The organism is Epilithonimonas sp. (assembly GCF_032055105.1).
In the GTDB taxonomy this organism is placed as follows: domain Bacteria; phylum Bacteroidota; class Bacteroidia; order Flavobacteriales; family Weeksellaceae; genus Epilithonimonas.
Genome location: NZ_DAMBRK010000001.1, coordinates 281184 through 336163, shown reverse-complemented (window position 1 = coordinate 336163; position 54980 = coordinate 281184). Strand labels below are relative to the sequence as shown.

Below are 54980 nucleotides of genomic sequence, written 5' to 3'. Positions count from 1 at the left end.
CTTTCCTATCAAAATATTATTTAATTTTGTCTAAACTTTTGGGTGCAGTCTAAATTGGAGAGTTTCTATAATGTTTAAGATCAAAAATATTAGTATCTGTAATACTCTGGTTTGAAAGGTCCTTTCACGTCAACACCTATATAATCGGCTTGTTCTGGAGAAAGAACTTCTAGCTCAACGCTTAATTTCTTAAGGTGTAATTCAGCTACTTTTTCATCTAGGTGTTTTGGTAACATATAAACCTCGTTTCCGTAAGCTGCAGAGTTGGTCCAAAGTTCGATTTGAGCCAAAGTCTGATTTGAGAACGAGTTAGACATTACGAAAGATGGGTGACCAGTAGCGCAACCAAGGTTTACCAATCTACCTTCAGCAAGGATGATTACTTCTTTACCTTCGATGGTGTAGATGTCAACTTGAGGTTTAACTTCAGATTTTGTATGACCGTAGTTTTTGTTCAACCAAGCCATATCGATTTCGTTATCGAAGTGCCCGATGTTACAAACGATAGCTTTATCTTTCATTTTAAGGAAATGCTCTCCTCTTACAATATTAAAGTTACCTGTTGTAGTGATGATGATATCTGCATTATCAACCACAGTATCTAATCTTTTCACTTCGTAACCATCCATTGCAGCTTGAAGCGCACAAATTGGGTCAATTTCGGTTACAGTAACGATAGAACCTGCGCCTCTGAAAGATGCAGCAGTACCTTTTCCAACGTCTCCGTATCCACAAACTACCACTCTTTTCCCGGCCAGCATTACGTCAGTCGCTCTTCTTACAGCATCTACTGCAGATTCCTTACAGCCGTATTTGTTATCGAATTTAGACTTAGTAACAGAATCATTGACGTTGATTGCAGGCATTACCAAAGTTCCGTTCTTCATTCTTTCGTACAATCTGTGAACACCAGTTGTAGTTTCTTCAGAAAGTCCTTTGATATCTTTAGTGAATTCTGGGTATCTGTCAAAAACCATATTGGTTAAATCTCCACCGTCATCAAGAATCATATTCAATGGTTTTCTGTCTTCGCCAAAGAAAAGAGTCTGCTCAATACACCAGTCGAATTCCTCTTCATTAAGACCCTTCCAAGCATAAACAGGAATTCCAGCAGCAGCAATCGCAGCAGCAGCGTGATCCTGAGTTGAGAAAATATTACAAGAAGACCAAGTTACTTCAGCTCCTAAAGCAACCAAAGTCTCGATAAGAACTGCAGTTTGGATTGTCATATGTAGACATCCTGCGATTCTTGCGCCTTTCAAAGGTTGAGATGGTCCGTATTCTTCACGGATAGCCATCAAACCAGGCATTTCTGCTTCAGCCAAAGTAATTTCTTTTCTTCCCCATTCTGCTAGGGAAATGTCCTTAACTTTATAAGGAACGTATTGTGTTGTTGTACTCATATCGGATGAATGAATTTTGATTCCAATTTTAAAATGCAAAATTACGATTAATAATTTAGATACAAAAAACTCAGATTAAACTTCATTATGACAATTTACATAACAACATTTTATTTAGTTTAAATCTAAATAACTATTTTTGTAACATCTTAAAAAAACAGTAATATTATGAGCGAACATACAGATGAAGCAAAGAGACAAGCAAAACCAGTTGCGCCTAAAGTAAAAGAATTAATTGCTAAAACGTTAAGTGTGACTTTGGCAACAGTAGATGCAGAAGGAACGCCGAATGCTAGTTATGCGCCATTTGTAGAAATTGATAACAAATTTTACGTTTTGGTTTCTTTTATGGCGAGACATACAAAGAACTTGGCTGAAGGAAGAAAAGTTTCTGCAATGTTCATCGAGGATGAGTCTGCTACAAAACAAGTTTACGCAAGAGAAAGATTAACCGTTGAGGTTTCAACTTCTCAAATAGAAAGAGATACTGATGATTGGAACAACATCGTTGGAAAACTAAAAGAAAGACACGGGAAAATCGTAGATGTTCTGAATGATATGACAGATTTTATCCTAATTGCTCTTCATCCAGTAAAAGGTGCTTACGTGAACGGATTCGGAAGTGCTTATTTTGTAGATGCAAATCTTGAAATAATGGAACATAGAAACGATATCAATCACACTCAGAAATAATATCGATTTCAAAATATATAAAAAGGCTTAGCGAAAACTAAGCCTTTCATTTTTGTTAATTAATTTTTTTAAACTAAAATTAATTCTTCAAACTTTTCATATCAATTACAAATCTGTACTTTACATCACTTTTTAGCATTCTTTCGTAAGCATTGTTGATGTCTTGGATATTGATGATTTCGATGTCCGAAACAATGTTTTTTTCTCCGCAGAAATCTAGCATTTCTTGAGTTTCTTTGATTCCGCCAATCAAAGAACCGGCTACTGAACGTCTTTTATAAATCATAGGTCTAGTACTTACAACTTCATTTTCGAATTCTCCTATGAAACCAACAAGAACCAAGGTTCCGTTTACAGTCAATGTATTCATATAAGGATTGATATCGTGCTCGTAAGGAACAGTGTCAATAATCAAATCGAATTTGTTAAAAACAGATTTCATTTGCTCCTCATCAGTTGAGATAATGACGTGGTCCGTTCCAAGGGCTTTTGCATCGTCTGTTTTTCCAAGAGTTCTAGAGAATAATGTAACTTCTGCGCCCAAACCTTTTGCCAATTTTATCGCCATATGACCTAATCCACCAAGACCTACAACAGCAACTTTGGATTTCTCTGTTATGTTCCAATGTCTGAGAGGTGACCAAGTTGTGATTCCGGCACATAGAAGTGGAGCAGCGGCAGCCATATCCAGATTCTCTGGAAGACTCAAAACGAAATGTTCGTCTACAACAACAGATTCTGCATAACCTCCGAAAGTCCTTGTGCTCTCAAAGTATTTATCTTTTCCATTGTAGGTTCCTATGAAGCCATTTTCACAGAATTGTTCCAAGTCTTGCTCACAGCTGTGACAAGTTCTGCAAGAATCTACCATACAACCAACTGCAACAGAATCTCCGATTTTGAATTTGGTAACTTCATTTCCTACACTTTTTACAATTCCTACAATCTCGTGTCCAGGAACTGCTGGGTAAACTGTTCCACCCCAATCATTTCTTGCGGTATGCAGATCAGAATGACAAACTCCACAATAATAGATATCAATTTCTATGTCTTTTGGTTGGATTTCTCTTCTTTCAATGGTTAGTAGTTCCAAGTCATTTTCGGCAGCTTGTGTGCCAAAAGCTTTTATTTTTCTTGTTTCCATTTTTTTTAAATATTTTTACGTTAAAATTTATTTTAATGAAGTTGTGTGTCAATAGGTATTACCCTGTTTTTATTAATGTTTACACGATTTGGATTTTATATCTTCTATTTTTTGCGTCTTTTCGGTATTCTCCAACGCTACTTTTTGAAATAAAAACTACACCATTTGAGACAATAAACGAATATTCTACAAAGGTAATCACTTTCAATAAACTAGAGGCTTTCGAAAACATTGTAGGGAATATTGTTTTATTTATTCCATATGGATTCTTGGGTATTCTTTATCGAAAACTAAATCAATTCAGATGGTTGTTTCTAGCATTTTTTATCACGATTAATATTATTGAGTTTTCACAATATTATTTTAAAAGAGGATTTGCTGATATTGATGATGTAATCCTAAATACTTTGGGAGCTATTATTGGTTTTTTTATTTACAAAAAGTTCTTTTTTATCAAGGACAAATAACTTTCATTTCTGTTCTTCTATTGATTTGGTGTTGCTGTTCATTACAATTTACGTCATTACTACACTTATTCAGAAGTTGAGTTTCTCCGTAGCCAATTGGCTTTAATCTGGCTTTATCAATACCTTTTGAGACCAGATAATCTGCAGCTGCATTTGCGCGGTTTTGGGAAAGTGTTTTGTTGTAATCATCAGAAGCTCGAGAATCTGTATGCGAAGCTAATTCTACTTTTACATTCGGATTATCTTTCATAAACTGAACCATTTTATTGAGTTCTGCTTTTGCATCCTCTCTGATAAAATACTTATCTAAGTCGTAATGGATATTTTTCAGATTGATTGGTTTTCCGCAAGTCGTTTCTTCCATACAAACTTGTAGATTAAGGAAAAGAGTATGACGCCTGTCTACATTTTTAGAAGTCACGGTTTCTGTTTGAGAAAAGTAATTACCTTTTTTACCATAGATATTGTAAGATGTGTTTTTGTCTGCTTTGAAGTAGAATTTCCCATCGACATTTGTTTTTATTTCGTGAAAGACTTCGGTTTCATTATTTTTAATAACGACTGTTGTGTATCTCAGCGGATCTTTAGAATTACAAATGTTAACTTGTCCTTTTACAAAGAAAATTTCAGGTTCTGTAGATATTTCTTTTTTGATGATTGAATTTTTTACAAATTCATCTTTGTCTGTTTTACTGGAAATCAAATCAATATTGTAAAGACTTCCTTTGATTTCGTAATTTTCAGGTTTAATATTCTTGAAGAAAGCAACACCTTGAGAATTCGTCTTTGCAAAATGGGTTCGTTTTCCTTTTTTATAGAGCTCTACAAAAGTATCGGGAAGAATTAATCCTGTTTCTTTGTCTCTTGCAGTGACAGATACTCCATAGTTAGGATTCGAATCTCTTGTTGGAATTCTGAAAGTCAATCCTGCAAAAACGCCCGCCGAATGAACCTCGTGTTCAAGACTAGCATTTCGGATATTTTGATTAGCAATATTAATATTATATTGATTGTTAGCTTCTGTAAAAGTGATATAAGCTGATACAGAATTATTATTTACTTGATCATTCGCTTTGAAATGTTGTATGTAATATCCACCGACATTCAGTCCTACATATTCGGAGAAAAACCAATTTAGTTCAATTTGTCCTTTTCCGGTTCGTAGATTTTTCTCGTTGTACCCATTATGATAATTGAGGTTGTAATTGTTTGCAGTCAATGATGTTTCTCCACCTTTGATATTAGAAATACCACCTTTTAATTTGAAGGCAAAACTTAGATTATCATTAATGACATATCGGAAATTAGGACCTATTCCTAGAAATAATCTTTCAACTTTATTTTCATTCAATCCAAGATTAGAAAGTGGAGTAGTTCCGTTGTGCAGACTCTCTGTAGGATAAGAACTTTTGGGTTTGTTTGAAAGGTAATCTGCATCAATTCCAAAGCCTATCCAATTGAAATAATAATCTGCAGAAATCCCGAGATTCAGATTGGGTTTGTAATCGATATATTTTGTTTGATTATCATAAGACGGAAAATCCAATCCACCACGTAAAGAGATATTGAATTGATTATGATCGTACAAAGAATTTCGAAATTGAGAATTGAAAAATTGAACTAAAAGAATCGCGAGAAGAAAATAATATTTTCTCATTAGGTTAAGTTTTCTAGGTTACTGCAAATTTAAGGAACTGAGTTGTTAAATAAAAAATGCCGGCTAAAAACCGGCATGTATTTTAAAAACATAATTTACTGTTTGATAATCTGAGTAATCTTTTGGGTATTGTCATCCAATGTGTATCTCATCAGATATTTTCCCGGACGAAGTTTGTCCAATCTCAATTCTGTATTGTTACTATTGATATTATATTCAGCAACTTGAGCACCCAAAATAGAGAAGAATGTTACTGTTTTGATTTTAATAGCAATGTCTTTGGATCTAAGGAGCAAAACATCCTTAGTTGGATTAGGGTAAGCTACCAAAACACCATCGTCGGTCTTTTGAGAAGAAACTGTACGCGCAGTTTGTGCTTTCATTTCTACTGAAAATCCAACCGTAATTACCGTAAATATAATAAAGAATAGAAATTTTTTCATTCGCTTTAGTCTGTACTTAAACAATTACCTACAAATATATTTTAAATTAATCTATTATGCAATAGCCTATCCGTAAAAGTATAAGTAAATTTGCATCAATAAATTTTATCAAGATGATTTCAAGAAACAGAAGACTAAGAACCCACGATTCTATAAGAAGTCTAGTTCGTGAAACTACCCTTACAACAAACGATCTGGTGTTGCCAATGTTTGTTATGGAAGGTAATAACAAAAAAGAAGCCATTTCCTCAATGCCAGGTGTTTTTAGGCAAAGTTTAGATTTAACGGTGCAAACTGTTAAAGAAAATTATGATTTGGGAATCAAAGCAGTCAATCTTTATATGAAGGTGTCCGACAACCTAAAAGACAATACAGGGAAAGAAGCTTGGAATCCAAATGGATTGATGCAAAACACCATAAAAGCTATCAAAGATGCTGTTCCGGGAGTTGTAGTAATGCCCGATGTTGCGCTTGATCCATATTCGATTTATGGCCACGACGGGATAATCAAAAACGGAAAAATTGATAACGATTCCACGGTAGAAGCTCTTGTAAAAATGGGTATTTCTTTGGCAGAAGCAGGGGCTGACATTTTGGCGCCAAGTGATATGATGGATGGTCGTGTTTTGGCTATGAGAGAAGGTTTGGAAGACAATGGATTCACAGATGTGGGGATTTTATCCTACGCAGCCAAATATGCGAGTGCTTTTTATGGACCATTTAGAAGTGCTTTGGATAGTGCACCTGTTGATAATCAAGAAATTCCAGCTGACAAAAAAACTTATCAGATGGATTTTCATAATTCCAGAGAAGCCATCGATGAAGCTCTAAGAGATGTAGAAGAAGGCGCTGACATCATTATGATAAAACCCGGAATGCCTTATCTGGACATCGTTTCAAAAATCCGAGAGTTGATTACACAACCGATTGCGGTTTATCAAGTAAGCGGAGAATATGCAATGTTGAAAGCTGCTGCACAAAACGGTTGGTTAGACAATGAAAAAGTTTTAATCGAAAGTTTAACTAGTATTAAGCGTGCAGGTGCAAATATGATTTTCACATACGCGGCTCCGGAAGTTGCTAAACTTTTGAATAAGTAAAATATAAAACTTACAAATCTTCCTCACCCAAATTCTGAGGAAGATTTTTTTTGTTCTTAATGCCAAGATTTTTCAGTTTCTGAGTTTGGACAATCAGATTATCATTTCCTGAGCTCAATTGTTTGAAAGCATCATTGTAAGAATTCTTAGCTTGGTCGATATTCTTTCCAAGACGTTCTAGATTCTCAACAAAACCAACAAATTTATCATAAAGTTTCGCTCCTCTATCCGCAATTACCATTGCATTTCGGTTTTGGTGTTCGCGTTTCCAAAGGTCTTGGATGAGTTTAAGAGAAGTAATCAGATTAGTAGGACTTAGTAAAAGAATCCTTTTATCATAAGCAAAATTCCAAAGATTAGGCTCAGCTTGCAAAGCTGCAATATAAGCCGCTTCGCTTGGAATAAACATCATTACAAAATCCAGAGATTTATCAAAATCATCATAAGCTTTTTGGCTTAGCTGATTGATATGATTCTTCACCGATTGAAGATGTAAACTTTGTTTCTGGGAGAAAAGTTCAGGATTCGTTTCATCAGTCATTTCAACAAAAGCAGTCAAAGAAACTTTACTGTCGATAATGACATTTCTGTTGTCAGGATATTTTACAACCGCATCAGGACGCATTTTTTTACCGGAAAATTCGGAGAAAATAGCTTTGTTGTTTTCGTCTTTTAATTCGTGTTCCAGAAAATATTCCTGGTTTTTTCTCAATCCAGATTTTTCCAGAATACTTTCCAAAATCATTTCTCCCCAATTTCCCTGAGTTTTACTTTCGCCTTTCAAAGCTCTGGTTAACTGTTTGGCGTCTTCGGAAATCTGCTGGTTAAGGTCTTTAAGCTCTCTGACTTTTTCGCCAAGAGAAAAACGTTCTCTAGCTTCTTTGTCGTAAGTTTCGTTAACCGTATTTTTCAACTCATTGATTTTTTCCTGAAAAGGCTCAAGAATAGTTTTGAGTTGATTTTGATTGATTTGCGTGAATTTCTCAGACTTCTCTTCCAAAATTTGATTTGCAGTTTTCTCAAATTGTAAACGAGTCGTTTCCTGAAGTTTCAAAAAATCCTCTTTTTGGTTTTCGAGATTCTCCTGCAGATTTTTGTAATGAGCATTCAGTTCAGCATTCGTGAAAAGCAGTTCTTCTTTGCTTCTTTGGATTAATGAAATTTCGTTGGTCAGATTATTATTTGAAAGTTTCAATTCATCAATTTTCTGTTGAGAATGATTTTCGTTTTCCTGAGAACGAATTAATTTTTCATTAATGATCTCAATGTTTTTTTTGCTCACATACAAAGATTTCATCAGAAGAAAAACCACAATTCCTCCAACGATTAATCCAACAATTGCATAAATAATTTCCATTTAATCTATATTAGCTTTTACAATTTTAAAACGACTTTTGTTTATAAAATTGAGGTTTTCCGTAATTGGGAAATTATTTTTCGTTTTCCAATTTAGCTTTAGATTCTGCTAATCCGTTTTTCTCTTTTTCGGAGAGTTTTGGATATTGCAGATTCATTTCTTCAAGTTTGTCAATGATAATTTGAATCGCAGCAACTCTGGAAAACCATTTTTGGTCAGCAGGAATCACAAACCAAGGTGCAGACTCTGTAGAAGTTTGATTAATTGCTTCTTCATAAGCTTTTTGATAATCATCCCAGAATCCTCTTTCTGTAATATCGGCGGAAGAAAATTTCCAATTTTTATCGTCCTCATTGATTCTGTCTAGAAAACGTTGCTTTTGTTGTTCTTTGGAAACATTCAGGAAAATCTTAATGATTTTTGTTCCGTTGTTTGCTAAATGTTTTTCAAAATTTCGGATGCTTTCGTATCTGTTTTCCCAGAATTTTTGATCAAATTGTTTTACATCTTTCCAGACTTTCTCGCTGAGGTTATATTCTGGATGAACTTTACAAACCAAAACACTTTCGTAATGAGAACGATTGAAAATTCCGATTTTTCCTTTAGCTGGAAGTGCTAAATAATGTCTCCATATAAAATCGTGAGAATATTCTTTTGTACTTGGACCTTTAAAGCTCGTGACTTCACAACCTTGCGGATTCACACCTCCGAAAACGTGTTCTATCAAACTGTCTTTTCCGGCAGCATCCATTGCTTGAAGAATAATTAATAAAGATTGACTTCCGTCAGCATAAAGTTTCTCTTGCAGAACACGTAACTTTTCCTTTTCTACCTCCAAAAGTTGCTTGGCTTCATCTTTATTGATTTTCCCTTTATAGTTTGTATTATGTTTTTTGATTTCGAATTTCGAATTTTCTTTTATCAAAAAATCATCAGAAAAATTGTATCCCATAATAAAATTGATTTCATGTAAAAATAAAAAAACCGCTCCTTAAAAAAGAACGGTTTTTATAAAAAATGTAAATTTTTATTATTTAGCAGCTTCAGCTCTATTAATGATTTTTTTTGTAGCCTTTGATGAAGCTGGAGCGGCTTTAGCGGAAAAACTTTCAGCAGGAGCAGCAACTAGTTTTGCTTCTTGATTAACCCCTTGTAAATCTTCAACATTTCCTTTGATATATAACACAGATCTGTTGTTAGCTGGATCATTAGAATAAACTTCAATCAATTTGTTGAAAGCTCCTTTAATTCCTGTGTTATAACCTACTTTAATTTGAGCTGTTTTTCCTGGTAAAATTGGATCTTTGCTCCATTCTGGCGTTGTACATCCGCAAGATGGTTTTACTTCGCTAATGATAAGAGGTTTGTTACCCGTATTTTTTACTGTAAAAAATCTGTGTCCATCAGAACCAGCTTTTACATTTCCGTAGTCGAAAGTTGTTTTGTCAAATGAGATGGTCTGAGCAGATGCAAATGCAATAGCGCCTGTCATAAATAATCCTGCAAGAATCTTTTTCATATTTTTTTTCTTTAAATAATTAAATTTTTGAATAACAAAGTTATAAATTATTTGAATATGTGATGTTAATTTTTTCACATTGTCTTATTTTTGCAAATTACAAGCCAAAAATAATTTTAAAATGCAGATTGCAGACAAATACAATCCACAGGAAACTGAACAAAAATGGTATGACTTCTGGTTAGAAAACAAATATTTCCATTCCACACCAGATAACAGACCTCCTTACACAATTGTAATTCCGCCGCCTAACGTAACGGGAATTCTTCATATGGGACATATGTTGAATAATACAATTCAGGATGTATTGGTCAGAAGAGCAAGAATGCAGGGCTTCAATGCTTGTTGGGTTCCTGGAACAGATCACGCTTCTATTGCAACTGAGGCAAAAGTTGTTGCTAAACTTAAATCCGAAGGAATTAACAAATCTGATATCACACGCGAAGAATTTCTAAAACACGCTTGGGATTGGACCGATAAATACGGTGGAACCATTCTAGAACAATTGAAAAAACTAGGTTGCTCTTGCGATTGGGACAGAACAAGATTCACTTTGGAAGATTCAATGTCTCAGCAGGTTATCAAGTCTTTTGTTGATTTGTATAATAAAGGTCTTATCTACAAAGGCTCAAGAATCGTAAACTGGGATCCTGAAGCGAAAACTAATATTTCTGACGAAGAAGTAATCTTTAAAGAACAAAACGGAAAATTATATTTCCTTAAATATAAAATAGAGGGAACTGAAGAATTCCTTTCAGTTGCTACAACACGTCCTGAAACTATTTTTGGAGATACTGCGGTTTGCATCAATCCTAACGACGAGAGATATGCTCATTTGAAAGGTAAAAATGTAATCGTTCCGATTGTAAACAGAATTATTCCAATTATTGAAGATGATTATGTTGATATCGAGTTCGGAACTGGAGCTTTGAAAATTACGCCTGCTCACGATGTTAATGACTACGAAATCGGACAAAAACATCAATTACCAATCATCGATTCTCTTGATGATGACGGAAATCTTAACGAGCACGGATTACATTACGTGGGAAAAAATAGATTTGATGTAAGAAAGCAAATCGCTAAAGAATTAGAAGAAAATAATCTTTTACTTAAAGCGGAAGACTACGTCAATAAAGTAGGAACTTCAGAAAGAACAGGTGCGGTTATCGAGCCAAAAGTTTCTGTTCAATGGTTCCTGAAAATGTCAGAAATTGCAAAACCAGCTTTGGATGTTGTAATGGATGATGAGGTTAAGTTCTATCCAGAAAAATTCAAAAATACCTACAAACACTGGATGGAAAACATCCGTGATTGGAATATTTCGCGTCAGCTTTGGTGGGGTCAACAGATTCCTGCCTATTATTATGGTGAAGGTGAAGATGATTTTGTAGTTGCTGAGAATATTGAAGATGCAATAAAATTAGCACAAGAAAAAACTTCTAACTTCCAACTTCAGGCTTCTGACCTAAAACAAGACCAAGACGCTCTAGACACTTGGTTCTCATCTTGGTTGTGGCCAATGTCTGTTTTTGATGGAGTGAATAATCCGGAAAATGAAGACATCAATTACTATTATCCAACTTCAGATTTGGTAACTGGTCCAGATATTATCTTCTTTTGGGTTGCTAGAATGATTATGGCTGGATTGGAATTTAGAGGGAAAGTTCCGTTCCAAAATGTTTATTTCACAGGAATTGTGAGAGATAAGCAGAGAAGAAAGATGTCTAAACAATTAGGGAACTCTCCAGATCCAATAGATTTAATTGAAAAATACGGAGCTGATGGCGTGCGTGTAGGAAGTTTGTTGAGTGCGCCTGCAGGAAACGATTTGTTGTTTGATGAGGATTTGATGTTGCAAGGAAGAAACTTTGCGACCAAAATCTGGAATGCTTTCCGATTAATCAATATGTGGAATCACGAAGAAAAACCTTTGCACGATTCTGACAAGCAATCTATCGAATGGTTTGAAAACAAATTGAATAAAACGATTGTTGAGATTAATGACCAATTCGAAAAATTCAGGATTTCTGATGCTTTGCATTTGATTTATAAATTAATTTGGGATGATTTCTGCGGATGGTATTTGGAAGCGATTAAACCAAATTTCGGAGAAGGAATTTCGAAAGAAGTTTACAATAAAACGATTGAGTTCTTTGAAGAATTAATGAAATTATTACATCCATTTATGCCTTTCTTGACGGAGGAATTATGGCAAGCAATTTCTGAAAGAAGTACGGAAGAAGCTTTGGTAATTGCTCAGCAGAAAAAAGCAGATTCTTTCAGCGAAGATATTATCAAGAACTTCGTAACTTCTGAAGAATTGATTTCAGGCGTTAGAAATTACCGTCAGACAAAAGGAATTTCGCCAAGAGAAGCGGTTGAGATTTTTACTAATGCTACAGAATTTCCGAATGAAGCTGTTGTAAGAAAATTGGCGAATGTTTCTGAAATTCATTTTGGAACAAAAACGGATAAGCCTAGTTTTACATTCTTAGTTGGAGCAACAGAAGTTTCAATTCCTTTGAGTGAAAATTTAGATTTAGCCGAAGAAAAAGCGAAAACCGAAGAAGAATTAAAATATTTAAAAGGTTTCTTGATTTCTGTAGATAAAAAATTATCAAACGAAAAATTTGTAGCTAACGCAAAACCAGAAATCGTAGATGTGGAGCGTAAAAAACAAAAAGACGCACAGGATAAAATTGCTTTGCTAGAAGAAAAATTAAAAACGCTTTAGCCAAAAACAATCAACAGACAACTATCAACTAAGTGATGACTCACATAGAAAATATTAAAAAATTATTCTCCCGAGACTTCGTAGAAAATCCTTTATTGGAAACCTACGAAGTCGGGGAGATTCATATTTCATCGGGTAAAATTGTAGCAAGTGACGCTTTGATTACGCCTGATAAATCCGCCTTCAATCAAGAATTTCCGAAAGGAGATTTTACAGTTTTGATTCACAAAGAAAGAAATTCCAATTGTGTGGCTTATGCTGAAATTGTTTTCGATAAAAATCAATTGGCTGAAAATTGGGCTTTGGCTTTATGCGATGACCAAAATCTAAAAGATTTAAAAGAAGGAGAAATCTTCGGTTATCCCGTAGAATCTGGGATGGGAAGTTTTATGGATAAAGATGCTCAAGACGCATTGAATAATCTGGAACAAGAACTTTTCCATAAAAAAGGTGCTGATTTTATGGGAATCTATGAAGAGTTTTTCCATTCTCATTTTTTTGATGAAAAAGGCGCCATTGACCAGTTTGCAGTTCTGAAACCTTACGACAATAAAAAGGAAAACATCATTGCTTTCGAAACTGGATATGGCGAAGGATTTTATGCTTCTTATATTGGTTATTCTAAAGATAATCAAGTAGTTAAATTAATTTCTGAGTTTATAGAAATCGGAATGGATTAAATTGTTACATTAGCAGAAATGAAATGATAAACCATTATTTCGTTTGACTTTTAAACAATTAATATTACAAATGAGACTAAGTAATATAATCCCCCAGATTGTAGTTGTAGGAAGCTCTTCTATTGATTTGATTCTTAATACTTCTAAAATCCCAACAGCCAACAACACGGTTCTAGCTAACGGACTGAAAAGTTTTCTTGGAGGAAAAGGTGCCAATCAAGCAATTGCAACGTCGCGTTTGGGTGCTCGTACTGCTTTGATAAGTCGGGTAGGTATGGACCCTTATGGACAGCAGGTTCTCAGAAATCTGGACGATGAAGATGTGAATGTAGCTTACGTTGTGGAAGACAATGACGAAGATACAGGAACTGCTTATGTGAACGCTTCTGACGAGGGAAATGCCATCACAGTAGTTCCCGCTGCAAATTATAATTTATCACCAAATGACATCAATGAAGCTGAAAAATATCTTTTAACAGCAGATTTGATTTTGACTCAGTTAGAGATTCCTATAAAAACTGTTGAATATCTTTTCAAAAAAGCAAAAAGTCTTGGAAAGAAAATCGGAATTTATGCTGCGCCTGCAAGCCGATTGTCAGACGAAATAATAGATTATGCGAGTTTCATAGTTGCAAAAAGCACAGATTTGGAAACGCTTTTCGGAGAAGGAAATCACGACGAAATCATTAAACATCTTCCGAATAAATTATTTGTGAGAGACGGCGCTAATAGTACCAGTTATTTTGATGGCTCCGAGATGAAATATTTTCGAAAAGACCCAACTTCCCAAGCGCACAATATGGGATTAGGTGATGCTTTCACATCAGGTTTTTCTATTGCTTTGCTTCACGGGAATTCTATTGAGGATTGTGTGAAATTTGGAAATGAAGTGGCGCTTAAAGCGGCGGATTATAGAGGTTCTCAGAAAGGTTTGCCATATCTCAAGGATTTTCAGAATTAATATTTCCAACATATCGAAATATCATTTTCAACAGATTGATTTTTTATTTTTATAGAATGATTCCATTAAAATCATTTTAATGCAAAATATTAATATAACAACCGAGGATAATTACAGTTTGTCTGTTCATATTTTTGAACCTCAAAATCCTAACAGAAAAATTTTATTGATAAACTCTGCGACTGGTGTCAAGCAGCAGATTTATTTCTCATTTGCGCAGTTTTTTTCTGAGCAGGGTTTTACGGTGATGGCTTACGATTATCGTGGAATTGGACTTTCAAAACCTGATAAAATGAAAGGTTTCGAAGCCTCAATGAGGATTTGGGGAACTAAGGATTACAAAGCTGTAACTAATTATATTAAAACCAATTTTTCGGATTATCAGAAATTTTGTTTGGGACATTCAGTCGGTGCTTTGATTTTAGGAATGAATGAGGATTCTGAGATTTTTGAGGAATTTATATTTGTTGGAACTCAGAATGCTTTTGTAGGAAATTTAAAATTCAAAACAAAGATTGGAGCTTATCTTGGCTTCGGAATTGCACAGCCTTTGTCGACCAAATTATTAGGCTATTTTCCCGCAGATTGGTTTGGTTTAGGCGAAAGTTTGCCTTCGGGAAGTGCATTTGATTGGCGAACTTTGATTCTCAATAGAAAATCAACAAACAAACTTTTGGAAAAGTCAGAGGATTTTTCTAAAAACCTGACTCAAAAAGTTTTTGTAGTAAGAGCGCAAGATGATGCTTGGTTAACCGAAAAAGGGGTGAAATCGCTTTTACAAGACACTTATCCAAATCTGAAACCGATTTACCGATTAATCAAAACATCGGAGTCAGAAAAAAATGAAATAGGACATATTAATTTTTTCAGAAGCTACAACAAAAAGCTCTGGAATATTATTTTAAATGAATTATTTGAACTTAAATATTTGTGAGCTTTCTTAAGTTTGAAGTTTATACTGAGCTTGTCGAAGTACCTTTGCGAACTCAAAATATTTTCAATAATTATAAAAAATCTTTGCGCTCTTTGCGTTCAAAAAATATGGAATTAATTAACAAAACAATAGAATTAGTAAAACAAAAATTAGAAGGAACAGAATCTGGTCACGATTGGTTTCATATCGAGCGTGTTTGGAAACTGAGTCTTAAAATTCAAGAAAAAGAAGGAGGCGATAAATTAATTATCGAATTATCTGCTTTACTACACGACATTGCTGACCCAAAATTCCATAAAGGTGACGAAACTTTGGCTTCAAAAATTGTTAACAACTTTCTTACAGAACAAAATGTTGATTCGGAAACGATTCAAAAAGTCATTTTCATCATCGAAAATATGTCTTTCAAAAACCGAAATGATGCGCCAGAAAATCTACCTTTGGAACTGAAAATCGTTCAGGATGCTGATAGATTAGATGCCATTGGTGCGATTGGAATTGCCAGAACTTTCAATTTTGGTGGTTACAAAAACAACTTGATGTATCATCCTGACATCAAACCAAAACTGAATCAAACAAAGGAAGAATACAAAAAATCCGACGGAACTACGATTAATCATTTCTATGAAAAACTGTTGCTTCTCAAAGATTTACTTAATACGAAAACAGCTAAGGAAATTGCGGAACACAGACATCAATTTATGCTTCAATTCCTCGATGAATTCTACAAAGAGTGGAATGTCACGTTCTAATTGACGAGAAACTATTATCTTTGTTTCAATGATAATCATTCTAATTCTCATTTTTCTCATCATTGCTCTCTTTCTGTCCGGTTTTCGGTCAGGAAAATGGAATCTGTGGAACAAAGCCGTTCGGACGATTATTACCATTTCTGCGGCCGCTTATTTCACGTTTTGGTTTGTGGAGAGAAGTGTGTCTCAGTTTTTAGAAAACTCTTTGGCTGTGCAGGTTATCAATTATTTGCCACAACCGATTGACTTTTACATCATCAGGATTCAGGACGGAGAAAAAGAAACCAAATATCTTTCCAAACACGTTGGTCAAATCCGCCCGGAGTATTTCCGAATAGAATATCTCAATATGCAGAAATCCAACGAGTTTTGGGTTGCCGGATATATTGGAAAGAATAAATTGGTTTATTTCTCGCAGGTTGCAGTTCCCAACAAAAATGAGGACAAAATCATCGAGGTCAAAAATTATATCAACAACAGTCTCAAACTTTCTGCAATAGCGACCGAAAAAATCGAAGAACTTAAATACGATAACATCAAACTCAGTATTTGGGTTACATTGGATTTGCTGCTTATTTTTCTCAACACCGTTTTACTTTTCCGAAGTAGCAAGAAGAATTAATGTCATATTTTGGGCGCCTTTATCCGCCCTCCGTTCCCGCTTTTTTCTTTTTTTCCAAAAAAAGAAAAAGAGCTCCACTCAGGTCGGGGCGCGAGTGATTCTCTGTTTTTAAAATACTTTCAAAAATTACATTTTATTATTTATAAAATTTACCACAAAAATTTATAAAAAATATAAAAATAAATGTTGGGTTTGTTCTCAACTTTGTACATTTAGGCTCGCAAAAATTGGTACAATTAATGCAATTTAATATTCAATAAAATCAAAGAAAAATGGACTTATCAAAACATATTAATTCAGCGCATCAAACATTTCAGGATTGGAGAAAAACACCTTTTGAAGAAAGACAAAAGCTACTTTTGAAACTGGCAGATGTTGTGGATAAAAACAAAGAAGCTTATGCGAAAATCATAACTACAGAAATGCACAAACCGATTTCTCAATCAATGGCAGAGATAGAAAAAAGTGCAGGAATGATTCGTTTTTATGCCAATGCAGAAAATGTATTAAAACCCGCAGAAATCAAAACAGAATTCAATGTCAGTGAAGTTCATTACGATGCAATGGGAATTATTTTGGGTGTAATGCCTTGGAATTTTCCATTTTGGCAGGTTTTGAGATTTGCAGTTCCGGCAATTCTTGCAGGAAATGTTATTTTACTGAAACACGCATCCATCTGCTTCGGAAGTGGAGATGAAATTGAAAAAGCTTTTGCAGAAGCAGGCTTTCCAAAATATATTTTTCAAAATCTAAGAATTGGACACAACGAAATCCAAGAGATTCTTGAAAATCCTTTGGTAAGAGGTGTAAGTCTAACAGGAAGTGAAAAAGCCGGCGGAACTGTTGCTGCTTTGGCCGGAAAAAACATCAAAAAATCGGTTTTGGAATTAGGAGGAAGTGATGCTTTCATCGTTTTAGAAGATTCTGATTATGAAAAAGCCGCAGTTGACGGACCAGCTGGAAAACTTCAAAATACAGGACAGGTTTGTAATGCAGCGAAACGTTTTATTGTTCATCAGGATATTGAGGAAAAGTTTGTTCCAAAATTCATAGAAGAGTACAATTCTTACCAACCAGCTGATCCTTTTAAAAAGGAAACCAAATTGGGAAAAATGGCAAGACCGGATTTGGCAGACGAATTGGAAAGTCAATATAAAAAAGCTTTGAAAAATGGAGCAGAAGTGGTTCTTGCTTTGGAACGTATTTCTGAGAATGAATTTCGTCCGGGAATTATCAGAGTAAAAGAAGGAAATCCGATTTTGCAGGAAGAATTATTTGGACCATTGGCAATTCTGATGGTTGGAAAAGACGATGATGAAATCCTAAAATTAGCAAATGATATTCCGTTTGGGTTAGGAAATGCAGTTTGGACGAAAGATAAAAAACGCGCTCAGTTTTTCATTGATAATCTTGAATCAGGAACTGTTTCTATTAATAAATCCACGAGTTCTGATGCAAGACTTCCTTTTGGTGGAGCAAAATCTTCCGGTTATGGTGTGGAGTTGTCCTTATTGGCGATTAAAGAATTTACGCAGATAAAAACTGTTGTTGGGAATATTTGAAAATTTACGCAAAGAATTGATTAAGAATTAAGTTTCCAAAGATTCAATTAATTGAATTGTGAAGTTTTCTTGAGAATTTTTTACTAATATAAAACCCTTTCAGAGTTTAAAACTCTGAAAGGGTTTCTTGTATTTTATTGATAAAGCTTGTTTGGAAGAACAATCCCATAGCCCCGATAGGAACGGCATCCTTTTTTGTTTTCTTCTACTCATTTTCTTTTAATGGAGAAACGTTTTGAAAATAAAAAAAATATAGTGGATAGCGGGATTAAGCTCCTGAAAAAATTAATTCAAATTGGCTGAAAGTTGATTTTTAACATTAGCTAAAGAATCTGCTTTGGCTTTTTTCTCCTGTTCAACTTGTTGAAGAACGATGTCTCGATTTTCCTGTTCTTTAATAATCTCTGCGAGGTGAGGTTCGATGATTTTGTTCATTTCGTCTTCGGACATATTGTTAGCTTCCGGAGAATCCAACAATTTTTTCCAAGGTCGTCTTTTTCCCCAAGGATAATCGCCGTAAACAATGAGCGGCGTTCCTTTGGCTCTGGTAGTTGCTCCGCCTTTATTGAGAACCCAAGTGTCCACCCAAGTGTACATCCATTTGGCGTCTTCTTCTAACATTCTGAGGCAAGAGTGCGAAGCCGGATAACCGGGCATTGCGTATTGATGCCAGCCAATGCCGTCAAAATTGGCTACGTTGACATTCCATCGCAGTTTCCACTCGTCGCTGACGGTTGAGATTGCGACTTCTTTTTTCCAATTGGCAAACATCAAACCTTTTTTGGTTGGCGTTGCTTTTTTACCCATACTTGTTGGTCCCCATTTGATGAGATTTCCGTTTTCATAAACGCCAAAAGCCTGAATAGGATAAGAAAAGAAAACGAATTTTTTCACATTTTCAAGACTCGTAACGTGTCCCGGAAACGGCGAATATATAAGGAAATCGTCCTCGATTTTTGCAGGAACAACCAATGTGTCAGCAGCGCCAATGTTGGCTCTGTCAAGTCGATTGAGCGCAAGAATTGTGTAAAGCGCTTTTCCTGTAAATTCTTTTTTATTTTTTTGTGAAACCGAGTCGGTGTTTTTGTAAACCCAAGGGAAAAATCCAAAGTCTTTTCTAGGAATGACAACATCGGGAACTTTTGGTTTTTCTTCTTTTACTGAGTCTTCTTCTTTTTTATCATCAGGCGTCAAAATATCCGTAATAGGATTGTCATTTTTATCTGAGGAAGGAACTGATTCATCCTTTTTACATTGAATCAGAAATAACGAAACTGCGATGAATAAAGGAAATGTGTTTTTAATTAATTTGATGTTCATAGTTTTTCTTTCTGTGTCTATAAGTTACAAAAAGAATACCAAGTGATAATTAAAAATTATAAATGATGAATTATAAATTTTTATTAATAATGTCTTTGATGATTTGCTTGGCGTGGATTCTTGAGTTTTCTATAAACCAAAGATGGGTGTCTTTTCCACCGCAGACAACGCCTGCAAGATAGATTCCGTCTATGTTGGTTTCCATCGTTTCGGGATTGTAATTTGGGTTTTGACATTCGCCTTTCAAATCTATTCCGATATTTTTTAGGAATTCGAAATCGGGAAGATAACCTGTCATTGCAAGTACAAAATCATTTTCTATTTCCTGAATTTCTCCTTTTTCAGTTTTGAATATTACTGAGTGCTCTTTTACTTCCAGAAGTTCTGCTCCGAAAAAAGCTTTGATGCTTCCTTCTTTGATTCGGTTCTCAATGTCCGGTTTTACCCAATACTTTACACTTTTGGAAATTTCGTTATTTCGGATAATCATTGTTACATTTCCACCTTTTCTGTAGATTTCCAAAGCGGCGTCAACTGAGGAATTGCTGGCACCTACAACCACGATATTCTGAAAAGCATAGGGATAAGGTTCTGTATAATAATGTTTTACTTTTGGTAATTCTTCACCTTTGATATTCATCAGATTTGGAATGTCATAAAAACCTGTTGCAATCACTACATTTTTAGCAGAATAAATCTGCTTGCTGGTTTCAACTTGGAAAAAAGTAGATTTCTGAATATTAATCACCTTTTCGTAAGATTTGATATTGATTTCTTTTGCGCGGGCGATTCCTTGGTAATACTCCAGAGCATCTTGTCGCCCCGGTTTGGGTTTGGTTGTGATGAAGGGAATTTCATCAATTTCCAATCGGTCGGCTGTCGAAAAAAATGTCATATACAACGGATAATTGTAAAGGCTGTTGACTATCGTTCCTTTTTCAATCACGATATATTTCAAGTTGTTTTTTTTAGCTTCCAAAGCACAAGCTAACCCAATTGGACCACCGCCAACAATAAGAACATCGTATAATTCCATCTCACAAATTTACAAAGAAAATTGGCTAAAAATCTACGTCTTCCCAGTTTTCGAACTTAGAAACATTCTGCAGTAATTTTCGATTTTCATTTTTCAGCTCTTCCAGTTGATTCAGAAGCTTATGAATGATTTCGATTCCCGGGAGGTTGACATCCAAATCGTAATGCCAATTTGCAAAACGCTCAAGATGAGGCAATTCTTCGTAGACAATATATCGGATACTGTTTTCTGTTTCAGGATGCAATAATTCCGAATCAATTAACTGGTCGAGAAAAGTATAATCTATTTTATATAATCGGATGATTTCTTCTACGGAGATTCTTTCGTTCATCATTAAGAATTTTTAAGTTGTTGAAATAGTTCTTTTTGTTTATCAGTAAGATTGGTTGGGATTTTTACATTGTATGTTACATATAAATCACCAAATTCTCCCTCTTTTTTGTACACAGGAAAGCCTTTGCCTTTAAGTCTTACGGTTGTTCCGTTCTGAGTCTCAGGTTTCACTTTTAGATTTACAGAATTTTCAAGTGTTTGGATATTGACATCACCTCCTAAAATAGCGGTATAAACATCAATGTCAACGGAAGTTCTTAAGTTGTCTCCTTCGCGTTGGAAATCTTTGTCTTCGGAAATGTTGAAAGTAATGTAAAGATCACCGTTTGGGCCTCCATTTATGCCAGGGTTTCCATAACCTTTCAGTTTGATTTGTTGCCCGTCATAAACACCTGCAGGAATTGTAATTCTTACTTTTTTTCCATTGATATCAAAAGTTTGCTGATGTGTTTTCGCAGCGTCTCTTAGATTGAGATCTAGTTCTGCAGAAACGTCCTGACCTTTGAATTTTCCGTTTGCACTTCCTCTAGAATTTCTTCCAAAACCTCCGCCAGCACCACCAAACATCGATTGGAAGAAATCTGAAAAATCTTCGCCTTCTCCAAAATCTGCTCCTGAAAATCCACTGCCAAAGTTTCCAGAATATTGCTGTTGTTGTCTCTGTTGTTGCTGTGCACGTTCATACTCTTCGCAGTGTTTCCAATGTTCGCCATATTTATCATACTTTGCACGATTTTCCGGATTACTTAGTACTTCATTTGCTTCATTGATTTCTTTGAATTTTTTCTCTGCTTCTTTATCGTTCGGATTCATATCTGGATGATATTTCCTAGCTAGTTTTCTGTAAGCTTTTTTGATGTCGTCAGCAGTAGCATTTTTCTCAATTCCGAGAATTTTATAATAATCTATAAACGCCATATTACCAATTGGTTTTTATCGTGATTTGGTTGTTCTAAGTTAGGGAATTGTTTGTCAAAAGGCAAATTGTAAATGTTGATTTTTAAGAGTAATTTTATACAATTTTACTGCACGTTCTAATTTGCTTTCTCATTTTATATTATTGAATTTGAAACGCGTATAATTTAATTTCAGAAATTAGTTTCGATTTTTTAGAAGAATCCATCCGCTTAGCACTTTATCTGGAAATGTCATAATATACCAATAGCTAGATGTAGGTAAAACTCTTCCATTATATTGTCCATTCCAAATAAATCTAGTGGTACTAGATTGTTCGTGAATCAATATCCCATTTCTGTCATAGATTTTAAGATTGGAAGGTTGATCTTGAAATACATCAAGATTATGGAAACTCCATAGGTCATTATAGCCATCATTATTAGGTGTTATTACATTATTTATCTTCACAGATAAGCCTTTTTTAGGGATGCCCAAACATTTAGAATCTTCGAATCTTACATAAAATGTAACAGGACCAGGTGGTATATTCTCAAAGATATTAGAAGCTTGCCAATTGATGCCATCCATTGAGTAAAGAATTTTCTTGCTTCCATTCGCGATTATCTGATAAGAATTGGCTCCGGTACCTAATAATTGAGTAATCACAGGAACTTCATAAGCGATGATGTCAAAGTACTCAGTATATTCGCATCCATTATCTATAGTGATGGTGAGAGAGTACTTACCTTCTGTTTTGATGTTATCGATATAACTGTCTTTTGAAATGATTTCTCCTGCAGGGTTTTTCCAAGTGTAAGATTTTGGAAGTAGATACGATAAATCTGGTTCTATTCTTATACCAACACCAGGACAGAAATAGTAGGCTGGTAATTCAAAAATAGGTGTGTTTTTTAAAGTTATATTAATCTTTACCAATGCAGGACAATAACTTGCTTCTTCTACTTTTACAAAAATTACTGGAGGATGAACAGTGTTGTCATATTGATAGGAAGTAGGCGAAACAATCTCGTTGACATTATTGTTTAAATCTGCCAAAGTTGGATAATAAGAAAAATTTGCAGTCTTACTGTTGTAGATTTGATTTTCGAATTGATTTAGATTCAGAATTTCTTTTCCATCATTCGCTTCATCACATTGTTCGAGTGTAAAAGTATCTTTCAGTACAGGTACAGGTGGATCTACAATAAAATCAATTGTGGATGGTAAGGTATAACAACCAGAAAGGTTTTCTACTAGTACCCAAATTCTTTTTGGAAAAGGATTTGGAGAAAAATTTTCAGGATCTATAATCGGATTATTACTCAATACATCTGCCTGAGTCAAGTAGAACATAAAATGATTTTCTGGATCTGGCTCACTCACCATCCGGTCTGTGTAATCTTTTAATAATAAATTGACTTCAGGAGTTCCATCCAAATTACTATCACAAACTCGGATGCTGGAAGGAATGGCTTTGGGAGGGAAATAAGTTTTCAAAACAATAGGTGCAACCGAGTAGCAATGGGTATTTTTCGATTGGAATCTTGCCCAGAACGTAACTGTGTTATAGTTTGTTGTTTGAAAATTGCTAATTGTAGAAGTGCCTAGATTAGCATCCTCTTGATTTTCATAATATGATATATCCATATCTGCAAGCAAATCCGTGTTCTGGGATGTTATAAACATATCAGCTTTGGCATCATTTAGGTCGTATGTTTCTCCATAATCATAACCTTTGTCACATTTTGAAATGATACCAGGTTTTATAACTACTGTTGGTAGAAAATCAAAATTGATTGTAATTTTCGCAACAGCAAGACAAGCGCCTTTTGATACACTGATATACACTTCGGTATTTTTTGAGATAGAAAATTCTTTTGGATTGGAGATGATGTTCCCAAATGTGTTGTTTGAAGCATTATAACTTAAATAGTAATTAAAGCGCAATGATTCTGCTCCCGAGTAAATTTCTTTTTCATGTTGTGTAAGGTCATAATTTTCTACATCATCATTATTATTATCACAAATTTGTCCTAAGTTTACTGTTATAGATTCTTTTGTTAGAATAGGACTTGCGATGAGTTTAAGGGTAATTGGATATACTCTGTAGCAATCTCCATTATCAGCTTTCATGTCCAAGCGTACGAAAATGATCGCCGGTGAATTGGTATTTGTAAGTTGATATCTTGTAATACTATTATCGTTATTATTAGCATCCAAAGTATTTTGGAAATAGCTAACAATGACTGGTTGTCCACTTCCTATTAAATTGTTTAAATTGCTTAGAAGAATATTTTCTACGCCGTCATTTTTAAAGTCACAAATATTTTGATCTTGATTAGCAATAGGATTACGAAGTTCTATGGTTATTTTCTTAACGGTGTAACAACCGTCAGCATTTTCAAAACGTACATAATAAACATAAGTAATGAGATCAGCATCATCGGTAATAGTTTGAATTGCTGGTATAGATTCTGTTGTATTTGGTACTGTAGCATCATTCTCATTGGTATAAAACGTAACATCAGTAATTTCGGAAATAGGTGTTGTTAACATTTCTGGATATATAGTGCTGAGATCAATCGTAACATCTTCTTTACCATCGAAACAATAGAGTTTTTTGATATCTGTAGCTTTTATTTTGTCCAAAAAAGTAATGTTCATATTAACAATTCCTATAGAATAGCATCCATTAGGATTTGTTACTCTTGCATAAACGGTGTAGGATCCACCATTAATATTAGCTATTCCGCTACCGCCTCCTGATTCTGCCGCAGTTAAAGATTGATAAAATCTTACATTCATCGTAGGATCTGTTGTTATGAGTGGTTTAACTAATGTATTCCAATCAAAGGCTTCTGTGTTATCTGCATTATTATCACAAAGGGTATAGCTGAAATTAACTGGGGAATTTATAACTGTGGTATTTCCATTTTGATCATAAATAATATCTATATCATCACTTAACTTAAAGTTGGAATAGTCAAGAGTTACAGTATAAATATCTGTTTTTGAAGGACAAACATTAATATTGGCAGTAGAACCAACAACTTGATTAGCAGAATTTTTCCAAACAATGCTTGGCTGTATCTGAGAGCCATTTGGGCTGAATTTCCAACTCTCATTACCGGATTCCCAAATTCCTCTGTTTCTTCCTGTCGGTGATAATCCTTCGTCTCCTGATGCGTTCATGACTCCAATCAAAGATTCTTTGAAACGTGCTGTTGTACAAGGAAGGGGCTTGTTTTCTACTATGACATCAATTTCATTAGAAAACTCGGATAAGACAATTTGGAAAGTAGAGGTTTCTGCACAACCTGTAAGTCTGGCTTTGTAAAAATTAATGACAAACTTTCTGCATGGATAGCTTCCCGTAACTGCGTAATAAATTTCAGAATCAGTAGTTTCTGAAAAAATCAAATCCTGCAGAATCCCAAAAATTGAATTTTGAGGTAATAATGAACTAGGATTGCTGGCTAAGATATTGGGATTACTAGATAGGCCTGCTTGTGTGGTATCAAAAGTAATAAAGCCGTTGGTGCTTATGACTATCTTATTATATTTGGAACCATAAAAATAAAAATTGAAAGGTAGAGGAATGATGTCTGAAAAAGTATCATCAGTTTTAGCATTTAATGGAGTGCCTTGATCAAACGGGATAACGGGGGTATAAGTTGAGCTTGCGACTTGGTAAGAAGTCGTAAGATAAGTCTTCGGAACATTGGTTGTTAGCTCTACGCATCCACCGGTTCCACAACTCAACTGTACAGAGGTGTTGCCAAAAATATCAGTTGCAGTAATGTTGGAACAGCTTTGTGAATACGAAAATTGAGTTATAATCAATGTAATCAATAATAATAATAACTGTTTCATTCTTGAAACTTTAATTGTTAAACTAATTTAATCATGCTGATTGTGATATTTGTAATAATGATAATTTGGATGAATTGTTTAGTTTACATTGATGATTAATGGTTTTTTCTTTTTATTTCTGTTCCACCCAAACCAATTCAGTAATATTATAGCCAATTGATTTTGCTTTCTCTAGAAATCTAGTTTTGATATTGTCGGGAAGTGTTTTCTCTCGAGACAGAATCCATAGATAATCCAGATTTTTTCCGGCAATCAAAGCGTATTTGTAATCTACTAAATCTATCACATTATAACCTGACCAAAAGGGTTTGAAGAAAGAAACTTTCAATCTTGCTTCATTTTCGGAGTTTACAAATTTTGCTTCACCAATGCTTTGTTTCCATTCTTTTTTGATATAATCATAGCCTTTGTTATCAACTTTGATTGTTCCATCAGGATTTTTGGAATAAGTTGCTGTGACTTGATTTAGATTTTTCTCAAACTTAAAATCAAATCTTGCAATCTCGTACCATTTTCCCAAATATTGCTCGGAATCAAAATCCTGAATAGCTGTTGCGTTTTCAGGAATACCAACAGAACAGGATTTAAAAATTAAGATTCCCAAAATTCCAACAGAAACTGGAATTGCTATTTTTAGAAAAGATTTTTTCATAATTATATTTATTTAAAACTCAATTCAAAAATGATTCCAATAAAAAGTCTATTAAATGAAAGAGAGAAAAAAAACAACAGCTTTTTCTCTCTCTCTCTCTTATTTAATTATATAACTTCTAATATTCCGGAGCTAATTCTATAACAAGTCCTTCCAATTCTGGTGTTACAGGAATTTGACAACCTAATCTACTGTTAGGCTTCACATTAAAAGCTTCTGCCAGCATAGCCTCTTCATCTGGCAACATCTCCGGAAGTGGGACATTTTCACTTAGCACATAACATTGGCAAGAAGCGCACATGGCCATTCCTCCGCAGATTCCGATGGTTCCTTCTTCTGCCAATTCGTAGGCACGGACAACTTCCATTATGCTCATTGCCATATCTGTTGGTGCAGGAATTGTGTGAGAAACGCCTTCTCTATCTATGATTGTAATATTAACGTCTGACATTTTGCAAAGATAAGAGATAGATTTTAGAAAAAGATGTCGGATGTTAGATTTTGATTGATAGTTTCAAACTAAAGTATAAAAAAAGAGGATTACGAAAACCCTCTTTTAATTTATGTATGAAGTGAAAAATTCTAATCAATAGATTTTACAACCGCTTTTTCAGCTTCTTTTCTAGTTCCATCGAAACCGTCAACACCACTTACTGTTGTATATTTCAAAACGAATTTCTTACCTGGATTCAATCTGTTGTAAACACTTTGAACCATCAATGTAGCTTCGTGGAAACCACAAAGAATCAATTTTAATTTTCCAGGATAAGTATTAATATCACCAATGGCGTAGATTCCATCAACATTGGTTTGGTAATCTAATGCGTTGTTTACTTTGATCGCATTTTTTTCGATTTCCAATCCCCAATCTGACAATGGACCTAACTTAGGAGTCAATCCAAATAATGGAATAAGGTAATCTGTTTCCAAGATTGATTTTTCACCATCTTTTTCAATTTCGATTGCAGTTAATTTATCATCACCAATTAGTCCTGTAACTTCAGCAGGTGTAATCAGGTTGATTTTTCCTTGACGTTTAAGTTCAGTTACTTTTTCTACTGAATCTAATGCACCACGGAACTCATTTCTTCTATGGATAAGCGTTACATCAGAAGCAACATCTGCCAAGAAAACGGACCAATCTAGCGCAGAATCTCCACCTCCGGCAATCACAATCTTCTTGTCGCGGAACATTTCTGGCTCTCTCACGAAATATTCTACACCATTTTCTTCAAATTTATCAATGTTTTCCAACTCCGGTTTTCTTGGGTCAAAACTTCCCAAACCACCGGCAATTGCAATCGCTTTTCCTTTAACTTTTACACCACGGCTTGTCGTAACGATGAAATCTCCCTCTTCGTTTTTTTCATAACTCACTGCTTTTTGAGCTAATGAGAATTGAGGTTCAAATTGTTTGATCTGTTCCATCAGATTGTCTACCAAAACACCAGCGTCTACACTTGGAAATCCGGGAATGTCGAAGATTGGTTTCTTTGGATAGAGTTCTGTTAATTGTCCGCCAGGTTGAGGAAGTGCGTCAATCAAGTGACATCTTAATTTCAATAATCCGGCTTCAAAAACGGTGAAAAGTCCTGTTGGACCAGCACCTATTATAATGATATCTGTTTCAAACATTTATAAGAATTTTGGAAATACAAATTTAATCATTAAATCTGACTTTAGAATGAGTCTAAAATATGATATTGATTAGATATATCATTAAATTTATAAAGAAGTATTATTAAAGCGTTTTATAATATATGTCTAACAAAAAAAGAGACTCAATTGAATCTCTTTTATTATGTTAAAAAAATATAATTTTTTTTTAAAAATACAAATAATGATGTGTCTTATAAAAATAAGTTTTAGATTTGTGCTTTCATCATTTGTGTTTTTTTAATCCTTGAGGATATTCATTTTCCTCAAGGATTATTTTTTTCTATCCATTTCGTTTTATTAACGCCATATAGAATCCGTCGTATCCTTCGCTAGGCATTATTTTCTCATCTTTAATCAAAGTAAAATCTGGATTATTGCTTAAGAAAGTTTTTACCTGTTCGTTATTTTCTGATGGTAGAATAGAACAAGTTGCATAGATCATTTGTCCACCTTTTTTCAAAATCTTTGAATAATCTTGCAGAATCTGCTGTTGCTCTCCTTTGATTCTATCAATGAACGCTTGGTCTATTTTCCATTTGGAGTCTGGGTTTCTTTTCAAAACACCAAGACCAGAACAAGGAGCATCTATTAGTAATCTATCTGCTTTCTCGTGCAATCTTTTGATGACTTTGTTATCGGTAATAGTTCTTGTTTCTATATTGTGTGCGCCTGCTCTTTTTGCACGTCTTTTTAGTTCAGCTAATTTCCATTCATAGATGTCTAGCGCAATGATTTGACCTTTGTTTTTCATCAAAGCTGCCAAATGTAATGTTTTTCCACCTGCGCCTGCACAAGCATCCACAACACGCATACCTTCTTTTACATCTAGCAATTGCCCAATTTTTTGAGAACTTGCATCTTGCACTTCAAACAACCCATCTTTGAAAGCTGAGGTCAAGAAAACATTTTTCTTTTCAGCTAACTGAACAGCATCTGGATAATTCTTGATTGTGAAAGCTTCTACATTTTCGTCATTCAAATCAGCGATTAATTCTCTTGGTGTAGTTTTAAGAGAGTTGGTACGTAAAACTGTTGGTGCTTGCTCGTTAAGTGCTAACATTTCTCTTTCCCAGTTTTTTCCTAGTTCTTTTTCAAGCGTTTCTGCTAACCAATCTGGGATAGAGTATTCTATTGCTTTTGTAGGAACTGTTCCCTTTTTTAACTTGGTAAGGATGTCTGCCACTTTGATTCCGTCAAATTCTTCGAATTTTTTATAATGTGTTTTGCTCCAAAGTAAGTAAGCAAGAATCATTTTGTAAACATTCGTAGGTTTTACGCCTTCACCCATATAATATTCGAGGCGTTTTTTCCATCGAATGATGTTGTAAAAGATCTCGGAAACCACTTTTCGGTCTTCGCTTCCCCATTTTTTATGAGATTTTAAAAGTCTTTCTATGACTTTGTCTGCATATTTTCTGTCTTCAAAAAAAGTTTCCTGAAGAGAATCGTGAATCCCAATTAAAAGATTGCGGTGAATTAGTTCCATAAGAATTATTGAAATATCAAGTTTGCAAATTTACTAAAAATTAAAACGCCTGCGAAATATATAATATCTAGGACTATCATTCAGGAATTTCTTGTCTTAGGAAAAGTGTTATTAAAATCTATAATGTTAATTTTATTTTAAATTTTCAAATCTGTTTAATTTTTTTGTTTAACAATTTTGTCAAAAAATAAAATTCATATAAATTTGCACAAAATTGTTTAACAAAAATGTCAAAACAAGAAAAAAAAGATCAAACACAAGAGTTAATAAAGGAAACGACTAAGAATCTTTTCTTCGTTCAAGGGAGATTTGGCGCTACAACGCAGGAGATTGCAGACGAGGCAGGTGTCAATAGAACATTAATCAATTATTATTTTCGATCTAGAGATAATCTTATTCAGATTGTTTTTGATGAAGCTCAGAGAGTAGAAAAAGAAAAATCGGATATTATTCAGGAATCTGATTTGCCATTTAAAGAAAAGATTACTCATTTTATTGAGAATAGCTTACAAACGAGCCTTCAATATCCTTACCTCGAAACTTATATTGTTTCTCAAATCAATAATGGCTGTTTTCACAGAAAAGATATTGATGAAAAACATAAAGAGCAGATTCTTAAAGATATCCAAGTTGAAATGGATAAAGGGAATATTGAGAAGATGGAACCAATTCAGTTTATTTTCAATATGATTTCTCTGCTTGTTTTTCCGAGTGCTGTAAGGCCTCTTTTTATGGAAAATATGATGATTGATGATAAAGAATTTGATAGGTTAATTTCTGATAGAAAAGATATTATTCTCAATATCCTTTTCAAAAATTAAAAAAAATCCTAAAGTATTTTAAAAAATGAATCGTCCTTTAGGAGTAAAGAGTTATAAAAGAAAAATTAAAAATAAACGAAGTAATAAATTATGAATAGAAAACTTAAAACTGCAAACCGCCTCAAGTTTGGGATAGCTGCAGCATTTATGATTTTCGGCTCTTCTTCTGCATTTGCGCAGCAGCAGGTTTCTTTGCAAGAAGCAATTAAACAGGCTTTGCAAAATAAAGCTGAAGCCAAAAAAGCTGATTTACAAGTTAAAAAAGCTGAATATAAAATTGCCGAAGCGAGAGCTGGTGCTTTGCCACAGATAAGTGCTACTGCAGGCTTGACATATAATCCAATCATCCAAGAATCACTTTTGGAATTTGGAGGTGAAAGAATTAGAGCACAATTGGGTCAACCTTGGTCCTCTCAGGCTGTGGTAACATTGAACCAAGCTATTTTTGATCAAAGAGTTTTTACAGGTCTTAAAGCTGCAAAATCTACAAGAGAGTTTTATGTTCTCAATGCACAACTTTCCAATGAGCAGATTATTGAAAATGTAGCAACTGCTTATTATCAGGTTTTTGTTCAGGAAGAGAATCTTAAAACTTTGAATGTAAGTTATGCTAACACAGAAAAAGTTAGAGATGTTATCAAAAGCTTAGTAGATAACGGTTTGGCAAAAGGAATTGATCTGGATAGAACCAATGTACAATTAACTAATATCAGTGCAAGCAGACAGCAATTGGTGAATGCTGTTGAACTCTCTAAAAATTCTTTGAAGTTTTATATGGGTATTCCGATTGATAAACCTATCGAGTTGGAAGAAAAATCTATCGAACCAAGACCAGAATTGATTGCTGGTAATGTGAATTTGGATGATCGTACAGAAATTAAAGTCCTTAATAAAAACAAAGAACTTCTTCAGTATAATCTAAAAGCTACAGAAGCTTATCTCTATCCAACGGTTGGATTGACTGCAAACTATGGATGGGCAGGAATGGGTAAGAAATTTCCTTTAACAAATGGATTGAATAATGGCGTTCTTTGGAGTGACTATTCAGCGGTTGGTTTGAATATCAATATTCCGATTTTTACTGGTGGCGCTACCAAATCAAAGATTCAGCAGGCAGAAATTGATATTTTAGATCTTGAACAGGATATTCAAAGTACACAGTTGAGCTTGAGTTTAGATTACAAAAATTCGATTGCTAATATTGAAAATTCTATTATCAATATAGAAAGTATGAAGAATAATGTGTCTTTGGCTGAAAAAGTACAAAAAGATACACAAGCTAATTATCAATATGGATTGGCAACTTTAACAGAAGTTCTTGATTCTGAAAATGCACTTACAGATGCCAAACAGAATTATACCACAGCATTATTAGATTACAAACAAGCTGAAATCAAGTTGATAAAAGCGAAAGGTGAACTTAATACTTTACAAAATCCATAATATCTCAATTGACAAAAAATAAATTATATCAAATGAAAAAAACTTTAATATATATCATCGTTGCGGCTGTTCTAATTGGTTTGGCTGCTTGGAAAATTACTGATAACAAGAAAAAACAGGAAACTGAAGTAAAAGAAGTAGCAAAGCAGGTTGACAAAATTAATGTTAACGTGATTACCGCTTCTCGTGAAAATATCGATACAGATTATTCTGCAAACGGAACATTTATTCCAAAACAAGAGACGCAGCAATCTTCAGAAATTTCCGGACGTATTGTGAATGTTTTAGTAAGAGAGGGTTCTAGAGTAGGAGCAGGACAGGTTTTGGCAACGATTAAAAGAGATGCTATTGAGGTGGATGTAACTCAGGCTCAAAATACTTTGCAAAATGCAATTATTGATAACCAGCGTTACGAAAATGCTTTCAAAACAGGCGGTGTTACAAAACAACAATTGGACAACTCTAGACTTCAATTGAAAAATGCACAAACTGCTGTAAGAGCTCAAAGTGTGAGAGTAAATGACACAAGTGTAAGAGCAGGTATCAGCGGAACAATCAACAAAAAAATGGTGGAGCCAGGAATGGTGGTTGCACCGGGAACAGCTTTGTTCGAAATTGTTAATATCAATACTTTGAAATTGTCTGTTTTGGTGGATGAAAGTCAAGTTGGAAGAATTCAGTTAGGACAGGAAGTTAAGATTAATGTTAATGTTTTACCGGAAGAATCTTTCTCTGGTAGAATTACTTTCATTGCGCCAAAAAGTGATGCTTCTTTGAATTTCCCAGTAGAAATCGAAGTTCCAAACAAAGGAAACTTGAAAGCAGGTATGTACGCAACTGCAGTTTTCAAAACCAATCACGGTGCTGAAACTCAAAATATGCTAACTGTTCCTGCGGAAGCTTTCGTAAACGGCGTTAGTTCAGGACAATTATTTGTTGTGAGCAACGGAACTGCAAAATTAATTAAAGTTCAAACCGGAAAAGTTTACGGTGATAAAGTTCAAATCCTAAGCGGACTTAATGGTGGTGAGCAAGTAATTACCAGTGGACAAATCAACCTAGACAACGGTTCAAAAATCAATATCGTAAAGTAAGAGAAGATGAAGTTAGCAGAAATATCCATTAAAAGACCATCGCTCGTTATCGTATTATTTACGATTCTGACATTGGGTGGTTTATTGAGTTACTCTATGATGGGGTACGAATTGATTCCGAAGTTTGAAACCAATATGGTGACGATTTCTACGGTTTATCCAGGTGCTTCGCCGAATGAGGTGGAAACTTCGGTAACCAGAAAAATCGAAGATGCAGTTGGTTCTTTGGAAAACGTGAAGAAAGTAGAATCTTCGTCTTACGAGAGTTTATCGGTAATTATGGTTCAGCTGAATACTGGTGCCGATGTAAACTATGCCTTGAATGATGCACAAAGAAAGGTAAATGCTATTTTAGCAGATCTTCCGGATGATGCAGATCCACCATCGTTACAGAAATTCTCTTTGGATGATCTACCGATTATGACATTGAGTATCTCTAGTGATAAGTTGAATAACAAGGATCTTTATGACCTTCTAGATAAAAAAATTGAACCTATCTTTTCCCGTGTCAACGGTGTTGCTCAGGTTGATCTTGTTGGTGGACAGGAAAGAGAGATCCAAGTAAGTTTAGACGAAAAGAAGATGCAAGGTTATGGTCTTGCGATTGCAGATGTACAACAAGCGATTCTTTCTTCGAACTTAGATTTCCCAACGGGAGCTTTGAAAACCAGAACTTCTCGTTCTACCATCAGACTTTCCGGAAAATATAAAGATGTTGCAGAAATGAACAATCTTGTAGTTTCTAACAAAGATGGTGCTCAGGTTAGATTATCTGATATAGCAACGGTTTTCGATACTCAGAAAGATGTTGAGAAAGTAGCAAGATACAATCAGAAGTCTACAATCTTGATGCAGATTAAAAAACAATCCGATGCCAATGCAGTAGCGGTTTCGGAATTGGTTCAGAAGACAATTGCTCAGGTTCAGGACAATTATAAAACTCAAGGTGTTAAAGTCAATATCGTAGATGATACAACGGACTTTACTTTGGAAGCGGCAGACCACGTAATCTTTGATTTGTTCTTAGCGATTATTTTAGTGGCTGTGGTAATGTTATTGTTCCTTCATAACATCAGAAATGCATTCATTGTAATGGTTTCTATCCCGATGTCTTTGATTGCAACAGTAATCGGAATGTATCTGATGGGATATACCTTAAACTTAATGAGTTTATTGGGACTTTCACTCGTTGTAGGTATTCTCGTGGATGATGCGATTGTAGTTTTGGAGAACGTTTACCGTCATATGGAGATGGGAAAAAGCAGAATCCGTGCAGCGTATGATGGAGCTTCGGAGATTGGATTTACCGTAACAGCAATTACCTTGGTAATCGTGGTGGTATTCTTACCGATTGCGATGAGCTCAGGTTTGGTTTCTGATATCTTGGCGCAGTTCTGTGTGACCGTAGTTATTGCGACGATGTTATCATTGTTGGCTTCATTTACCATTATTCCTTGGTTATCATCAAGATTTGGTAAGTTGGTGCATTTGACAGGAAAAAATCCTTTTGAAAAATTCATCCTTTGGTTCGAAAAACAATTGGAGAAATTCACACACTGGATTAGTGGAATCTTAGAGTGGTGTTTGAAAACAACATTAAGAAGAATAATGACTGTTATTATAACATTTATTATATTAATTTCTTCCTTTATGTTGGTAGCATTTGGATTCATTGGAGGGGAATTCTTCCCGAAAATGGACAGAGGACAGTTCCTTGTTCAGATGGAATTGCCAAAAGATGCTTCTGTAGAAAAAACAAACCAAGTAACATTAGCGGTTGAAAAATATCTGAGAGAAGACAAAGATGTAGTTGATATGATTACAACAGTTGGTCAGCAATCATCAGGTTTTGGTGGAGCTCAGGCAACTTTGTATCAATCAGAGATTCAGGTAATTTTAGTTGATAAATCTGAACGTAACGAAAGTACAGACATTAAATCGGCAAAAATCAAGAGAGCTTTAGAAGAGAAATTCACCGGAGTTGAATTTAAAACAGCACCAATCGGATTAATGGGAGCGGATAACGCGCCAATCGAAATGGTTGTAACAGCTCAGGATAACGAAACTGCAAACAAAGAAGCAAACAGAATCCTTGAATTACTTAAAAAAGTGCCTGGTTCCGTAGATGCGGAATTGTCAACTGACTCTGGAAATCCAGAAGTTCAGGTGAATATCGACAGAGATAAAATGTCTTCTTTAGGATTGAATCTTTCTAGTGTAGGACAAACGATGCAGACTGCATTTAGTGGAAACACAGACGGGAAATTCAGAGCCGGAGAATATGAATATGATATTAACATTAGATTTGGTGATGCTAACAGACAATCTATTGATGACGTAAGAAACTTGATGTTCACCAATCCGAAAGGAGAACAAATCCGACTAAGTCAATTTGCAGATGTGAAAATGGGTTCTGGACCGAGCTTGCTTGAGCGTAGAGATAAAGCACCTTCTGTAAAAGTAAAATCTAAAGTTGTAGGTCGCCCAGTTGGGGACGTTGCGAACGAATGGGCAGCTCAGTTTATGGATAACGAAAAAACAAAACCTGCAGGTGTAACTTACATCTGGAGTGGAGATATGGAAAACCAGACGGAAGGTTTCGGTACTTTGGGAATTGCTTTATTGGCGGCTATTGTATTAGTTTATTTGGTAATGGTTTCCTTGTATGACTCGTTTGTTTATCCGTTTGTGGTATTGTTCTCGATTCCGTTGGCATTGATTGGAGTAATGGTAATTCTGGCAATTACAGGAAATTCATTGAATATCTTTACAATGCTCGGTATGATTATGTTGATTGGTTTGGTAGCGAAAAACGCAATTATGATTGTCGACTTTGCGAATATGAGAAAAGCAGCAGGTGCTAATACGCACGACGCTTTGATTCAGGCCAACCACGCACGTCTTCGTCCGATTTTGATGACAACGATTGCGATGATTTTCGGTATGATCCCGATTGCGATTGCAAAAGGAGCGGGAGCTGAGATGAACAACGGATTGGCTTGGGTAATCATCGGTGGATTGACATCATCATTATTCCTGACTTTGATTATTGTACCAGTAGTTTACTCTTTATTTGATTCAATTTTGAGAAGAATGGGTAAACACGAAACTGTAGATTATGATGCTGAAATGAAAGCTGATTATGACCATAGAGAACTAAGTGAAGACGGATACACTCCGAAACACGTAGATTAATATATAATTAATTAAGTTAACCGAGAAGCGCATCAATTATTTGGTGCGCTTTTTTTGTTTTCTTTAAATAATAAAAAAAGACTCTCAGAAAAATCTAAGAGTCTCAATATATTTTAAACTAGAAAAATTAATCCGCCATTGCTTCGCCAGACTTTCTATAGACAAAATTGCCATAGATGTGTCTTCTTGCAAAACGACTTGGTGAATCAGAATTTACCATTTTGATGTATGTATTTCTTGGAACACCAATATATTCGAACATTTGTCCATTCAAATGTTGAACAGTCAAAATCGATTTCTCCAGATAAAAATCCTGAATAATAGAATTGGTAATAGTTTCTGTATATTCTTCTTTATATTTTTCCTGAGTTTCCTCGTGGATGCTTACTAGAAAATGATAAGCTTCTATTACAGATTTGCTTTTTTCTTCGGCTTCCAGTTTTCCGGCTTCGTTATTTACAAATTTATCAGGATGCGTGTCCTTCATTGTATTTCTATAAATGGTTTTCAAATCCTTCAAAGTTGCAGTTTTATCAATACCAAGAAGCTTGCGGAATTCTCCTATTTTTTTCATAATCTAATTCTTTATCGGGCGCAAAAGTAAGTTATTAAAAATTAAAAATGCTAAGTTGTTCATTATTAATTTATTAATTGATGAATTTTGTTTTTCATTAATGCAAAATTAGTATTAACTCTTTATAATTACTTTTTTAAGTCTAATCTGTATGAATATTATGTTAAGGAATAAAATCTTATCTTTGAAAAAGTAATTATTAAAAAAAATGAAAAAGCTTTTTTTAACAACCATAGTGGCTCTCACAGTTGCTTCTTGTACAAGCAGATTAGGAAATACATCCAAAATTGGAAAACATCAGGCTTCGGTTACGGGAACGCAATGGGTTTTAGCAGATGATGTTGCCAACAAACCAACATTATTGATTGAGCAGAACAAAATTTCTGGAAATGCAGGTTGCAACAACTATTTTTCCGAAGTTACAATAGATACATCTGCAGGTAATTTTTCTACAAAAAATATTGGTTCTACAAGAAAAATGTGTAACAATATGACCGCAGAAACTAGCTATCTCAGCGTTTTGCCAGAAGTGAACAAGTACGTTGTTACAGAAACAACATTGGAACTTTACAAAGACAATCTACTATTGTTGAAGTTTAACAAACAATAATAATTTAAAAATAAACCCAAAAAAAAAGGAACTCAATTTTGAGTTCCTTTTTTATTATTCTTCGTCTTCCTCGTCGTCGTACTTAGCAAGTTCTTCATCACACCATTTGAAGGCTTCTTCTACAACTTTCGTAGCCTCGTTAGCTACAGTTTCTTCATCATCTCCTTCCAAGTCATCCAACCATTCTACATCCTCTTCTTCTACGTTAAGGATGAAACGTGGGTACTCTGTGTGTACTACAAAAAGATCTTCTGGAAAATCAGAATTGTCGGCTAATAAAAACTTAGGTAATTTCATAATATAAAATTTTAAAATAAATCAGAGTATTTGTGACTATCACTCTATGGTTCAAAGATAGAAAAATTCCCGAAAACTATTATTGATAATTGTTTTTTTTGATATTGATTTTCTTTTCTACTTTATACCTCGTTAATGTATTATTTTTCAGTGTGTCAGATGGTTTGAAGGTGATCTGTATTTTAGGATTCACTGTGCTGATTAATTCAGCAGTTTGTCCGTCATTATCCATTTGATCTTTTACAAAGAACTTGAGCTCTTCATCCATCATGTTTTCATTTTTTAAAAATTGAGTTATCGATTTTCTATTCTCAAGATAATCTCCTTTGGATAACCAACTAAAAACAAAACCTGTCATTAAGCTCATAAAAGCAATACCATAAGTAGTATCACTTAATGTTAAAAATAATTTTTTGAAGAAAACCATCCAAACTCCAATAGAAAATGGCGCTAGCAATCTATAATCAATAGGGTTTACAGAATAAACATATTGAATAAAGTAAGATAAAATAATGGTGACCAATGAAACCATCAAAATGAATTTTTCGGTCTCGGAAAGTTTGATTTTAATAAAAAGAAAGACCATTAGAATGATGGTTAATAAACCGATCCCATAAATTGCGTAATTGATAATTCCACCATTTGGGTCTGCAATATGAATGAAGGGATTAAAAGTTGTTGCCAACCCTTGGAGTAATTCTAATAATAATTGAGAGGTAGGTTTTAAGCCAATTTCCAAAAACGAATTGATGTAATCTTTGTTAAAATAATCGATGAATGTTATTTTATAAAGTCCATAAAAACCAATTCCTAAAACTCCTGAAATAACAAACGATTTCCAATAATGTTTTCCTATGCTCATCAATCCAAAAACAATGCATCCGACGCAGAAAAATAATGCGCTGTAACGCATATTAATCAGAAGAATCAATAATAATGTAAGATAAAAAATACTCTGTCTTGGACTGATTTTGTTTTCAATAATTTGATGAGCTGTGAAGAGTAATAATATGACGAAAGGAAGTGCCAAAGCTTCGGCCATTGTAAAAGAAAAAATACTCACAAAACTGAACAATGCAGACGTAATCATTAGTTCTTTGAAGAAAAACTGCTTCTTGTAAGTAAAAATTAAAATAAAAGTATAAGCCAAAAGTCCCACAACTTTGCTACTCCAGAAATCATCTATCCCAAAAAAGGTAAAAAACTTGATGAAAAGCGGATAACCCAATGGAGCTGTCGTGTTATCTATGATTGGGAATATCGCAGATTGTCTCATATATCGTATAGAATCTGGACTTACACGGCCTTTTTCGTTCGATAAAAATCTGAAAATAATCATCCCATAAGTAATAATAATTAAGAGTAACTGAAGGATTTTCTCGTTTTTTGAATTAAGTTTTAAGGAAATCATAGTTTTAAAAAATAAAAATGTCAGAATCAAACCTGATTCTGACAAAGTTATTAATCGTAATCTGAAATTACTAATTTCAAATTTATTCTTTATAAAGCCTTTTTTTCTCTGCGAGATAATAGCTTGTGTCTTTATCAATGTAAGTAGAGAAAGCATTCCCGAGATTGTCGAAATAAGCTTTTGGTAAAACCATTTTCTTCTTGATGGTTGGGATTTTAATCAACTTTGTTTTTTTGTTGTCAAAATAATTCCATTCTCCGATATAAGTATTGGTAAGTAAATTAACGCTGGATTCTCCGCTGCCATCATTATTGGCTGGTCCAAACTCATAGCGTTCCATCCCAATCAATCGCATTTTTCCGGTTTCTTTTTCATAACGAAACTGATATCCATAGCCAGCTCGCATCTGGTTGAGTTTTACTTTGAAACCATTTTTAGATTGATCAAAAAAAATCTCTCCAGAATCTTCAAATTGATTAGACGATATTTTCTTGAATTTCTGAGAAGAAAGTTGATACACAACCGCTCCATTATTAGAATCCAGATATACTTTATCCTTAATATGATCACCATCAAAATCAGCAGAAAGTATTTTTTCCTGAGCTAAGAAAAATGAAGGTGAAATCAAGAAAATTAGAAGTTTTTTTGAAAACATCTTAGTTTATTTTGAAAACATTTTCGAAACCTTTTCTGCCTTTTTATTTTCAGAATAATCGTAGAAACCTTCGCCGGATTTCACGCCTTTTTTACCAGCCATTACCATATTCACAAGTAATGGATTTGGTGCATATTTAGGGTTTTTGAAACCGTCGTACATCACGTTTAGAATGGCTAGGCAAACATCAAGACCTATAAAATCTGCGAGTTGCAAAGGTCCCATTGGATGTGCCATTCCTAGTTTCATGACTGTATCAATTTCTTCTACACCTGCAACGCCATTGTAAAGAGTTTCAATAGCTTCGTTAATCATTGGCATCAGGATTCTGTTGGCAACAAATCCAGGATAGTCGTTCACTTCAACCGGAACTTTTCCAAGATTTTTTGACATCTCGAAAATAGCATCAAAAGTCTCTTTTGAGGTTGAGTAACCTTTGATGATTTCTACCAATTTCATAATAGGAACAGGATTCATAAAGTGCATTCCAATAACTTTTTCCGGACGTTTGGTTGCTGCTGCAATTTGTGTGATAGAAATGGATGAGGTATTGGTTGCTAAAATACAATTCTCAGGAGCTAACTCATCAATTTGAGCAAATATTTTCAGCTTTAATTCCAGATTTTCTGTCGCAGCTTCTACGATAAGATTGGCATTTGGAGCAGCATCTTTTAAGTCTGTAAATGTTGTAATGTTGGCAAGCGTACTTGATTTTTCTTCTTCTGTAAGATTTCCTTTGGCAATGATTCTGTCAAGATTAGTTGTGATGGTTTTTAGTGCTTTATCAAGATTTTCTTGTTTCACGTCTACCAAACTTACTTGGAATCCGCTTTGAGCAAAAGTATGAGCAATTCCATTTCCCATAGTTCCTGCGCCTATTACAACAATGTTTTTCATTCTGATATTTTAAATTTTGTTGATTGTAAATATATCATAATTCTTTAAACTTGGATTGAAGTTTTAAAATAACAGATATGATTAGATATGTCAAAAAAAGAAAACCTTATTTTCTTAATTTTCTAACATAATTCTTTATTTGAATATCATTATAATTTAAAACTAAATTATTTTCATCTAGCCTCATTATCTTATAATTTGTCCATTTGTTCAATGACCTGTTGAAAATTTTCAATGAATTATTATCAATTTTAAATTTAGTTTTTCTTCCAAACGATTTTTGAAAGTAATTTACATCTAAAGTATTTAAATCAAAAAATTCATAGTTTGCCTTGCAGCTATCTTTTGAATAAAAATCAAATCCTAAATCTTTTCGTGGAGGTAAAGGAGGCTCTTCTGATCCATCAATACTATAACTTGGAATATTATATTCTGAAACAAAAATCCATTTGCCTTCAATAGTTTTTTTATCCTCTTTTTGACAAGAAAAAAGAATTAGAAGCAAAAATATTAGGACGCAATTTTTCAAACAATTACTTTGTAATCAACCTCACAATCTCCAGTGCCACTTTCAACGCCTCAGTCCCATCTTCCAAAGAAACTTGGACAGGAACATCATATTCAATTGCGTTGGCGAAACTTTCTAGTTCATCAAGAATAGCATTGTTGGGTTGGATGTTCGGATATTCAAAAAGGATTTGGTTTTTTTCGCCTTCCGCATTTTCGATAATCATATCAAAGTCAGACGGATTTTCTGGTGCCGGTTTCATGCGGATAACTTCTGCTTTTTTCTCCAAGAAATCCACAGAAACGTAAGCATCTTGTTGGAAAAATCTAGATTTTCTCATCGCTTTCATCGAGATTCTGGAAGTTGTTAAGTTCGCTACACAACCATTTTCAAACTCAATTCTCGCATTGCAAATGTCCGGCGTTTTGCTCACAACAGAAACACCGCTGGCGTGGATTTCTTTTACTTTGGATTTAACTAGACTCAACAAAATATCCAGATCGTGAATCATCAGATCCAAAACCACAGAAACATCCGTTCCTCTCGGATTGAATTCCGCTAATCTGTGAATCTCGATAAACATTGGATTTTTAATATAATCTTTCGCTCCAATGAACGCTGGATTATATCTCTCAACGTGACCCACTTGAGCTTTGATTCCGAATTCTCTACATCTCGAAAGAATTTCCTCCGCTTGTTCCAGAGTTTGCGTCACAGGTTTTTCGATGAAAAAATGAATGCCTTTTTCAATCGCTTTCATTGCATAATCGTAGTGATAAACAGTGGGAGTTACAATATCCAGCATATCGATTGCTTCTAACAAATCTTCGAAGCTTTCAAAAAATTTGTATCCAAATTCTGCTGCTAGTTTTCGTCCATTTTCTGCATCTTTATCATGGAAACCAACGAGTTCGTATTTCTCAGATTGATTCAGTAATCTCAAATGGATTTTCCCCAAATGTCCCGCTCCTACAAGTCCTGCTTTTATCATATGTTGATTTAGATTATTGTTATGATCATATGCAATCGCTAAAATTTTATCGGTATTTGCATTTCCGAATTACGGCGATTTCATAGCTTAATTTTCTTAAAGTCGTAAATTTAAGAATTAAAGCAACTCGACATAAAAAAAGACTCAGAATTTTTTACGATTCTGAGTCTTGTCATTTTTAATATCATTTATAATTTATCATTCACCATTTATAATTGAACTACTTCTTCTTTCTCCGAACTCTCTTTCGCTGCTTCTATCACTTTCATCGTATGATAAGCTTGTTTTGCAGTTACGGGAACTTTTTTATCGTTCACGATTGCATTGTAAAGGTCATCGTAGAAATCAAGATAATTGCCTTGAAAAGTTGGGAAGTTGACAACTCTGTCATTGTAAACCAAAAGTCCAGTTTTGTCTTCAGGTTCTGTTCCCCAATTGTCACGATTCGGAACTTTTCCAAGTTTTAATTCATCTTCTTGGATGTCTGCTCTGTGTTTTAAGAAACTTCCTTTCTTGCCGTGGAAAACGTAAGAAGGCGTCATTTCTTTAACAAAAAAACTGGCTTTTAATCTCACACGTTTGTCAGGATAATAAAGCAGAATGTCAAAATAATCATCAATCTGGGTGTTGTCTCTTGTTTTTCGGATATCAGCAAAGACCTTTTCCGGATTTCCGAATAATGTCAAAGCTTGGTCAATCACGTGAGAACCAAGATCCATCAAGATACTGGCTCCTGGATTTCCGTTTTCTTTCCACGCTTTCGGACTCAACTCTGGATTATATCTTTCGAATCGAATTTCTGCTTCTACGATTTCGCCAAGATATTCTTCTTCCAACACTTTTTTCACAGTTCGGAAATCGCTGTCGTATCTTCGGTTTTGATACACGCAAAGCTTTAGATTTTTTTCTTTGGCGAGTTGGTGTAATTCTTCTGCTTCCTCGGAAGTTGTTGTGAAAGCCTTTTCTACCAAAGCATGTTTTCCAGCTTCCAAAACTTTTTTAGTGAATTCGAAATGCGTGTCAATCGGTGTATTAACCACAATTAATTCCGCATCACTTTCCAAAACTTCTCCCAAAGAATCAAAACTTTTAACATTCGGATAGTCGGTTTGTATATTTTTTTTGCTTCGTTCGTAAGCGCCTATTAATTTGAAACCATTGTTTACTTCAAGAAATGGAGCGTGGAACAATTTCCCCGAACCACCGTAAGCTAACAAAGCAGTTTTTATCTGTCTCATAAATGTTTAAAATAATTTTGATAATGCAATTTAACTAAATAAAAATTCAAGCTACAAAATTGCAACTTGAATCTTTATCGAAATATTTTTTAATGAATTTAAATCTATGAAAGGCTTCGAGAGCCTCAGCCTGACATTACTGAAAATAAACTATTAGATTTGTCAGTCTGAGCGGAGTCGAAGACTTCCTATAAACTCTCCAACACCCCAACTCTCTAACCCAATCTATCCCATAATATGAAAGCCACCATCCACGTGACGAATTTCTCCCGTAATTCTGGTTTCTTTTCGGAAAAGATGAACAATCTCGTGAGCCAAATCTTCAGGAAGTGCATTTCCAAGCGGACTGATTCTATTGGCTCTTTCAACATCTTCAACTTTCAAAGTAGCATTACCGGCTTTACTTCCCATAAAAGGTGAAAATCTGATTGCATTGGCACGGATTCCATATTTTTTTCCGAGCTCGTAAGCCATTTCAATCGTTAGTCTTTCAAGCGCCGCTTTTGCAATACTCATATTGATATAAGGAAAAAACGAAACTTTCTCCGCGGCAATGTAGCTTAATGAAACAATTGAAGCGCCATTTTGCAAAACTTCATTCGCAAGTAAAGCGTGACAAAGTGTAACTAGAGAAAACGCAGAAACATTCATCGTGTCATTGAATTCTTCCGCTGTTACTTCCAGCATTGGTTTTACAGCTTTGTTTCTAATGGTTTTGTCCATTGCAATCGCGTGAAGAAAACCATTTAGCTTAATATCTTTCGTTTTCAAGTCATCAGCAAAATAGTTTAAACTTTCTGGTAAAGTCACATCAAGTGGAGCAGTGTAAACATCATCACCTAAAACTTTTTTACAGGCATTTTCGAAGTCTTCATAATTTTTATTGAGGAAAGATTCTGCTTTTTCGGAAAGGTTTTTGTGAAAAGGAGTAACGCCTAATCCTGTACAAATCACTTTTCCATTGTTGGCAAGGATTTTTTCTGCGGTTGTCATTGCAAGAGAGTTTTCATCTGCAATTCCGGTAATAAGGAAAGTTTGATTATCTAACATATTGCTAATTAACAATTAATAATTAAAAATTAATGAATTATCTTACGCTTTATAAAGTGCTGTCCCCCAAGTCCATCCGGAACCAACCGCGGCAAAAAGCAAAAGATTACCAGGTTTTATACGGCCGCTTTTATAAGTCTCATCCAGAACAATTGGGATTGTTCCGCCGGATGTGTTGGCGTATTTATCCATATTAGTCATTACTTTTTCGAATGGGATATTGGTTTTTCTAGCGGTTTCTTGTAAAATTCTAATACTTGGCTGATGCGGAATCACCCAATCTACATTATCAGAAGTCAGCTTGTTGGCGTCTAATATCTCTTTAATTGTTTCTGGCAAAACTCTGGTTGCAGTTTCAAAAACTGCTTTACCGTTCATTTGAAAATAATGGAGTTTTTGCTTCAAAGTTTCTTCCGAAGCTGGCATTTCTGAACCACCTGCTGGAATATTGAAATGATATTTCCCTGTTCCATCTGCGTGAAGTTTGAAATCTATAAAACCTTTATCTTCAGTCGTAGCGGATAGCAAAATAGCTCCAGCGCCATCGCCAAAGAAAACCGAATCTTTTCTTTCCCAGTCGGTAATCGTTGAAAAAGTATCAGCGCCAATCACAAGCACATTTTTATACATTCCTGTTTCAATGAACTGACAACCAATTGCAATCCCATAAAGTCCACCAGAACAAACTGCAGAAATATCAAATGCCACAGCTTGAGGGGCTTCCATTTTTTCCTGAACAAAACACGCTGTTGAAGGCGCTTGTCTATCTGGGGTAGAAGTAGCAACAATAATCAGGTCGATATCTTTTGGCGTGACGTCTGTATTTTCCAGAGCTCTCAAACCTGCTTTATAAGCCAAATCGCTGGTGACTTCACCATCGGCAATTCGGCGTTCTTTGATTCCCAGGTTTTTAAAAATCCACTCGTCGGAAGAACCTACTTTTTCGAAAAAATCATTTTTTAAAATTTTTGGAGGAACATAAGATCCTGTTCCTTTGATGTAAGCTCTTAATTTCTGCATAACATTCATTCGTTCATTCAATTAATTGAAATAATATTTAAGTTTTTAATAAAAAAACAATCAAATTTATAAAGTTTAATCTAATTAAGGTTTTGATTTTTAATAAATTTTTAAAATAATGATTCTTGTTTGGATTTTAAATTTTTCCTTCCGAAATTGCAGACTAGATTTAAAAACTTCTAATTAGAATAATGAGAGATACTTACGTTCACAAAGGCAAAAGAAAACAATTAATAGATTATCTTCATCAGAAAATCGGGATTACCGATTCTTTTGTTCTTAATGCAATGAACGAAGTGCCAAGACACCTTTTCATAGAAAGTGTTTTCGAAGATTATGCCTATGAAGACCGCGCTTTTCCAATTGCTGCCAAGCAAACAATTTCTCATCCTTCAACGGTTGCGGAGCAAACTGAATTGCTAGAAGTCAATGAAGGTGAAAAAATTTTAGAAATTGGAACGGGTTGTGGTTATCAGACTGCCGTTTTGATCCAAATGAAAGCTTTGGTTTACACGATTGAACGTCAAAAGGACTTGTACAATTTTTCTACTAAGATTCTGCGAGAATTGAATCTTAGACCAAAATTTCAAAGCTTCGGAGACGGATTTGCTGGTTTGCCAACGTTTGCGCCATTTGACAAAGTATTGGTGACTTGTGGCGCGGAGATTCTTCCAACCGAACTTTTAAAACAATTAAAAGTTGGCGGAAAAATGGTAATTCCTTTAGGAAAAACAGATGAACAGATTCTTTATAGATTTACGAAAATATCGGAAACTCAATTTGAGAAAGAGGAATTCGGCGTTTATAAATTTGTTCCGATGCTTCAAAATAAATCTTTCTAACCACAAAAACTCAAAGTTTACACAAGGCTCACTAAAATTTGTGTTCTTTTGTTGAATCCTTTGTGCCTTTGTGTTTAAATAAAAATAATAATGAATACACGACAAGAAAAAATGGAAGCATTCGGAAGGCTTCTCGATATAATGGATGACCTTCGGGAAAAATGTCCATGGGATCAAAAGCAGACTTTTGAAACACTTCGTCATCTCACTTTAGAAGAAACTTATGAATTGTCCGACGCGCTTCTGAATGAAGATTTATTAGAAATCAAAAAGGAATTGGGCGATGTGTTGTTGCATTTGGTTTTCTATGCGAAAATCGGTTCAGAAAAGGAAAGTTTTGATATCGCTGATGTCATCAATTCTTTGAACGAAAAGTTAATTTTCCGTCATCCTCATATTTATGGCGACACAGTTGCGGAAGATGAAGAAGCGGTAAAACAGAACTGGGAAAAACTGAAACTGAAAGAAGGAAACAAATCCATTTTGTCTGGTGTGCCGAAAGGTTTACCTCCAATCATAAAAGCTTACAGAATCCAGGATAAAGTAAAAGGTATTGGGTTTGAATTCGATTCTGCAAACGATGCTTGGGAGAAAGTGAGAGAAGAATTGCAGGAATTTCATCAAGAAACTGAGAAGGATAAAAAAGAAGCTGAATTAGGCGATGTTTTCTTTTCTTTGATTAATTACGCAAGAATCTCGGGACTGAATGCTGATACAGCTTTGGAAAAAACCAATTCAAAATTTATTTCAAGGTTTCAAAAAATGGAAGAGTTGGCTTTGTCTAAAAGCCTTAGTCTAGCTGACCTTAATCTTGTAGAAATGGATGAACTTTGGGAAGAAGCTAAGGTTTTTGAGAAATAAATTTCTTGTCAGGCTGAGGCTCTCGAAGCCATATTTTTAAGCAAATTACTTTAATTAAAAATAAATTCCATCATTGCATATAATTTGTATATTTGATTTAATTAAAATTTAAAACACATCAAACTATGAAAGGTAAAGGTTGTATTGTATTAATTGTAATCGTTGCATTAATTGCAATTGTCGGATTTTGGGCAGTTGGAGTTAGAAACAGTTTTGTAGGACAGGAACAGACTGTCAACGCAAAATGGTCCAACGTAGAAACCGTTTATCAGAAAAGAGCGAACCTGATTCCAAACTTGGAAAGAACGGTGAAATCTTATGCTAAATTCGAGACAGAAACATTGACAAAAGTAGTTGAAGCAAGGTCAAAAGCAACTTCAATCAACATCGACCCAACTAATATGACTGAGGCTGATATGGCAAAATTCCAAGCAGCACAAGGTGAATTAAGCGGAACATTGAGCAGATTGATGGCAGTTGTAGAAAGTTATCCAAACCTGAAAGCTGACCAGCAATACATCAACTTCCAGAGAGAATACACAGCGATTGAAAACAGTATCCGTTCAGAAACCGTTTATTATAACGATGCGGCGAGAGAATACAATACGAGAATCAAAACGTTCCCAAATAACGTAATAGCGAACTTCTCCAACTTCAAAGAAAAACCATATTTCAAAGCTGAGGCTGGCGCAGAAAAAGCACCAAGCGTATTTTCAGAATAATGAATCATTTCCTTACAGATACAGAGATGGCTTCCCTAGTGGAAGCCATCAAAATAGCTGAAGACCACTCTTCGGGCGAGATTCGTGTGCATATCGATTCCACAGCTGAAGATGATTTTGCAAAAAAAGCGTTTGCAATTTTTCAATCTTTAGAAATGCATTTGACTAAGGAAAGAAATGGCGTTTTGTTTTACGTCAATTTTGAACAACATTATCTCACGATTATCGGTGATGAAGGCATTCATAAAAAAGTAAAACAAACATTTTGGGATAATCTTCACGATGAGATTACTTCCGAATTTGTAAACGAAAATTACTACAAAGGTCTGAAAGATGCCATTTTGAAAACAGGACTTGAACTGAAAAAATATTTCCCTGTAGTTGGGGAAAATATCAATGAATTACCCAATGATATCAGCTTCTCTTAAACGATATATTTTTGCATTATTTCTGATTTTTGGATTATTTTCCAAAGCTCAGTTGGTGCCAGAAAAACCAGCGGTTCTTTATCCTGTTTATGATAAAGCTAATTTGCTGTCGGAAAGTGAAAAAGACGCGCTGAATCAAAAACTCATCAAGTTCTCCGATTCTACTTCTACAGAGATTTTAGTCGTAATTGTCCCGACAACCAGTGGCGAAGATGTCAATTATCTCGCAACGATGTACGGAGAAAAATGGGGAATCGGACAAAAAGGTGTTGATAATGGTGTGGTTTTCCTGATTGCGACGGAAGATAGAACAATGTCAATTCAGCAAGGTCGTGCTGTTGAACAATATTTAACGGCTTCTGTTGCAGGACAGATTTTGGATTATCTTGTAACACCTGCTTTCAAAAAAGGAGAATTCTATAACGGGATTGATCGTGGAACTTCTGCTATTATGGAAGCAGTTCAAGGGAAATTCAAACCGATTGTAAAGAAGCAAAAAAACGAAGGCGGAATCAGTATTAGCGCTATTATCCTAATTATAATTGTCATTATTATTTTGATAAGTTTAACTAATGGTAATAACGGTGGAGGAAACTATGACGACGATGACTACACACTCTCTAGAAGAGGAAACCGAAGATACAGAGGCGGATTCTTTCCATTTCCAGGAAGCTTCGGCGGAGGTGGGTTTGGTGGTGGAAGCAGTGGAGGTGGAGGCTTCGGTGGGTTCGGCGGAGGCGGCAGCTTTGGCGGAGGCGGTGCCTCTGGCGGATGGTAAATTGACAAATAATTATATAATAAAACTCAGATTTTTGTCTGGGTTTTATTTTTTACTTTTTTTTGAATTAATCGCTTTTGTTATTAATAAAAGCTTAGAAATATAAAATATCTTTTTAGGTTTGAAGACGTACATTTCTAAGCACTGTTCATTAAGAATACTTTGATATAAAGGATTTAAAAACTCAATTCCTTTTAGAATTTGTTATCCTCAAAACTAATAATTTGACGGTGGTTATCAGAAATTCTTAATGCGAAATTAAGTTTTGCCTGAATGGAATTAACCCAATCGAATCCGGGCAAATTATTCATCTTAGACAAAGTTTCTATTGCTTCATTAAGTCAATTCAGCAGGATTAAGAGGTGTTTTTCAGAATTGAAAACTCAGGATCAGAATAGCGGTAGTAGACTTTTCTTCCATCTTTATAACTTTCAATCGGTGCATCATAACCAGCTTCACTTTTCATGAAATTCATATCATCAATAATCTGTCTGCGAGAAACTGAACTTTCCGTTCCGTAATGGTTTGAAAGCACACTAGAACAATAATCAATCAGATCTTGGTATCTTTTGAACTGATTTGAAAAGCATTTATCCAATGCTTTGTATCGGATCTGTGCGTTTTTATTCTGAGCCATTTTGATTATTAGTGGAATTACCAAAAATAAGAAAAGCAAGTGCGAGAAAAAAACTAAAAAAAACGTTGATTAAAAAATTAAAATTGTTTAACGCCTAAAATGAACTAGGAAGCGTATCAAACTTAAAAATCTGCAACAAAATTTAGGCATTCAACCCAAAGAAAAGCTTCCGCCAAAAGCTTTTCGGCCGAAATGTACGTGTTGTAAAGTTGGAAATCTTGTGACGATTGCCACGTTCGATCTTCGAGGTCCGCCAAGTTGGTTTTTGGAGATGAGCCAAAATTTACAAACGCCTAAAATCTAGCATTTTGGGTAAGGGGTTTATGCCCAAAAGTGAAGAAAAACACAATAAAACCAAGAAAAAACCACCAAAATCGCCACAAAAAAAGAGACTCTTCTCGAAGCCTCTTTTATCTCTAAAAAATCTTTCATCGATAACCCCATAATATCTGAAAAGCCCAGCAAAAAGCTCCCGAAGGTTCCGCTCAACAGGGTTTTCATCTCGTGTCCTTCGGACAAGACGAAAACTTAGTTAGTACAGGCAGTGTTTTTTTATCACTCCATTTTTTACCAAGGAATTTCGCCTGTTTCGGGATTGGTTTCTTCGCTGATAAATTTTCCTGTTACTCCGTTTTTGTCAAGCAAAGCATATTTTACAATACGTTTTCCTGCTTCTTCAACTTCGCCACCGTTGTAACCTGTAAAATCGGTTTTTGTGTAACCAGGACAAACGGCATTTACTTTGAATGGTGTATCCCGAAGTTCGTAAGCCAAATGTACGGTAAGCATATTCAAAGCTGCTTTTGACGAACCATAGACCGCATATTTTGCAAAGTTGTAGCCAAACCAATTCGGGTCGCTTTGAAGTGTAATTGAACCAACACTTGTGCTTACATTCACAATTCTTGGTTCTGATGATTTGCGTAATAAATCAATAAATGCTTGTGTAACTCTTGCCACGCCAAACACATTGGTATTAAATGCTGATAAAAATTGTTCCGAATTTGCTTCCAATGCTGTGTAAGGTGCACCGCCATTTACACCTGCGTTGTTAATCAAAACGTCTAAAATTCCCGTTTTCTTACCGATTTCAATTTGGGCATTTTTTACTGAATTATCATCGGTTACATCAATCTGAATGGCTTCAACGTTTGTCAAGTTTTCAGCTTTCAGTTTTTCTATGGCTTGTAAACCATTTTCTAAATTTCTACTTCCGATGTAAACGTAAAATCCTTTTTGCAATAGTTGCTTTGCTGTTTCAAAGCCTATACCCTTGTTCGCTCCTGTGATAAATACTGACTTCATTTTTCTTTGATTTAAAATTTATGGTGCAAAGATTGCCCGATAAAAAATGAAGTCATTTACCATTTGGTAAAAAATGATTTTAGCGTATGTTTTTTCTGATTCTGCTCAATGATTGTTGCGTAAAGCCTAAATACGAAGCAATATGAGAAAGTGCGACACGATTAGCAAGTGTTGGATAGTTTTCTAAAAATTCCAAATAGCGTGTGGTTGCGTCTTGTGAAATGACAGGGGTTTTTCTGGATTTTTGATAAAGGCACTTTTGCACCATTTTATTTTTAATATTGTCCCAACCAACGATTGTATGAGATAACTCTTCCCAGTCTTGTTTTGAAAACACGATGAGTTTACAGTCTGTACTGGCTTGCAAGTATTCGGAAGAAGTTGAATTTGCTTCAAAATTGGGATAATCTACCACCAAATTATTTTCGGGGATAAAACAACGTGTAATTTCTTCGCCTTTGTTGTTGTAATAGCAACCACGAACAACACCGTCCACAACGAAACCGACTTGTCGGGGAATTTTACCCGCTTCCGAAAAATACTTGTCTTTGCCAAGTTCAATTTCGGTTACTTTACTTATAATAAATTCTATTTGTTGTTTATTTAGATTGCCGAACTGTAAAATATATTCAATCAATTTTTCCATTGTTGCAAAGTTAGTAAATGTCCTGAGCTATGATTTACCATTTGGTAAAAAGTGTCCGGATGTGTGGTCGGTTTAACATTGCCTGTAACGGAATTACGTATTGGCGAAGTGCGGGCTAAAAATGAATTTTAGTTCAATTTTCGACCAAGCGTAGCCGATATTTTAAACTACAAAAAAAATTGTGGAATGGAAAAATAGCGGCGGCATAAAAGCGATGGATTTTCAATTCAGCACTTCCTCCCGCATTTTCCAATACATTGTTAGCCGTAATTGCAATTTACACTTTTGATATTAAATTTTCTAAATTTTCAACTAATTTCAAAATTACATTTTCATTGTTGGGTTTTATTGCTGTTTGCAAATTCATTGATACACAATCTGCAACTTCTGATTTTATTATTTCTTTTTGCTTGTCTGTCCAAGGTTTACTTTGGGAAAGAAAAACATTTCGCATTCTATTGGACCACTTTTGATTTCCTCGAAACTCACTAACATCAATGTTTACTCCAAATTTGTCCATTAAATTTTGCTTATAAATTGCGGGATTTAGTATGTCTTCAAACTCACTTTCGTTAAAACCATTACATATTGTTAAAGTTAAATCTTTAATTTTTAAATTGTTATCTTGTTCAGCTTTTTGGTAAGCTTTTTTTCCTTCATCATCATTATCTAATAAAACATGATATGTACACAATGAATGTGATAATTGAGATAATTTGTATGATAAATTTGTTGCTCCACCTAATTTATCGATAATTAATAAATTGTTTCTAATTGCTTTACCTAATTTCTCACTATAGTATGGTAAAAGTGATTTTAAGGCAATGACATCTTCTTCACCTTCAACAACTAATACAAAACTTGCATTAACTAAATTATCAGAAGCCTTAATTCCTAGTAATTCTCTTAATTCTTTTATTGTTTTTGTAACTCGAACCTTACCATTATCAATAATAATATTGTTTTTTATATTATCACGATTTACAAAAAGTGGATTATGACTTGTAACAATTACTTGATTACTTCTTTTTAGATTGTAAATAGCATCTTTCAAAAGATGAATTGCACCAGGATGTAAATGACATTCTGGTTCTTCAATCGCAATTAATGAGAATATGTTTCTATCTTGACTTGTAATATTTTTCAGTAAACCAAGTGCTGCTAAACTTTTAACACCATCACCTTTATATTCTAAACTTGTTTTGTTACCATCATCAACAAATACTTCAAATTGATTTCTGAAAGCTATTCTTCTTTTTTCTTCTAATTGCTCGATACTCACAGCTGTTATATGAGGAAGAAACTCTCTAAGTGAATCTTTTATATTAATTTGAAGTTTCTCTAGTATTGGTTTTTGTAATTCATAAATAGTATTAACCGCATCAATATATTCTTGCTTACTTTCAATTGTTTCTAATTCTTTTGAAAGCATGTTATCAATTACTTTCATTGATTCTTTGTCTGTTCTAATTGCAGGAATGTAATTGAAGTAAATTTTTTTGCCAATATATTCTGAAATTGCTTTAGACTTACTGTTCAAAGTCTTTGCTCCACGACCTTTCTTTATAACTTTTACTTTGGGAGTATGTTCAGAGTTTATACTTATTTCAATAGGTAATGTTCCGTTTAGGTTACTTTTTATGGTTTTTCTAAATTCTTCAATCTCATCTGTTTCTAACTCAAATTCTATTCTGAAAGTAGTGCTTTTGTTTCGTGAGCTTCTATTGCCTATAGGAAAATCTCTCTCCCAGTTATAGAAATTATCACTATTTCTAGAACTATACATTCCACCATATCTTATTCTAACATTTTTTGAATGATATTCAAGAATGTTCATTGACACATTCAAAGCTTTTAATAAATTTGATTTTCCTTCATTATTTTTACCAATTAATACTGTTAAATCGGTTAATGGGATTTTATGAGCTTGTGTTATACTTCTGTAATTAGTAACAGAGAAATTTAATATTTTCATGGTTGAGTTGTCTACGTGTATGTTGCGAAGCAATTACGACTAACGTTTCGGGGCTTGGCGTCAGTGGCGGAAATTGAAGCGAAAAGTTTCAATTTAGCGACACGGTAAGCAAAAGCCAATTAATTGATTAAATTTAAGAAAAAAAGTCAATGCAATTGGCTTTTTGCGGAATAGAAAGACAAAACTTTAATTTTAGCCTTAACCCGCCATTGCGCCAAACCTTTGTTGTGCGACGTTTTTTTAATATCTACATCTACTTTCAACCCAATCAGGTCGGTTCGATTTTATAAAATCAATTTCTTCTTCAGTTGGATTTTGGGTTTCTGGAAGGTCGATATCTTTTGCCGTTAAGTGTTTTTCAACAAATTTATTCATTGATACTGATGTATTCATTCCTGACATTATAAAGCTATTTCCAAACTGCTTATTAATTGAAATTATATTTTTTCTAATTAACCCTGATATTGTTGGATTATCTATTGGAACATCAATTGAAGATTTTTGGTTAATAATAAATTCTCTAAGCACAGATTTCTCGTGAAAATCAAGTGTTTTTAATCTTTCTTTGTATTCTTTTTTTACTTTAATAAATTTAATTTCATAAGAAATTTTTTTGAACGCCCAAATAACAAAGTTTAATAGAACTAACCCTGAAGTTGAGATAAATACCAATCCAATTATCCACCCATAAGATTCATTCAATTTTTCTAAATGAATTTTTTTCAAAAGATTGTCATCTGCAAACAAAATAAATCCGGATAAAACCGAAAACAAAAAGAAAAATTTCGCAGGTAATTTTGTTAAATCAAAAAGAGCTTTTAAGTTTTCCATTATTTAGACTTTGTTTTCTATTTAGGTATTTGATTCGATCTTTATTCTAAAATGTCGCACAACACTCAAATATACGCATTGCGCCAATATAAAATATATACAGTTACACCAATTCTTTTTGCGTCTTATTTAAGGTATTTATTGTTAAGCTGTTATTGTTTGTTGTGATTGTTTATACGCAACTTTTACAGTAATTTTTACAAAAAACAAATTACATTCATAATTCTACAGTCATGTTTATTTTCCTTTCAATTAATTTTATTACGGCTCAAAAAAGTCCAGAAAATACCTCTATTACAAAATAACCATTTATAAACCAATATATTGTAAAAAAACGTAACTTAGTCCTACAAAAAACCAATTACCATGAAACCAAGATTAATCATTACTCAGACTATGATAGATCAGATAGTCTCTACCATTCTCATCAAGGTGTCTCAACCACAAGATATTTCAATACAAAATCGAGGCAAACTACTCAATTGCAAGCAGGTTGCCAGTTATCTTGGAGTCTGCGAAAGAACAGTCAAACATTACATTCAGAAAGGTATCATCACAGGATTTTATCTAGGCAGCATTTGGCTTACCTATGAGCTCATTCTCCATGTAGACCTCATGAATTTATACTGCAGCCAAAATCAAAAGTAGTAATTCATTTATTTTTTTTTCGGTAATATATTACTATACCTTCTTTATACACACCTAGGACTATAATGTCCTAGGTGCCTATATGGTTTTACATAATTTAAGATAATCACTCAACCCCGGTTATACACATGATAAAATCCTAAAAAAATCTCACCCTTCAGGGGCAGGGGTAAAAGATTTTTTCCATCATTACCACCCAAGATAAAATTAGACAAA

General features: G+C 34.4%; 52 protein-coding genes and 1 pseudogene. 21 read left to right on the top strand and 32 right to left on the bottom strand.

Annotation, left to right across the window (positions count from 1 at the left end):
- Positions 1-89: 89 nt before the first annotated feature.
- Positions 90-1403, bottom strand: a complete 1314-nt coding sequence (ahcY, locus tag RTY06_RS01415) for an adenosylhomocysteinase (RefSeq protein WP_312822258.1) — start codon at positions 1401-1403, stop codon at positions 90-92.
- Positions 1404-1571: 168 nt separating this feature from the next.
- On the opposite strand from ahcY, the gene RTY06_RS01410 reads away from it, so the two are divergent.
- Positions 1572-2096 carry a HugZ family protein gene (locus tag RTY06_RS01410; protein ID WP_312822256.1) on the top strand — a complete coding sequence of 175 codons (525 nt, stop codon included), beginning with the start codon at positions 1572-1574 and terminating at the stop codon, positions 2094-2096.
- 79 nt (positions 2097-2175) lie between these two features.
- Here RTY06_RS01410 and RTY06_RS01405 read toward each other — a convergent pair whose 3' ends face one another.
- The gene (locus RTY06_RS01405) at positions 2176-3240 is read right to left on the bottom strand and encodes an NAD(P)-dependent alcohol dehydrogenase (protein WP_312822254.1); all 1065 of its coding nucleotides are present in this window, start codon (positions 3238-3240) and stop codon (positions 2176-2178) included.
- A gap of 35 nt (positions 3241-3275) precedes the next feature.
- Here RTY06_RS01405 and RTY06_RS01400 point away from each other — a divergent pair, with 35 nt between their 5' ends.
- Positions 3276-3707, top strand: a complete 432-nt coding sequence (locus RTY06_RS01400) for a VanZ family protein (protein ID WP_312822252.1) — start codon at positions 3276-3278, stop codon at positions 3705-3707.
- Here RTY06_RS01400 and RTY06_RS01395 read toward each other — a convergent pair.
- Together RTY06_RS01395 and RTY06_RS01390 are read right to left on the bottom strand one after the other, a co-directional pair.
- Complete coding sequence (locus RTY06_RS01395) at positions 3694-5364, bottom strand: OmpA family protein (RefSeq protein ID WP_312822250.1); 1671 nt, start codon at positions 5362-5364, stop codon at positions 3694-3696. The genes RTY06_RS01400 and RTY06_RS01395 overlap by 14 nt on opposite strands.
- A 95-nt stretch (positions 5365-5459) precedes the next feature.
- Positions 5460-5807: a T9SS type A sorting domain-containing protein gene (locus tag RTY06_RS01390; protein WP_312822248.1), complete on the bottom strand. Its 348-nt coding sequence runs from the start codon at positions 5805-5807 to the stop codon at positions 5460-5462.
- 107 nt (positions 5808-5914) lie between these two features.
- Here RTY06_RS01390 and hemB point away from each other — a divergent pair, with 107 nt between their 5' ends.
- On the top strand, positions 5915-6907 hold the full coding sequence (hemB, locus tag RTY06_RS01385) for a porphobilinogen synthase (RefSeq protein ID WP_312822273.1): 993 nt from the start codon (positions 5915-5917) through the stop codon (positions 6905-6907).
- Positions 6908-6917: 10 nt separating this feature from the next.
- Here hemB and rmuC read toward each other — a convergent pair whose 3' ends face one another.
- The 3 genes from rmuC to RTY06_RS01370 all read right to left on the bottom strand — a co-directional run bounded on the left by rmuC (position 6918) and on the right by RTY06_RS01370 (position 9783).
- Positions 6918-8264, bottom strand: a complete 1347-nt coding sequence (rmuC, locus tag RTY06_RS01380) for a DNA recombination protein RmuC (protein ID WP_312822247.1) — start codon at positions 8262-8264, stop codon at positions 6918-6920.
- 73 nt (positions 8265-8337) lie between these two features.
- Positions 8338-9216, bottom strand: coding sequence for a polyphosphate kinase 2 family protein (locus RTY06_RS01375; RefSeq protein ID WP_312822246.1), 879 nt, complete (start codon positions 9214-9216; stop codon positions 8338-8340).
- Positions 9217-9294: 78 nt separating this feature from the next.
- On the bottom strand, positions 9295-9783 hold the full coding sequence (locus RTY06_RS01370; RefSeq protein WP_312822244.1) for a DUF1573 domain-containing protein: 489 nt from the start codon (positions 9781-9783) through the stop codon (positions 9295-9297).
- 121 nt (positions 9784-9904) lie between these two features.
- Here RTY06_RS01370 and RTY06_RS01365 point away from each other — a divergent pair, with 121 nt between their 5' ends.
- The 7 genes from RTY06_RS01365 (at position 9905) to RTY06_RS01335 (ending at position 18031) form a co-directional block, all read left to right on the top strand.
- Complete coding sequence (locus RTY06_RS01365) at positions 9905-12520, top strand: valine--tRNA ligase (protein WP_312822243.1); 2616 nt, start codon at positions 9905-9907, stop codon at positions 12518-12520.
- 35 nt (positions 12521-12555) lie between these two features.
- Complete coding sequence (locus tag RTY06_RS01360; RefSeq protein WP_312822242.1) at positions 12556-13200, top strand: DUF4241 domain-containing protein; 645 nt, start codon at positions 12556-12558, stop codon at positions 13198-13200.
- Positions 13201-13270: 70 nt separating this feature from the next.
- A complete protein-coding gene (locus RTY06_RS01355) occupies positions 13271-14161 on the top strand; it encodes a ribokinase (protein ID WP_312822240.1) in 891 nt (296 codons plus the stop codon).
- Positions 14162-14240: 79 nt separating this feature from the next.
- The gene (locus RTY06_RS01350; protein WP_312822239.1) at positions 14241-15095 is read left to right on the top strand and encodes a serine aminopeptidase domain-containing protein; all 855 of its coding nucleotides are present in this window, start codon (positions 14241-14243) and stop codon (positions 15093-15095) included.
- A 107-nt stretch (positions 15096-15202) separates the two neighbouring features.
- Positions 15203-15847 carry an HD domain-containing protein gene (locus tag RTY06_RS01345; protein WP_312822237.1) on the top strand — a complete coding sequence of 215 codons (645 nt, stop codon included), beginning with the start codon at positions 15203-15205 and terminating at the stop codon, positions 15845-15847.
- Positions 15848-15875: 28 nt separating this feature from the next.
- Positions 15876-16469, top strand: a complete 594-nt coding sequence (locus tag RTY06_RS01340; RefSeq protein WP_312822236.1) for a hypothetical protein — start codon at positions 15876-15878, stop codon at positions 16467-16469.
- Positions 16470-16741: 272 nt separating this feature from the next.
- Positions 16742-18031 (top strand): aldehyde dehydrogenase family protein, encoded by a 1290-nt coding sequence (locus tag RTY06_RS01335; protein ID WP_312822235.1) that lies wholly within the window; start codon positions 16742-16744, stop codon positions 18029-18031.
- 285 nt (positions 18032-18316) lie between these two features.
- On the opposite strand, the gene RTY06_RS01330 is transcribed toward RTY06_RS01335, so the two are convergent.
- The 9 genes from RTY06_RS01330 to RTY06_RS01290 all read right to left on the bottom strand — a co-directional run bounded on the left by RTY06_RS01330 (position 18317) and on the right by RTY06_RS01290 (position 29287).
- Positions 18317-19351 (bottom strand): L,D-transpeptidase, encoded by a 1035-nt coding sequence (locus RTY06_RS01330; protein WP_312822233.1) that lies wholly within the window; start codon positions 19349-19351, stop codon positions 18317-18319.
- Between the two features lie 70 nt (positions 19352-19421).
- Complete coding sequence (locus RTY06_RS01325; RefSeq protein ID WP_312822232.1) at positions 19422-20387, bottom strand: YpdA family putative bacillithiol disulfide reductase; 966 nt, start codon at positions 20385-20387, stop codon at positions 19422-19424.
- A gap of 25 nt (positions 20388-20412) precedes the next feature.
- Positions 20413-20721 (bottom strand): chaperone modulator CbpM, encoded by a 309-nt coding sequence (locus tag RTY06_RS01320; protein WP_409450820.1) that lies wholly within the window; start codon positions 20719-20721, stop codon positions 20413-20415.
- Positions 20721-21638: a DnaJ C-terminal domain-containing protein gene (locus tag RTY06_RS01315; RefSeq protein ID WP_312822231.1), complete on the bottom strand. Its 918-nt coding sequence runs from the start codon at positions 21636-21638 to the stop codon at positions 20721-20723. Before RTY06_RS01315 ends, RTY06_RS01320 begins: the two co-directional genes overlap by 1 nt.
- 177 nt (positions 21639-21815) lie before the next feature.
- A complete protein-coding gene (locus tag RTY06_RS01310; RefSeq protein WP_312822230.1) occupies positions 21816-25490 on the bottom strand; it encodes a T9SS type B sorting domain-containing protein in 3675 nt (1224 codons plus the stop codon).
- A 112-nt stretch (positions 25491-25602) separates the two neighbouring features.
- On the bottom strand, positions 25603-26142 hold the full coding sequence (locus RTY06_RS01305) for a lipocalin family protein (RefSeq protein WP_312822229.1): 540 nt from the start codon (positions 26140-26142) through the stop codon (positions 25603-25605).
- Positions 26143-26260: 118 nt separating this feature from the next.
- Positions 26261-26593: a 2Fe-2S iron-sulfur cluster-binding protein gene (locus RTY06_RS01300; RefSeq protein WP_116032364.1), complete on the bottom strand. Its 333-nt coding sequence runs from the start codon at positions 26591-26593 to the stop codon at positions 26261-26263.
- 131 nt (positions 26594-26724) lie between these two features.
- On the bottom strand, positions 26725-27777 hold the full coding sequence (locus tag RTY06_RS01295; protein WP_312822228.1) for an NAD(P)/FAD-dependent oxidoreductase: 1053 nt from the start codon (positions 27775-27777) through the stop codon (positions 26725-26727).
- Positions 27778-28081: 304 nt separating this feature from the next.
- Positions 28082-29287 carry a methyltransferase domain-containing protein gene (locus tag RTY06_RS01290; protein WP_312822227.1) on the bottom strand — a complete coding sequence of 402 codons (1206 nt, stop codon included), beginning with the start codon at positions 29285-29287 and terminating at the stop codon, positions 28082-28084.
- Positions 29288-29514: 227 nt separating this feature from the next.
- Between RTY06_RS01290 and RTY06_RS01285 the strand changes: the two genes are divergently transcribed.
- The 4 genes from RTY06_RS01285 to RTY06_RS01270 all read left to right on the top strand — a co-directional run bounded on the left by RTY06_RS01285 (position 29515) and on the right by RTY06_RS01270 (position 35840).
- Positions 29515-30108: a TetR/AcrR family transcriptional regulator gene (locus RTY06_RS01285; RefSeq protein WP_312822225.1), complete on the top strand. Its 594-nt coding sequence runs from the start codon at positions 29515-29517 to the stop codon at positions 30106-30108.
- Positions 30109-30198: 90 nt separating this feature from the next.
- A complete protein-coding gene (locus RTY06_RS01280; RefSeq protein WP_312822223.1) occupies positions 30199-31551 on the top strand; it encodes a TolC family protein in 1353 nt (450 codons plus the stop codon).
- Between the two features lie 32 nt (positions 31552-31583).
- Positions 31584-32645, top strand: coding sequence for an efflux RND transporter periplasmic adaptor subunit (locus RTY06_RS01275; RefSeq protein ID WP_312822221.1), 1062 nt, complete (start codon positions 31584-31586; stop codon positions 32643-32645).
- 6 nt (positions 32646-32651) lie between these two features.
- A complete protein-coding gene (locus tag RTY06_RS01270) occupies positions 32652-35840 on the top strand; it encodes an efflux RND transporter permease subunit (RefSeq protein ID WP_312822219.1) in 3189 nt (1062 codons plus the stop codon).
- 127 nt (positions 35841-35967) lie between these two features.
- Here RTY06_RS01270 and RTY06_RS01265 read toward each other — a convergent pair whose 3' ends face one another.
- Positions 35968-36414: a KTSC domain-containing protein gene (locus RTY06_RS01265; RefSeq protein WP_312822217.1), complete on the bottom strand. Its 447-nt coding sequence runs from the start codon at positions 36412-36414 to the stop codon at positions 35968-35970.
- Between the two features lie 208 nt (positions 36415-36622).
- Here RTY06_RS01265 and RTY06_RS01260 point away from each other — a divergent pair, with 208 nt between their 5' ends.
- The gene (locus RTY06_RS01260) at positions 36623-37024 is read left to right on the top strand and encodes an META domain-containing protein (protein ID WP_312822216.1); all 402 of its coding nucleotides are present in this window, start codon (positions 36623-36625) and stop codon (positions 37022-37024) included.
- 54 nt (positions 37025-37078) lie between these two features.
- Here the strand turns inward: RTY06_RS01260 and RTY06_RS01255 are convergent, their stop codons facing one another.
- The 9 genes from RTY06_RS01255 to RTY06_RS01215 all read right to left on the bottom strand — a co-directional run bounded on the left by RTY06_RS01255 (position 37079) and on the right by RTY06_RS01215 (position 45091).
- Positions 37079-37321, bottom strand: coding sequence for a hypothetical protein (locus RTY06_RS01255; RefSeq protein WP_027384090.1), 243 nt, complete (start codon positions 37319-37321; stop codon positions 37079-37081).
- A gap of 79 nt (positions 37322-37400) precedes the next feature.
- The gene (locus RTY06_RS01250) at positions 37401-38732 is read right to left on the bottom strand and encodes a hypothetical protein (RefSeq protein WP_312822215.1); all 1332 of its coding nucleotides are present in this window, start codon (positions 38730-38732) and stop codon (positions 37401-37403) included.
- An 82-nt stretch (positions 38733-38814) separates the two neighbouring features.
- The gene (locus RTY06_RS01245) at positions 38815-39387 is read right to left on the bottom strand and encodes a hypothetical protein (protein ID WP_312822213.1); all 573 of its coding nucleotides are present in this window, start codon (positions 39385-39387) and stop codon (positions 38815-38817) included.
- 6 nt (positions 39388-39393) lie between these two features.
- A complete protein-coding gene (locus RTY06_RS01240) occupies positions 39394-40284 on the bottom strand; it encodes a 3-hydroxybutyryl-CoA dehydrogenase (protein WP_312822212.1) in 891 nt (296 codons plus the stop codon).
- Positions 40285-40390: 106 nt separating this feature from the next.
- Positions 40391-40813, bottom strand: coding sequence for a hypothetical protein (locus RTY06_RS01235; RefSeq protein WP_312822210.1), 423 nt, complete (start codon positions 40811-40813; stop codon positions 40391-40393).
- A gap of 4 nt (positions 40814-40817) precedes the next feature.
- A complete protein-coding gene (locus tag RTY06_RS01230; RefSeq protein WP_312822208.1) occupies positions 40818-41783 on the bottom strand; it encodes a Gfo/Idh/MocA family oxidoreductase in 966 nt (321 codons plus the stop codon).
- A gap of 209 nt (positions 41784-41992) precedes the next feature.
- Entirely contained in the window at positions 41993-43021 is a 1029-nt protein-coding gene (locus tag RTY06_RS01225) for a Gfo/Idh/MocA family oxidoreductase (protein WP_312822206.1), read from the bottom strand.
- Between the two features lie 225 nt (positions 43022-43246).
- Complete coding sequence (locus tag RTY06_RS01220; protein WP_312822204.1) at positions 43247-44071, bottom strand: SDR family oxidoreductase; 825 nt, start codon at positions 44069-44071, stop codon at positions 43247-43249.
- Between the two features lie 42 nt (positions 44072-44113).
- Positions 44114-45091 (bottom strand): beta-ketoacyl-ACP synthase III, encoded by a 978-nt coding sequence (locus RTY06_RS01215; protein ID WP_312822203.1) that lies wholly within the window; start codon positions 45089-45091, stop codon positions 44114-44116.
- Between the two features lie 191 nt (positions 45092-45282).
- Here RTY06_RS01215 and RTY06_RS01210 point away from each other — a divergent pair, with 191 nt between their 5' ends.
- From RTY06_RS01210 to RTY06_RS01190, 5 genes are all read left to right on the top strand, one after another.
- The gene (locus tag RTY06_RS01210; protein WP_312822201.1) at positions 45283-45933 is read left to right on the top strand and encodes a protein-L-isoaspartate(D-aspartate) O-methyltransferase; all 651 of its coding nucleotides are present in this window, start codon (positions 45283-45285) and stop codon (positions 45931-45933) included.
- Positions 45934-46023: 90 nt separating this feature from the next.
- Positions 46024-46794 (top strand): nucleoside triphosphate pyrophosphohydrolase, encoded by a 771-nt coding sequence (mazG, locus tag RTY06_RS01205; RefSeq protein WP_312822199.1) that lies wholly within the window; start codon positions 46024-46026, stop codon positions 46792-46794.
- Between the two features lie 125 nt (positions 46795-46919).
- A complete protein-coding gene (locus tag RTY06_RS01200; protein ID WP_312822196.1) occupies positions 46920-47516 on the top strand; it encodes a LemA family protein in 597 nt (198 codons plus the stop codon).
- Positions 47516-47944 carry a TPM domain-containing protein gene (locus tag RTY06_RS01195; protein ID WP_409450819.1) on the top strand — a complete coding sequence of 143 codons (429 nt, stop codon included), beginning with the start codon at positions 47516-47518 and terminating at the stop codon, positions 47942-47944. The genes RTY06_RS01200 and RTY06_RS01195 overlap by 1 nt, the downstream gene beginning before the upstream one ends.
- Positions 47925-48722, top strand: coding sequence for a TPM domain-containing protein (locus tag RTY06_RS01190; RefSeq protein ID WP_312822194.1), 798 nt, complete (start codon positions 47925-47927; stop codon positions 48720-48722). Before RTY06_RS01195 ends, RTY06_RS01190 begins: the two co-directional genes overlap by 20 nt.
- Positions 48723-49077: 355 nt before the next feature.
- On the opposite strand, the gene RTY06_RS01185 is transcribed toward RTY06_RS01190, so the two are convergent.
- Positions 49078-49359: a hypothetical protein gene (locus RTY06_RS01185; RefSeq protein ID WP_312822193.1), complete on the bottom strand. Its 282-nt coding sequence runs from the start codon at positions 49357-49359 to the stop codon at positions 49078-49080.
- Between the two features lie 103 nt (positions 49360-49462).
- Here RTY06_RS01185 and RTY06_RS01180 point away from each other — a divergent pair.
- Positions 49463-49663, top strand: a pseudogene (locus tag RTY06_RS01180) (IS91 family transposase); the annotation flags it as partial.
- A gap of 17 nt (positions 49664-49680) precedes the next feature.
- Here RTY06_RS01180 and RTY06_RS01175 read toward each other — a convergent pair.
- The 5 genes from RTY06_RS01175 to RTY06_RS01155 form a co-directional block, all read right to left on the bottom strand.
- Complete coding sequence (locus RTY06_RS01175) at positions 49681-49860, bottom strand: hypothetical protein (protein WP_312822192.1); 180 nt, start codon at positions 49858-49860, stop codon at positions 49681-49683.
- 66 nt (positions 49861-49926) lie between these two features.
- Entirely contained in the window at positions 49927-50664 is a 738-nt protein-coding gene (locus tag RTY06_RS01170) for an SDR family oxidoreductase (protein WP_312822190.1), read from the bottom strand.
- A gap of 79 nt (positions 50665-50743) precedes the next feature.
- Positions 50744-51310 (bottom strand): Crp/Fnr family transcriptional regulator, encoded by a 567-nt coding sequence (locus RTY06_RS01165; protein WP_312822189.1) that lies wholly within the window; start codon positions 51308-51310, stop codon positions 50744-50746.
- 277 nt (positions 51311-51587) lie between these two features.
- Entirely contained in the window at positions 51588-53285 is a 1698-nt protein-coding gene (locus RTY06_RS01160; protein WP_312822187.1) for an AAA family ATPase, read from the bottom strand.
- Positions 53286-53525: 240 nt separating this feature from the next.
- On the bottom strand, positions 53526-54116 hold the full coding sequence (locus RTY06_RS01155; protein ID WP_312822185.1) for a super-infection exclusion protein B: 591 nt from the start codon (positions 54114-54116) through the stop codon (positions 53526-53528).
- Between the last annotated feature and the right edge of the window lie 864 nt (positions 54117-54980).

Excerpts from the sequence above, each read along its gene's own strand:
- ahcY (WP_312822258.1), bottom strand. The coding sequence starts at position 1,403 with ATGAGTACAACAACACAATACGTTCCTTATAAAGTTAAGGACATTTCC.
- RTY06_RS01410 (WP_312822256.1), top strand. The coding sequence starts at position 1,572 with ATGAGCGAACATACAGATGAAGCAAAGAGACAAGCAAAACCAGTTGCG.
- RTY06_RS01405 (WP_312822254.1), bottom strand. The coding sequence starts at position 3,240 with ATGGAAACAAGAAAAATAAAAGCTTTTGGCACACAAGCTGCCGAAAAT.
- RTY06_RS01400 (WP_312822252.1), top strand. The coding sequence starts at position 3,276 with ATGAAGTTGTGTGTCAATAGGTATTACCCTGTTTTTATTAATGTTTAC.
- RTY06_RS01395 (WP_312822250.1), bottom strand. The coding sequence starts at position 5,364 with ATGAGAAAATATTATTTTCTTCTCGCGATTCTTTTAGTTCAATTTTTC.
- RTY06_RS01390 (WP_312822248.1), bottom strand. The coding sequence starts at position 5,807 with ATGAAAAAATTTCTATTCTTTATTATATTTACGGTAATTACGGTTGGA.
- rmuC (WP_312822247.1), bottom strand. The coding sequence starts at position 8,264 with ATGGAAATTATTTATGCAATTGTTGGATTAATCGTTGGAGGAATTGTG.
- RTY06_RS01375 (WP_312822246.1), bottom strand. The coding sequence starts at position 9,216 with ATGGGATACAATTTTTCTGATGATTTTTTGATAAAAGAAAATTCGAAA.
- RTY06_RS01370 (WP_312822244.1), bottom strand. The coding sequence starts at position 9,783 with ATGAAAAAGATTCTTGCAGGATTATTTATGACAGGCGCTATTGCATTT.
- RTY06_RS01365 (WP_312822243.1), top strand. The coding sequence starts at position 9,905 with ATGCAGATTGCAGACAAATACAATCCACAGGAAACTGAACAAAAATGG.
- RTY06_RS01360 (WP_312822242.1), top strand. The coding sequence starts at position 12,556 with ATGACTCACATAGAAAATATTAAAAAATTATTCTCCCGAGACTTCGTA.
- RTY06_RS01355 (WP_312822240.1), top strand. The coding sequence starts at position 13,271 with ATGAGACTAAGTAATATAATCCCCCAGATTGTAGTTGTAGGAAGCTCT.
- RTY06_RS01350 (WP_312822239.1), top strand. The coding sequence starts at position 14,241 with ATGCAAAATATTAATATAACAACCGAGGATAATTACAGTTTGTCTGTT.
- RTY06_RS01345 (WP_312822237.1), top strand. The coding sequence starts at position 15,203 with ATGGAATTAATTAACAAAACAATAGAATTAGTAAAACAAAAATTAGAA.
- RTY06_RS01340 (WP_312822236.1), top strand. The coding sequence starts at position 15,876 with ATGATAATCATTCTAATTCTCATTTTTCTCATCATTGCTCTCTTTCTG.
- RTY06_RS01335 (WP_312822235.1), top strand. The coding sequence starts at position 16,742 with ATGGACTTATCAAAACATATTAATTCAGCGCATCAAACATTTCAGGAT.
- RTY06_RS01330 (WP_312822233.1), bottom strand. The coding sequence starts at position 19,351 with ATGAACATCAAATTAATTAAAAACACATTTCCTTTATTCATCGCAGTT.
- RTY06_RS01325 (WP_312822232.1), bottom strand. The coding sequence starts at position 20,387 with ATGGAATTATACGATGTTCTTATTGTTGGCGGTGGTCCAATTGGGTTA.
- RTY06_RS01320 (WP_409450820.1), bottom strand. The coding sequence starts at position 20,721 with ATGATGAACGAAAGAATCTCCGTAGAAGAAATCATCCGATTATATAAA.
- RTY06_RS01315 (WP_312822231.1), bottom strand. The coding sequence starts at position 21,638 with ATGGCGTTTATAGATTATTATAAAATTCTCGGAATTGAGAAAAATGCT.
- RTY06_RS01310 (WP_312822230.1), bottom strand. The coding sequence starts at position 25,490 with ATGAAACAGTTATTATTATTATTGATTACATTGATTATAACTCAATTT.
- RTY06_RS01305 (WP_312822229.1), bottom strand. The coding sequence starts at position 26,142 with ATGAAAAAATCTTTTCTAAAAATAGCAATTCCAGTTTCTGTTGGAATT.
- RTY06_RS01300 (WP_116032364.1), bottom strand. The coding sequence starts at position 26,593 with ATGTCAGACGTTAATATTACAATCATAGATAGAGAAGGCGTTTCTCAC.
- RTY06_RS01295 (WP_312822228.1), bottom strand. The coding sequence starts at position 27,777 with ATGTTTGAAACAGATATCATTATAATAGGTGCTGGTCCAACAGGACTT.
- RTY06_RS01290 (WP_312822227.1), bottom strand. The coding sequence starts at position 29,287 with ATGGAACTAATTCACCGCAATCTTTTAATTGGGATTCACGATTCTCTT.
- RTY06_RS01285 (WP_312822225.1), top strand. The coding sequence starts at position 29,515 with ATGTCAAAACAAGAAAAAAAAGATCAAACACAAGAGTTAATAAAGGAA.
- RTY06_RS01280 (WP_312822223.1), top strand. The coding sequence starts at position 30,199 with ATGAATAGAAAACTTAAAACTGCAAACCGCCTCAAGTTTGGGATAGCT.
- RTY06_RS01275 (WP_312822221.1), top strand. The coding sequence starts at position 31,584 with ATGAAAAAAACTTTAATATATATCATCGTTGCGGCTGTTCTAATTGGT.
- RTY06_RS01270 (WP_312822219.1), top strand. The coding sequence starts at position 32,652 with ATGAAGTTAGCAGAAATATCCATTAAAAGACCATCGCTCGTTATCGTA.
- RTY06_RS01265 (WP_312822217.1), bottom strand. The coding sequence starts at position 36,414 with ATGAAAAAAATAGGAGAATTCCGCAAGCTTCTTGGTATTGATAAAACT.
- RTY06_RS01260 (WP_312822216.1), top strand. The coding sequence starts at position 36,623 with ATGAAAAAGCTTTTTTTAACAACCATAGTGGCTCTCACAGTTGCTTCT.
- RTY06_RS01255 (WP_027384090.1), bottom strand. The coding sequence starts at position 37,321 with ATGAAATTACCTAAGTTTTTATTAGCCGACAATTCTGATTTTCCAGAA.
- RTY06_RS01250 (WP_312822215.1), bottom strand. The coding sequence starts at position 38,732 with ATGATTTCCTTAAAACTTAATTCAAAAAACGAGAAAATCCTTCAGTTA.
- RTY06_RS01245 (WP_312822213.1), bottom strand. The coding sequence starts at position 39,387 with ATGTTTTCAAAAAAACTTCTAATTTTCTTGATTTCACCTTCATTTTTC.
- RTY06_RS01240 (WP_312822212.1), bottom strand. The coding sequence starts at position 40,284 with ATGAAAAACATTGTTGTAATAGGCGCAGGAACTATGGGAAATGGAATT.
- RTY06_RS01230 (WP_312822208.1), bottom strand. The coding sequence starts at position 41,783 with ATGATAAAAGCAGGACTTGTAGGAGCGGGACATTTGGGGAAAATCCAT.
- RTY06_RS01225 (WP_312822206.1), bottom strand. The coding sequence starts at position 43,021 with ATGAGACAGATAAAAACTGCTTTGTTAGCTTACGGTGGTTCGGGGAAA.
- RTY06_RS01220 (WP_312822204.1), bottom strand. The coding sequence starts at position 44,071 with ATGTTAGATAATCAAACTTTCCTTATTACCGGAATTGCAGATGAAAAC.
- RTY06_RS01215 (WP_312822203.1), bottom strand. The coding sequence starts at position 45,091 with ATGCAGAAATTAAGAGCTTACATCAAAGGAACAGGATCTTATGTTCCT.
- RTY06_RS01210 (WP_312822201.1), top strand. The coding sequence starts at position 45,283 with ATGAGAGATACTTACGTTCACAAAGGCAAAAGAAAACAATTAATAGAT.
- mazG (WP_312822199.1), top strand. The coding sequence starts at position 46,024 with ATGAATACACGACAAGAAAAAATGGAAGCATTCGGAAGGCTTCTCGAT.
- RTY06_RS01200 (WP_312822196.1), top strand. The coding sequence starts at position 46,920 with ATGAAAGGTAAAGGTTGTATTGTATTAATTGTAATCGTTGCATTAATT.
- RTY06_RS01195 (WP_409450819.1), top strand. The coding sequence starts at position 47,516 with ATGAATCATTTCCTTACAGATACAGAGATGGCTTCCCTAGTGGAAGCC.
- RTY06_RS01190 (WP_312822194.1), top strand. The coding sequence starts at position 47,925 with ATGATATCAGCTTCTCTTAAACGATATATTTTTGCATTATTTCTGATT.
- RTY06_RS01185 (WP_312822193.1), bottom strand. The coding sequence starts at position 49,359 with ATGGCTCAGAATAAAAACGCACAGATCCGATACAAAGCATTGGATAAA.
- RTY06_RS01175 (WP_312822192.1), bottom strand. The coding sequence starts at position 49,860 with ATGAAAACCCTGTTGAGCGGAACCTTCGGGAGCTTTTTGCTGGGCTTT.
- RTY06_RS01170 (WP_312822190.1), bottom strand. The coding sequence starts at position 50,664 with ATGAAGTCAGTATTTATCACAGGAGCGAACAAGGGTATAGGCTTTGAA.
- RTY06_RS01165 (WP_312822189.1), bottom strand. The coding sequence starts at position 51,310 with ATGGAAAAATTGATTGAATATATTTTACAGTTCGGCAATCTAAATAAA.
- RTY06_RS01160 (WP_312822187.1), bottom strand. The coding sequence starts at position 53,285 with ATGAAAATATTAAATTTCTCTGTTACTAATTACAGAAGTATAACACAA.
- RTY06_RS01155 (WP_312822185.1), bottom strand. The coding sequence starts at position 54,116 with ATGGAAAACTTAAAAGCTCTTTTTGATTTAACAAAATTACCTGCGAAA.